Source organism: Verrucomicrobium sp. BvORR106 (assembly GCF_000739655.1).
In the GTDB taxonomy this organism is placed as follows: Bacteria; Verrucomicrobiota; Verrucomicrobiia; order Verrucomicrobiales; family Verrucomicrobiaceae; genus Verrucomicrobium.
The window spans coordinates 1-57671 of sequence record NZ_BATR01000134.1 but is presented as its reverse complement, the minus strand read 5'-3'; the positions used below and the strand labels follow the sequence as shown (position 1 = coordinate 57671).

48 protein-coding genes (1 of these 48 running past the window's edge) are annotated in these 57671 nt (G+C 60.2%); 27 read left to right on the top strand and 21 right to left on the bottom strand.

Annotated features, from left to right (window positions below; translation table 11 throughout):
* The 3 genes from BV106_RS25330 to BV106_RS25320 all read right to left on the bottom strand — a co-directional run.
* Window positions 1-14 carry the beginning of a phosphopantothenoylcysteine decarboxylase gene (locus tag BV106_RS25330; protein ID WP_038169346.1) on the bottom strand. It extends 634 nt beyond the left edge of the window, so the window shows 14 of its 648 coding nt (coding positions 1-14); the start codon lies at window positions 12-14; its stop codon lies off the left edge, out of view.
* A gap of 116 nt (window positions 15-130) precedes the next feature.
* A complete protein-coding gene (locus BV106_RS36235) occupies window positions 131-1297 on the bottom strand; it encodes an A24 family peptidase (RefSeq protein WP_051946319.1) in 1167 nt (388 codons plus the stop codon).
* A gap of 102 nt (window positions 1298-1399) precedes the next feature.
* The gene (locus BV106_RS25320) at window positions 1400-2443 is read right to left on the bottom strand and encodes a prepilin peptidase (protein WP_038169345.1); all 1044 of its coding nucleotides are present in this window, start codon (window positions 2441-2443) and stop codon (window positions 1400-1402) included.
* Between the two features lie 77 nt (window positions 2444-2520).
* Here BV106_RS25320 and BV106_RS25315 point away from each other — a divergent pair, with 77 nt between their 5' ends.
* From BV106_RS25315 to BV106_RS25295, 5 genes are all read left to right on the top strand, one after another.
* The gene (locus tag BV106_RS25315) at window positions 2521-3276 is read left to right on the top strand and encodes a M15 family metallopeptidase (RefSeq protein WP_081892255.1); all 756 of its coding nucleotides are present in this window, start codon (window positions 2521-2523) and stop codon (window positions 3274-3276) included.
* 63 nt (window positions 3277-3339) lie between these two features.
* A complete protein-coding gene (locus tag BV106_RS25310) occupies window positions 3340-4659 on the top strand; it encodes a CCA tRNA nucleotidyltransferase (protein ID WP_081892259.1) in 1320 nt (439 codons plus the stop codon).
* Window positions 4660-5039: 380 nt separating this feature from the next.
* Complete coding sequence (locus tag BV106_RS25305) at window positions 5040-5819, top strand: hypothetical protein (RefSeq protein ID WP_038169343.1); 780 nt, start codon at window positions 5040-5042, stop codon at window positions 5817-5819.
* Window positions 5820-6733: 914 nt separating this feature from the next.
* Window positions 6734-7321: a hypothetical protein gene (locus tag BV106_RS25300; protein ID WP_265596055.1), complete on the top strand. Its 588-nt coding sequence runs from the start codon at window positions 6734-6736 to the stop codon at window positions 7319-7321.
* 93 nt (window positions 7322-7414) lie between these two features.
* Complete coding sequence (locus BV106_RS25295; RefSeq protein WP_038169342.1) at window positions 7415-9148, top strand: hypothetical protein; 1734 nt, start codon at window positions 7415-7417, stop codon at window positions 9146-9148.
* Window positions 9149-9459: 311 nt separating this feature from the next.
* Here the strand turns inward: BV106_RS25295 and BV106_RS25290 are convergent, their stop codons facing one another.
* From BV106_RS25290 to BV106_RS25275, 4 genes are all read right to left on the bottom strand, one after another.
* Window positions 9460-10737 carry a DUF1552 domain-containing protein gene (locus BV106_RS25290; RefSeq protein WP_038169341.1) on the bottom strand — a complete coding sequence of 426 codons (1278 nt, stop codon included), beginning with the start codon at window positions 10735-10737 and terminating at the stop codon, window positions 9460-9462.
* Window positions 10738-10757: 20 nt separating this feature from the next.
* Window positions 10758-13211 (bottom strand): DUF1592 domain-containing protein, encoded by a 2454-nt coding sequence (locus BV106_RS25285; RefSeq protein WP_038169339.1) that lies wholly within the window; start codon window positions 13209-13211, stop codon window positions 10758-10760.
* Between the two features lie 97 nt (window positions 13212-13308).
* The gene (locus BV106_RS38855) at window positions 13309-13971 is read right to left on the bottom strand and encodes a hypothetical protein (RefSeq protein ID WP_265596054.1); all 663 of its coding nucleotides are present in this window, start codon (window positions 13969-13971) and stop codon (window positions 13309-13311) included.
* Window positions 13972-14071: 100 nt separating this feature from the next.
* Window positions 14072-15058, bottom strand: a complete 987-nt coding sequence (locus BV106_RS25275) for a ThuA domain-containing protein (protein WP_038169335.1) — start codon at window positions 15056-15058, stop codon at window positions 14072-14074.
* Between the two features lie 174 nt (window positions 15059-15232).
* Here BV106_RS25275 and hisC point away from each other — a divergent pair, with 174 nt between their 5' ends.
* From hisC to BV106_RS25250, 5 genes are all read left to right on the top strand, one after another.
* The gene (gene hisC, locus BV106_RS25270) at window positions 15233-16327 is read left to right on the top strand and encodes a histidinol-phosphate transaminase (protein WP_038169333.1); all 1095 of its coding nucleotides are present in this window, start codon (window positions 15233-15235) and stop codon (window positions 16325-16327) included.
* 102 nt (window positions 16328-16429) lie between these two features.
* Window positions 16430-17785 carry a tRNA uridine-5-carboxymethylaminomethyl(34) synthesis GTPase MnmE gene (mnmE, locus tag BV106_RS25265; protein WP_038169331.1) on the top strand — a complete coding sequence of 452 codons (1356 nt, stop codon included), beginning with the start codon at window positions 16430-16432 and terminating at the stop codon, window positions 17783-17785.
* 123 nt (window positions 17786-17908) lie between these two features.
* Window positions 17909-19837: a biosynthetic arginine decarboxylase gene (gene speA / locus BV106_RS25260; protein WP_038169329.1), complete on the top strand. Its 1929-nt coding sequence runs from the start codon at window positions 17909-17911 to the stop codon at window positions 19835-19837.
* Window positions 19838-19907: 70 nt separating this feature from the next.
* Window positions 19908-21113, top strand: coding sequence for a saccharopine dehydrogenase family protein (locus BV106_RS25255; protein ID WP_038169328.1), 1206 nt, complete (start codon window positions 19908-19910; stop codon window positions 21111-21113).
* Between the two features lie 624 nt (window positions 21114-21737).
* The gene (locus tag BV106_RS25250; RefSeq protein WP_038169326.1) at window positions 21738-22808 is read left to right on the top strand and encodes an SAM-dependent methyltransferase; all 1071 of its coding nucleotides are present in this window, start codon (window positions 21738-21740) and stop codon (window positions 22806-22808) included.
* A 1079-nt stretch (window positions 22809-23887) separates the two neighbouring features.
* Here BV106_RS25250 and BV106_RS25245 read toward each other — a convergent pair.
* Window positions 23888-25054, bottom strand: a complete 1167-nt coding sequence (locus tag BV106_RS25245) for a glycosyltransferase (protein WP_051946316.1) — start codon at window positions 25052-25054, stop codon at window positions 23888-23890.
* Between the two features lie 67 nt (window positions 25055-25121).
* On the opposite strand from BV106_RS25245, the gene BV106_RS25240 reads away from it, so the two are divergent.
* Window positions 25122-26093, top strand: coding sequence for a KpsF/GutQ family sugar-phosphate isomerase (locus tag BV106_RS25240; RefSeq protein WP_038169359.1), 972 nt, complete (start codon window positions 25122-25124; stop codon window positions 26091-26093).
* A gap of 19 nt (window positions 26094-26112) precedes the next feature.
* Here the strand turns inward: BV106_RS25240 and BV106_RS25235 are convergent, their stop codons facing one another.
* Window positions 26113-28656, bottom strand: coding sequence for a hypothetical protein (locus tag BV106_RS25235; RefSeq protein WP_038169324.1), 2544 nt, complete (start codon window positions 28654-28656; stop codon window positions 26113-26115).
* A gap of 109 nt (window positions 28657-28765) precedes the next feature.
* Between BV106_RS25235 and BV106_RS25230 the strand changes: the two genes are divergently transcribed.
* Window positions 28766-29407: a cyclase family protein gene (locus BV106_RS25230; RefSeq protein WP_038169323.1), complete on the top strand. Its 642-nt coding sequence runs from the start codon at window positions 28766-28768 to the stop codon at window positions 29405-29407.
* 18 nt (window positions 29408-29425) lie between these two features.
* Here BV106_RS25230 and BV106_RS25225 read toward each other — a convergent pair whose 3' ends face one another.
* From BV106_RS25225 to BV106_RS25205, 4 genes are all read right to left on the bottom strand, one after another.
* Window positions 29426-30706, bottom strand: a complete 1281-nt coding sequence (locus BV106_RS25225; RefSeq protein ID WP_051946315.1) for a DUF5722 domain-containing protein — start codon at window positions 30704-30706, stop codon at window positions 29426-29428.
* Between the two features lie 42 nt (window positions 30707-30748).
* Window positions 30749-31399 carry an HAD hydrolase-like protein gene (locus BV106_RS25220; RefSeq protein WP_038169321.1) on the bottom strand — a complete coding sequence of 217 codons (651 nt, stop codon included), beginning with the start codon at window positions 31397-31399 and terminating at the stop codon, window positions 30749-30751.
* A 396-nt stretch (window positions 31400-31795) separates the two neighbouring features.
* On the bottom strand, window positions 31796-32308 hold the full coding sequence (locus tag BV106_RS25210) for a DUF2726 domain-containing protein (protein WP_051946314.1): 513 nt from the start codon (window positions 32306-32308) through the stop codon (window positions 31796-31798).
* A 108-nt stretch (window positions 32309-32416) separates the two neighbouring features.
* A complete protein-coding gene (locus BV106_RS25205) occupies window positions 32417-32821 on the bottom strand; it encodes a hypothetical protein (protein WP_038169317.1) in 405 nt (134 codons plus the stop codon).
* A gap of 294 nt (window positions 32822-33115) precedes the next feature.
* Here BV106_RS25205 and BV106_RS25200 point away from each other — a divergent pair, with 294 nt between their 5' ends.
* From BV106_RS25200 to BV106_RS25180, 5 genes are all read left to right on the top strand, one after another.
* Window positions 33116-33835, top strand: coding sequence for a GAF domain-containing protein (locus BV106_RS25200; RefSeq protein ID WP_051946313.1), 720 nt, complete (start codon window positions 33116-33118; stop codon window positions 33833-33835).
* 2 nt (window positions 33836-33837) lie between these two features.
* Window positions 33838-34773, top strand: coding sequence for a hypothetical protein (locus tag BV106_RS25195; protein ID WP_265596053.1), 936 nt, complete (start codon window positions 33838-33840; stop codon window positions 34771-34773).
* Between the two features lie 73 nt (window positions 34774-34846).
* Complete coding sequence (locus BV106_RS25190; RefSeq protein ID WP_038169313.1) at window positions 34847-35278, top strand: DUF5069 domain-containing protein; 432 nt, start codon at window positions 34847-34849, stop codon at window positions 35276-35278.
* A gap of 641 nt (window positions 35279-35919) precedes the next feature.
* Window positions 35920-36789, top strand: coding sequence for a hypothetical protein (locus tag BV106_RS25185; RefSeq protein WP_038169311.1), 870 nt, complete (start codon window positions 35920-35922; stop codon window positions 36787-36789).
* Window positions 36790-37150: 361 nt separating this feature from the next.
* Window positions 37151-38221, top strand: a complete 1071-nt coding sequence (locus tag BV106_RS25180) for an alpha/beta fold hydrolase (protein WP_081892251.1) — start codon at window positions 37151-37153, stop codon at window positions 38219-38221.
* Window positions 38222-38319: 98 nt separating this feature from the next.
* On the opposite strand, the gene BV106_RS25175 is transcribed toward BV106_RS25180, so the two are convergent.
* Together BV106_RS25175 and BV106_RS36230 are read right to left on the bottom strand one after the other, a co-directional pair.
* Window positions 38320-40392, bottom strand: coding sequence for a sodium-translocating pyrophosphatase (locus BV106_RS25175; protein WP_038169309.1), 2073 nt, complete (start codon window positions 40390-40392; stop codon window positions 38320-38322).
* Window positions 40393-40607: 215 nt separating this feature from the next.
* The gene (locus tag BV106_RS36230) at window positions 40608-41561 is read right to left on the bottom strand and encodes a uracil-DNA glycosylase (protein WP_051946311.1); all 954 of its coding nucleotides are present in this window, start codon (window positions 41559-41561) and stop codon (window positions 40608-40610) included.
* Between the two features lie 192 nt (window positions 41562-41753).
* Between BV106_RS36230 and BV106_RS25165 the strand changes: the two genes are divergently transcribed.
* The gene (locus BV106_RS25165) at window positions 41754-42242 is read left to right on the top strand and encodes a 3D domain-containing protein (RefSeq protein ID WP_038169307.1); all 489 of its coding nucleotides are present in this window, start codon (window positions 41754-41756) and stop codon (window positions 42240-42242) included.
* A 40-nt stretch (window positions 42243-42282) separates the two neighbouring features.
* The gene (nth, locus tag BV106_RS25160; protein ID WP_038169304.1) at window positions 42283-42936 is read left to right on the top strand and encodes an endonuclease III; all 654 of its coding nucleotides are present in this window, start codon (window positions 42283-42285) and stop codon (window positions 42934-42936) included.
* Between the two features lie 77 nt (window positions 42937-43013).
* On the opposite strand, the gene BV106_RS25155 is transcribed toward nth, so the two are convergent.
* Window positions 43014-43706, bottom strand: coding sequence for an outer membrane beta-barrel protein (locus tag BV106_RS25155; protein ID WP_038169302.1), 693 nt, complete (start codon window positions 43704-43706; stop codon window positions 43014-43016).
* A 171-nt stretch (window positions 43707-43877) separates the two neighbouring features.
* On the opposite strand from BV106_RS25155, the gene BV106_RS25150 reads away from it, so the two are divergent.
* Both BV106_RS25150 and BV106_RS25145 read left to right on the top strand, forming a co-directional pair.
* Window positions 43878-44465 carry a thioredoxin family protein gene (locus BV106_RS25150; RefSeq protein WP_038169300.1) on the top strand — a complete coding sequence of 196 codons (588 nt, stop codon included), beginning with the start codon at window positions 43878-43880 and terminating at the stop codon, window positions 44463-44465.
* 440 nt (window positions 44466-44905) lie between these two features.
* Entirely contained in the window at window positions 44906-46282 is a 1377-nt protein-coding gene (locus BV106_RS25145; protein WP_038169299.1) for a C39 family peptidase, read from the top strand.
* A 398-nt stretch (window positions 46283-46680) separates the two neighbouring features.
* Here the strand turns inward: BV106_RS25145 and BV106_RS25140 are convergent, their stop codons facing one another.
* The 4 genes from BV106_RS25140 to BV106_RS25125 form a co-directional block, all read right to left on the bottom strand.
* Window positions 46681-47838 carry an LptF/LptG family permease gene (locus BV106_RS25140; protein ID WP_038169297.1) on the bottom strand — a complete coding sequence of 386 codons (1158 nt, stop codon included), beginning with the start codon at window positions 47836-47838 and terminating at the stop codon, window positions 46681-46683.
* A gap of 62 nt (window positions 47839-47900) precedes the next feature.
* A complete protein-coding gene (locus BV106_RS25135; RefSeq protein ID WP_038169295.1) occupies window positions 47901-48230 on the bottom strand; it encodes a septum formation initiator family protein in 330 nt (109 codons plus the stop codon).
* 25 nt (window positions 48231-48255) lie between these two features.
* Complete coding sequence (eno, locus tag BV106_RS25130; RefSeq protein WP_038169293.1) at window positions 48256-49542, bottom strand: phosphopyruvate hydratase; 1287 nt, start codon at window positions 49540-49542, stop codon at window positions 48256-48258.
* A 131-nt stretch (window positions 49543-49673) separates the two neighbouring features.
* On the bottom strand, window positions 49674-50789 hold the full coding sequence (locus BV106_RS25125; RefSeq protein WP_038169291.1) for a site-2 protease family protein: 1116 nt from the start codon (window positions 50787-50789) through the stop codon (window positions 49674-49676).
* Between the two features lie 186 nt (window positions 50790-50975).
* On the opposite strand from BV106_RS25125, the gene BV106_RS25120 reads away from it, so the two are divergent.
* From BV106_RS25120 to BV106_RS25105, 4 genes are read left to right on the top strand one after another with little or no spacing between them, the layout of a single operon-like run.
* A complete protein-coding gene (locus tag BV106_RS25120; RefSeq protein WP_038169289.1) occupies window positions 50976-51815 on the top strand; it encodes a hypothetical protein in 840 nt (279 codons plus the stop codon).
* A 28-nt stretch (window positions 51816-51843) separates the two neighbouring features.
* Entirely contained in the window at window positions 51844-52236 is a 393-nt protein-coding gene (locus tag BV106_RS25115; protein ID WP_038169287.1) for a hypothetical protein, read from the top strand.
* Window positions 52233-52847: a TonB family protein gene (locus tag BV106_RS25110; protein ID WP_038169286.1), complete on the top strand. Its 615-nt coding sequence runs from the start codon at window positions 52233-52235 to the stop codon at window positions 52845-52847. The genes BV106_RS25115 and BV106_RS25110 overlap by 4 nt, the downstream gene beginning before the upstream one ends.
* 38 nt (window positions 52848-52885) lie before the next feature.
* Complete coding sequence (locus BV106_RS25105) at window positions 52886-55486, top strand: tetratricopeptide repeat protein (protein ID WP_038169284.1); 2601 nt, start codon at window positions 52886-52888, stop codon at window positions 55484-55486.
* Between the two features lie 19 nt (window positions 55487-55505).
* On the opposite strand, the gene BV106_RS25100 is transcribed toward BV106_RS25105, so the two are convergent.
* On the bottom strand, window positions 55506-55796 hold the full coding sequence (locus BV106_RS25100; protein ID WP_038169282.1) for a hypothetical protein: 291 nt from the start codon (window positions 55794-55796) through the stop codon (window positions 55506-55508).
* Window positions 55797-56204: 408 nt separating this feature from the next.
* Here BV106_RS25100 and BV106_RS38850 point away from each other — a divergent pair, with 408 nt between their 5' ends.
* Window positions 56205-56402 (top strand): hypothetical protein, encoded by a 198-nt coding sequence (locus BV106_RS38850; RefSeq protein WP_265596052.1) that lies wholly within the window; start codon window positions 56205-56207, stop codon window positions 56400-56402.
* A 202-nt stretch (window positions 56403-56604) separates the two neighbouring features.
* The coding region (locus tag BV106_RS25095; protein ID WP_038169280.1) for an alanine--glyoxylate aminotransferase family protein at window positions 56605-57671 on the top strand (1067 nt) is incomplete at its 3' end.

Genomic DNA, 57671 nt, shown 5'->3' with positions numbered 1-57671 from the left:
ATGAGAATCTTCATGACGGCGGCAGGTTGATGCTTCCAGACAACGCTCCGTGTATTCTAGCCCAATACAGCTTCAAGCACCTCTGTGTACTCTGTGTCTCTGTGGTAAAATGCGAACTCCCTTAAACCACTCATACATCCAAATACTCGATCCGACTAAATCGGCTCATATACCATTCTACGAGTTGAGGCCCGTAGAAGAGCCAAATCATCGCGCCACCGGCCAGATACGGGCCAAAGGGGATCTTGCTGCTCCATTCCGTCTTGCCAAAAAGGCGTGGCACCACGCCGATGATGCTGCCGAGCACCGAGGCGGCCACGACTGTAAAAAGGACGGCCTGCCACCCGAGGAAGCTGCCGATCATGGCCAGCAGGTAGATGTCCCCGTAGCCCATCGCTTCGCGCGGGATCAGCACCTGAGTGCTTTGACCCTCCAGCTTTTTGATATCCTCCAGCGTGGTGTGCTGTACCTCGGCACCGGACTCCGGGCGGATTTTCATGGAGTTCTCCCGGATCTCCAGCTGGCAGGGGCCATAGCTGGTTTCGTTCACCTTGAGTTCCGTGCAGGCCATCACTAGACGATCTGATGGGCGGAAAAAGATGTCGTGCCAGGTGAAGGACTCCTTGGCGATCTGGAAGAGCGGGGGCTCGTCTTCCTTGGGCTGGGAGATCGTCCAGGCCTCCGGCTTCTCGAACTTCCTTTTGATGCGGCCGAAGGCCATCTTGCCCAGTTGAATGATCACCCAGATGAGCGTCGCACCGATACAGGCCCCTGCCAGCGAGGCGACCAAGCCCCGGCTGCGGATAAACTCACCCATGAGCTGGGGTTCGATCCAGCTACCGATCAGGCCCACGGCCAGGCCGCCGAAGGTGATCTCATGCGGCAGGATGTAATGATCAATATCGATGAAAGTGCCGGCGATGAGGAGCGCAGCAAAGATCCAGTAGAGGATCACCTTGTCACCCCAGTCCAGTCGGAAATCCCAGGAGCCTCGAAACTCGAGGAAGATCGCGTAGAAGATGATCCCGGTGAGCAGCTCCACAAAGAAGTAGCGAAAGGGGATCGGGGACTTGCAGGCGGCACACTTTCCCCGCAGCGAGAGCCAGCTGATGAGAGGCAGGTTCTGATACCAGGGGATCTGCTTCTTGCACTTCGGGCAGAAGGACCGCTTGGGATTGTTCACCGAGATGCCAAGCGGCAGCCGGTAGATGACCACGTTGAGGAATGAACCAATGCCTGCCCCCAAAAAGAAAATCAGCAGGTGAATGAGAAACTCGAGCACAGCAATCCGGGTCATGAGGCAGGGAAGAAGGGAGGGGAAATGTGGTCGCCAGCTTAGCGGAAGCCGCTGACGGGGAAAGTTAATTCATCGCCCGTCCGGAGCTTCCTGGCACCCCGGCTAGATCACAAAGAACGGAGTCAGGACATCGAGCAGCCAGGCGCGGAAGAACAGCCAGATGAGAGCTGCCGCAGCCAGATACGGGCCGAAGGGAATCTTGCTGCTCCATTCTTTGCTCCGGAAGATCGCCGCCCCCAGCAGAGGAATGGCAGACCCTAGAAAGGACCCTCCCACCAGCGTGAACAGTGCACCCTGCCAGCCCAGAAAACTGCCGATCATGGCCAGCAAAAAGAGGTCGCCGTACCCCATGGCCTCACGAGGGATGACGACCTTCGTGCATTGACCTTTCAAGATCGTCACGGACTCCAGGGACTGCTGGATGGTGTCCGGATGGTCTCGCGGCTGAACCTCCAGCCGGTCCCTCCAGATCTTCAGCTCGCACGGGCCATGGTGCTGGTCATTGATCGAGAGTTCCGCACATGTCAGGAGGAGCTGGTCGGTGGGGCGGAAGAAGATGTCTTCCCACGAAAGCGTCTCGTCACCCACAGCGAACTCGGGCGATTGGTCCTCAGTAGGTTGGGTGACGCTCCAGGCCTGGGGTTCCTTGAACTGCTTGCTCAGCCTGCCAAAGGCCAGCTTGCCCAGCTGGATGACCAGCCAGATGAGAAGGGCTCCCACACAAGCACCGGCGACCGAGGCGAGAAAGCCCCTTCCGCGGGCGGGCTCATGCAGCAGTTCAGGCAGCAGGGCGCTGCCTCCCAGCCCCACCGCCAGGCCGCCGAAGGTGATTTCATGCGGCAGCAGGAAATGGTCGAGATCGATGAAGGTGCCGGCGACGAGCAGCGTGATGAAGATCCACTGGAGCACCAAGAGCGAGCCCCAGGATGGCCAGGACGCCCACGGACCCCGGAACGATGCGAACGCAGCCAGGTAGAGGCTGGCAGTGATGAGGATGACGAGAGCCCGACGTCCTGCGCCTGAGGGGATGGTCGACTGGCCCAAACGGTAGAACGGGAAGGGGAATCGCTCCACCGTATGGAGGACTCCCACCCCTGCGATCAGCCCCAGGAGAAAAATCAGTGAGTGAGCAAGAATTTCAGTCACGAGATGAGCGAGATGGTGTAGGGAACGGTTCGCCCGACAAACGAACCCCGATCCGCAACGATTGTAAACTGCCCACGATGGTGAGGACCAAACTAATTGCCCTGGCCGCCCTTTCTGCCTGCTTCCTGACGCATTGCGGGAGCACGGCTCCAAAGTCGAAATACACCGGTAAGACAGACGGGAGGAAGGAAGTTTGGTTGGGGGCTGGTCAACTTCATGAGGTGATCTCTGCTGCGGCCCAGCGGGGGCTGGTGGATGTGCGCACAGTGATTCCTGACATCCAGTATGAACTGCCGTACCGCACCAAGAAGAATGTGTGCTGGCAACCCCTCTACCCCCAGGACATGCCCTGCCTGTTGCATGTGCGCACGGTGGAAAAGCTGCGAGTGGCCCAGGAGATCCTGCGCTCGAAAGGGTACGGACTGAAGATTTGGGACGCCTATCGTCCGCCTGAAGTTCAGCTCTCCCTGTTTGAGCACGGTGGGTATACGGGCATGTTCACCCCTCCCAGTCTGATGTGGTCCCGGCACTGTTCGGGCACGGCGGTGGACGTGACGCTGGTCGATGCCTCCGGTCGTGAGTTGGAGATGCCTACGGGCTTCGACGAAGCAGATGCCAAGACCGCCCATAATTCCCCGCTGCCCAGTGAGGAGGTGAAGTCTCGTCGTATGTCTCTTCAGCTGGCCATGACGGCAGCGGGATTCAGCATGCTGGACACTGAGTGGTGGCATTTCGACGATGCCGAGTTTGACAAGGGCGGGGTGCCGCCGGTCGTGTTCGCTGCGGACATCGGGCTCACGCTGCCTGAGATCAAAAAACGCCGTGCATCTTGAGGTGCAACGACTTGGGAGTATCTTGCGGGAGTATCTTGCGGGAGTATCCGCTTCATGACCCCCATGCACCAAATTGCCATCAGTCTCGTCAGCCGTCTTGTGGAGGCGGGCCATCAGGCCGTCTTTGCTGGCGGTTGCGTCCGTGACCAGTTGATGGGCAAGACGCCCAAGGACTACGACATTGCCACCAGCGCACGTCCCGAGGAGGTGCAACGTCTCTTCCCCAAGTCTTTCGCAGTCGGAGCCCATTTCGGAGTCATCCTGGTGCGGGAAGGGGAGCAGTCTTTCGAGATTGCCACCTTCCGCAACGACGGCGAGTACACGGACGGCCGTCGACCGGAGTCTGTCACCTTCACCAACGCGGAGCAGGACGCGCATCGTCGCGACTTTACAGTCAACGGACTGTTTTACGATCCGATCAAAGACGAAGTCCTCGACTACGTGGAGGGGCGCGCCGATCTGGACAAACGGGTGCTGAGGGCCATTGGTGATCCGCGCAAGCGGTTCGAAGAGGACCAGTTGCGTCTGATGCGGGCCGTCCGGTTTGCCACCGTGCTGGAATTCGAGATCGAGCCCGGCACTTGGGCGGCGATGGTGGAGATGGCCCCCAAGCTGAAAAGCATCAGTGCAGAGCGCATTCGCGAGGAGCTCTCCCGCATCCTGCTGCACCCCAATCGTGTGCGTGGATTCGACCTGCTGGTCGCGAGCGGCCTCATGGCCTCCGTGCTGCCAGAGATCCTTGTGCTGCAGGGCTGTGAGCAGCCCCCGCAGTTCCATCCGGAAGGGGATGTGTTTGTGCACACCCGCATCATGCTCGGTCTGCTGCCCGCGCAGGTTTCCCTGTCGCTGGTGTGGTCGGTGCTGCTGCATGATATTGCCAAGCCGGCGACGTTAACCCAGGACCCAGACGGGCGCATCCGCTTCAATGGTCACGACAAGATCGGGGCGGAGATGTCGGAAGAGATTCTTCGACGCCTGAAGTATCCCAATGACGTCATCGAACCGACCGTCGAGGCCGTGGCCAATCACATGGTCTTCAAGGACGTGCAGAAGATGAGGATTTCCCGCCTCAAGCGCTTCATGGCCCGCCCGGGTTTTGAAGATGAAATGGAGCTGCACCGCGTGGACTGCCAGAGCAGCAATGGCTTCTCAGACAACTACGATTTCATCCGCGAGAAGCAGCAGGAGTTTGGCAACGATCCTCTGCCGCTCATCCCCAAGCCGTTGCTTAATGGTCATGAGCTGATGGCCATGGGCATCCCCAAGGGGCGTCAGGTGGGAGAGTTGCTCACGGCTGTGCAGAATCTCCAGCTGGAGGGCGTGCTCACGACCTCCGAAGAAGCTTTTGCGTGGGTGAAGGAGAACTGGAAGGCGACCCCGTGAGATGGGGGGCAATTGCCGGGCAATTTTGGGGGACTTGTCTTGTGTGGACGCTCAGCCGAATCTCTTCCTCGAAGAGGATCCGGCAACAAGTCCCACGTTGGGTGGAGGAGACGAGAGCACTACTCCGAAGGAAGTTGCGGCGGTCTGTCTGCAAAATATGACTGATTGTGGGTTGGGGCTGCGACTCCGCGGCGCCTGAGCCGACGGGGACCGTCGGACTACACCTGTGGCGATGCTGCAGGGGCGTTTGACTCTCCCTTTCCTCCTGCACACTTTTCTGTGTCTCAGCAGGCATTCCGGCCCAGAATTTTTCTTATCCTGTCGAAAATTCCCCCAAATCCATCTTGTGCGCCTGATTCCCGCGTTGATAAGGTGGCGCGATGAAAAAATTCTTTCGACTCCTTGGTGCCCTGACGGCGTCGCTTTTCCTGGCGAGCTGTTTTGAGCTTTCTTCCGTCGTGACTGTGAACAAAGACGGCTCCGGCGTAGTGGAAGAGACCACGCTCGTCAGTGCCCAGCTGAAGGCCATGATGGCCGCAGGCGCAGGTGGCCAGGGCGGCGAAGGCGGTCCGAAGATGGACATCCTGCCCACCAAGGAAAAGGCGGGCGAGAAGGCCTCCAAGCTGGGTGAGGGCGTCACGCTGAAGGCCTACGAGGAGATCAAGTCTCCCGACGGACGTGAAGGCGTGAAGCTGACCTATGCTTTCGCGGATGTGCGCAAGCTCAAGTATGCTCCCGGCGATGTGAAGGATGGCGAGAAGTCCATCACCTTCGGTTTGGAGGGCGATACGCTCACTGTGAACCTGCCCCAGGACAAACCCAAAGAGGCTGACCCGAACGCACCAAAGCCTGAAGTGCCCAAGGACCTTGAGGCTCAGATGGCCATGATGAAGCCCATGTTCGCCGGCATGCGTTTTCACTTCGCTTTCAAGTCCGCCAGCGGCATCGCCAGCACGGACGCGACTCACGTGAGCGGTGACACCGTGACACTCATGGAGATGAACATGGACAAGCTCCTGGAAAAACCCGAGGGCTTCAAGAAGTTCGCCGAGCTCATGGACAAGAAGGACATGACCCCTCAGCAGGCTGCTGAAGAGTTCAAGGGCTTCGATGGCATCAAGATCGAAGGCAAAGAGAAGCTCACGATCAAGCTGAAGTAAGCGCCCGTGTGTCGATGATTCAGAGTTAGGTTTAAAGGCCGGAGCAGATTGCTCCGGCCTTTTTTTGGTTTGATGAGTTAGACCTGGCGTTCCGGTAAAGGCCGATGCAAACTTCTGTAGTCATTGAAGACAAAGCTGACACAAACTATCCTGTTCTTGCTAGGGGGCTGCCTCTTCACCGGTTGGGCCATTTACCTGTTAGTGGGGGGCTCGATCACCCATCCTTCCCGGGTGGCGCAAATCCTCGTGGTTCTGAGGGAATGGGCTGGGTCATTCTACTGCTCGGGGCTCTTGCCTGGTTCAGCTTCAGGGAGGCATGGTGCATGATAGTGCGAAAGCATATTGAGTCTCCGAATTTGAACGCGAAGACGCGATCTGATTCGAAGGTTCAGAGGCGGTCGCGTAGGAAGAAAAACAGGCGCAGGGGTTGAATGGAGTTGATGAGTCGGTGTGTGCGTGAACGCGTTGTTGAGGTTGAGTCTTTCGGCATCAAAGGCCGGCATTGTTTTCCGAGCCACCTCACAATCTTCAGCAGCTGATCCCGCGCAGCGGGATTTTGGGACTGCGGTGAGAATCACCGCTTTGGGGAGTCCTGTGTGGTGCGGGCGTAGTGTGGACCGGCAGCGGAGGGCACGATGGCCCCCTGCTGAAGGCGAAGGGTTCAAGAGTATCACAAGAGTCGCCAAAGCGGCAATTCTTGCCGCAATCCCAAAAGCGCTTCGCGCTCAGGTGTTGGGGGTAATGCAGTAGCCAGGAGGTGCGGGGGCTTTCGACGCAGGTCTCACGATTCGATGACCCATCGCGCAACTGTTGCTGAAATGGATAGTTGAAGACTGGTGATCGTGACTCGCATGGCTTCGCCGGAATTCTGGCGGATCCTGCGGCATCGCGTGGGACTCACCGTTCTTCACCACATGAAAGCCTTAACCGTTCGCGCGTTTTTCCTTCTGGTCGCCGCCGCTGCGTTTCCTCTCAGTGCTGAGTCTCCTGCGCTTCCCGCAGGCGTAACCCGGGTACCGGTGGTATTCTCCGGCGGGCATGAAACCGAAGGACAAGATCGCGGACGGCCTGTGAACCTGATTGCGGCAGCATTGGGGGTTCCGACCGAGGTGTTCCGTGAGGCCTTCAGCCATGTGAAACCCGCGCGGGCGGGCACCGCGCCGGAGCCCAATCAGGTCAGGGAAAACAAGGCCGCGCTGATGAACGCCCTGGGCAAGCACGGCATCACCAATGACCGCCTGGATACCGTCTCCAACTACTACCGCTATGCCCGGGGGCGCAATGAACTCTGGACGCATCGCGACGCGGTGGCTCATGCGCTGGTGAAGGATGGGAAGGTCACCGCTTTTGAGATTGTGGATGCCGGTGCGGGCTACAGCTCGGTGCCTCAAATCACCGTGGACGGGGTGAAAGATGCTCAGGCCAAGGTGGAACTTGCCTTTGGCAAGGATCTGGCCAAGAACGGCTCCATTGCTGTCCTTAAGGTGCAGGATGGCAAGTAAGTGGGGCAAAGACTGCCGCGGATTGGCTTTTTTCCAACGCTGGGTGGGGGATTTCTCACTATACAACGTCCCTGGATCAGGGAATTTGATCTTATGCGCACCACCCGCTTCCTCCTCTCTCTTGGCGCTGCTCTCGCGACTGCCCTGGGAACTCAGCCGGCTGCCAAGGCGGCTGACATCAGCAAGGTCCCGACGGCACCCGAGATCGCGGCCATCAAGTCCCTGGGGTGGAACACGGCGGCGTTCCAGTTGGGCGGCGTCCTGCGCACTGCGTACAAGTCCACCTCGGGCACGGATCCCGCGTTTGGCCGCTGGCGGCGCATCCAGCAATGGTGCGCGTTCCTTGATCAGGCGAAGTATACCAAGGACGGTACGGCGGAGATTCCCACGGCCATTGTGGACGAGTTCATGGGGGATGAATCGCTGAGCTACCAGCTGTTCGCCAATCTTCGTACCGAGGACGATGCCTCCAAGGTGCTGGGAACGCTGGCCGCCATTCGCCAGGCCAAGCCGGAGGCCTGGAAGGTGTACAAGGCGCTGGCCATTGCGGTGGCCGTGGTCTTTGACCGGAACCGCCCTGACTCATGGCCTCACCATCAGGTGAAATCGTCCGCAGTGCCGCTGGAGTCGGACAGCGTCACCAATGTGGACCGTTTCAACTTCTGGCTGGAGAGTGACACGGCGGGCAAGCTCATGCTGGATATCAAGAAGCTTGAGGTGGAGCAGATCAAGTTCATCGTGGATACCTGGATCAGCTTCGATGAACTGCGCTGGGCTCAGAAGAACGTGCGTTTTCCCCGGAATGATTTCGGCCGCGCCTTCTCGTGCATCAACTACGACACCCCGCGGTACGAAGAGGGTAAGCTTTCCTGGTTGGGTGAAAGCTACAAACTGGTCGATATCGAAAAGACCGGTGGCATCTGTATTGATCAAGCCTACTTCGCCTGGACCTCAGGCAAGGCGCGGGGGCTTCCCTCCATCCTCTTTGTGGGTGAGGGCAATCGCGGAGCTCATGCCTGGTTTGGTTACATGAAGTCTGACGATCATTGGGAGCTCAACGAGGGGCGCTATTCCTATGACAACTATGCGACTGGTTCTGCACGAGATCCGCAGACAGGGAAGAAGATGACCGATCACGATCTGCTGTACTTGGCCAGCCGCTTCCGCAACCGTCCGGAGTATCTGACGGCGCGTTTCCATGTGGAGATGGCGGACCTTTTCAAAGCGTCCAACGATCTGCCTCGGGAGAAAGCTGCCATTGAAACGGCGATCGGCATCTGCCCCAATGATGCGGATGCCTGGGACCGGCGGACGGACATCCTCAAAGGCACCGGGGCCGCGCCTGCGCAAATGACCCAGCATTATGAGGCAGCCATCCGCCAGTTCAGTCGCAATGCAGACCTGAAGGCCGAATACACCACGAAGTACGTGGCGCTGCTGCGGGAAACCGGGCAGACTGACATGGCGGACAAGCTGGAGCGCAGTGTGGTCTCCGCGAACTCCAAGGAGCGTACCGACCTCAGTCTGGACACTGCCAACCGGAAGATGAAAGAACTCATGAAAGAGGGCAAATGGGAGGAGGCCTACAAGCAACTCGACTGGGCCATGGGCAAGCTGGGCAAGGCCAGCAGCGGTCCGGTCTTCTCTGACATGCTGACGCCGTTTGTCCGGGAGTCCCAGAAGGCGAATCAGCTTGAGCTAGCCTGGAAAGCGCTTCGGACAGCGGGGCGGGCACTCACGCTCCAGAGTGACGACTATCGCGATGAATACGCTGCGATGGAAGAGAGCGTCAAGAAGGCGATGAAGGAGCAGAAGAAGGGGGCGTAGGCGTGCCCGTGCTTTGCGAGCAAACGCGAGGTGACTTGGCCGCGGAGTCAAGGAGGCGGGGTCTCCGGCCCCGCGATCTGTGGGGTGGGCGGAGCTGGAAGAGGATCAAGGGACGTTTGGGGAGTGAGCGGGGTTGAAAACCCCGACTCTTTTGAAATGCTGAACCCTCTGTGCCTTCGTGACTTTGTGTGAGACAATGCCTCCGGCGAATGATGCCGGCCAATCTGCGCTACGGGGTGGCATCGCCCCGAGCGTCAGGTCTTGCGTCTTGTGTCTTCTAGTCTAGTCTGGAGTCTCCCGCGCAGCGGGTCTCACACAAACCCCGGCACGCTGGCGGCGCTGCTGGTGCCGAAGGTGTCGCCTTCGATGCCCATCCTCTGGAGCATCTGCACATAGAGGTTGCAGAGCGGGGTGTTGTCCTTGGCGTCGCGTGCCACGTGCTGACCGTGTTGGAATCCGCCGCCGGCAAGGAGCACGGGCAAGTTGCGCCAGTCGTGGCTGTTGGCGTTGCCGAGGTTGCTGCCGAAGAGCACCATCGTGTTGTCCAGCAGGCACTTGTCGCCTTCTTTCTTCTGTTTGAGCGCGCCCAGCAGTTTGTTGCAGGCGTTCATCTCTGCCTTCTCTACCAGTTCAAGCTGGCGGATCTTTTCGGGATCCTGGCCGTGGTGGGAGAGGTTGTGGTGATCGATGCTCACGCCGGGCACAGGTGGGACATCGCCGCGTCCTTGCACCAAGATGGTGATGAGGCGGGTGCTGTCTGTCTGGAGGGCCAGGGGCACCAGTTCAAAGAGCAGCTGCATGCGGCCGATGATGTCGGCATTCTCAGCGATATCAGAGGGAGCCTTGGCGTCGATCACGGGCTTGGGCTTCTGCACCCATTCCTCCTGCTTGGCCAGACGCAGTTCCATCTCCCGCACAGAGGTGAAGTACTCGTCCAGCTTCTCGCGGTCTGAGGAGCCAACTCGGGAGCCGAACCGTTTGGCCTCTTCGCGGACGGTATCCATGATGCTGCGTCCGTCCTTGAGCTTGCGCATCTGCTGCTGGACTTCCCACTGGGAGCCGTTGGTGAAGAGCTTGGCGAAGACGACGGAGGGGCGCGTCTCTGCCGGGATCATCACGCCGCTGCGGGTGTAGCTCTGGCTGACGTTGTTCGTGCCCAGTGTGAGCGAGGGGTAGCGGGTTTCCACCCCGATCTTTTCCGCCACATACTGGTCCAGAGAGATGGTGTTGCGGAATCCGCCCAAGCCCGGGTGGCGGGCGGAGGTGAGCCAGGTCATCTCTGAGGAGTGGCCATCGGCACCGGACTGGTCCGGGTGGGAGAGACCGGAGAAGACGGTGAAGTCATTGCGGTGCTCCTTCATCAGCTCCAGGTACTCCGTGGCGACGTAGTCGCGTCCTGCGGCGGTGGGGAAGAAGGCGGGACCGTAGATGCCGAGGCTAGTGCAGACGGCCACCATCCGCTTGGGGGAGGCTGCCGCTGCCGCCGAGGCCTTGTGCGGCCACATGGCATCCAGGAAGGGCAGAGCCAAGGAGACGCCGGTGCCACGCAGGAAGGCGCGTCGGGAGAGAGGGGATGAAGGGCGGTTCATGGTGGCGTGATCAGTGACGTTTACTTGTTCTGGAAGAGGGGACTTTGCACAATTTCCTGAACCAGAGTGCGGAGTCCGCCGCCCTGTTCCTGCGTTTTGGCAACGATGGCGTCGATGGCGGGGCGATCGGAGAATCCGATGCCAGCGCCGGTGGAGTAGATGACGAGCTTCTCCGTCAGTGCCCGGACCACCGGTTGGGGATTGGCCATGAGCAGCTTTTTGAAGTCGGTGATTCCGGTGAAAGCCGATCCATCTGCCAGAGCTCCGCTGGCATCCACGCCCGGCCCGAGTTTGATGTAGAGGCGCTTCTTCTGCGTGTTCGGCACGGTGGTGGTGTCGCCTTTGTCCTGCGAGCGGTAACGCTCCCGGAATCCGCCGATGACGTCGAAGCTCTCCAGCGCGAAACCGGGAGGGTCGATCTTGCTATGGCAGCCCTTGCACGTTTCCGAGTTGCGATGCTTGTCCAGCTGCTCACGCACAGTGGTGGCTCCGCGAGTATCAGGCTCCAGAGAGCCCACGCCGGGGGGCGGGGGTGAGGGCGGCTGGCCCAGCAGCTTCTTCATGACCCAGGCTCCACGCAACACGGGCGAGGTGGTGGTGCCATTCGCCGTGACCTTGAGCACGCTGGCCTGCGTGATGATGCCGCCCCGCGGGCTATTGGCGGGCAGCGAGACCTTGCGAATCTGTTCACCGTCCACCCCTTCGATCTGATAATGCGCCGCCAGCCGGCTGTTGAGCATCGCAAAGTCAGACTGGATGATGTTGGTGACGGGGAGGTTCGAGGTAAGCAGTTCCGTGAAGAAGGCCTCGGTCTCGTCCACCATGGACACCCGCAGAAGCTCGTCCGCCTCGGGGTAGAGCTTCTTGTCCGGCGTGGTGGCGTCGATGTTGCGAAGGTCCAGCCACTGGCCGGTGAAATTGGTGACAAAGGCATTGGCCCGTTCGTTCTTGAGCATCCGCTCCACCTGGCCACGCAGCACTTGGGGATCACTGAGTTTCTTCTCGCTCGCCAGCTTGAGCAGTTCCTCATCCGGCATGGTGCTCCAGAGGAAGTAAGAGAGCCGGGAGGCCAGGGCGTGGTCGGTCAGCTTGCCAGTGTGCTCCTCCAGGAAGAGGAACTGCGGGGCGGTGAGGATGGCGCGGAAGCCGATGCGGATGGCGTCGAGATAGTTCAGTTGTTCGTCCAGCGCATCCGTCGTCAGCTTCACATAACGGTCTGCTTCGCCCGGTTCCAGCGGTCGGCGGAAGGCCTTGGTGGCAAAGCGTTCCAAGACCTGCTTGGCGCTGGCCTTGGGATCTTCCGGCTTGATTTCATAAGCCACCCGCTTGTCGCGGTTCTTGCGACCTTCCTCGATCTTGGTGATCGGCGTGTCGCCAAAAAGGGCCTCCATGCTGCGGGGCGGCCAGGTTTCTTTGAGGGGGCCTTCCACCTCCACCCACTGGATGGCCAGGCCATTTCCCCCGAACTCCTTGGCCCCGATGTTGTACACGTTCTGCCCCTTCTCATCCACGCCGGTGTTGGTCGGCTCGATACGCAGGTGTTCGTTGGCGCGAAGACGGCCCACGAACTCCACCACGCGAGGCTTGTCCGCGGGCATGTCGAACCAGCCCAGGAGCTGCTTGTCCTTGAAGTTGTCTCCGTAAACCCGCATGGGGATGCTCTCGCCCTTGCTCTGGAAGCCGTAGGCGCTTACGCGGATGCGGAACAGTCCGGCCGGATGGCGCTCCACCTGGCGAATCTGGGCCGCCGGGTAGCCCTGGTCAAAGAAGACGATGGCACCATCCGGGAGTTCGCGGAGCAACTGGCGGTGCTTGCTCTTGGGATCGTTGGGATTGGTCAGCGTGCCTTCCGGGGTGTCGATGTTCTTGCGCACGCCTTCCTCGTCCTTGACCAGCCAGTGGCCACTGATAGGCGCGGGTTCTGGTCCGAGATTGATCGCGGCATCAACGGCAGCGTCCGCGGCCTCCAGGTACTTCTCCATCTGGAGGGTGGAGAGTCGCAACCCTTCTGAAACGGTGTCGAAGCCATATAGCGGCGTGTCGGCCGGCAACATGGCAGTGAGCGGTAGCGTGATGCTCAGCAGATCCTGAACGGTCCGCTCATACTCCTCCCGGTTCAGCCGACGCAGGACGGTACGGCCGTTCGCCGCGACCTTCTGCTTGTCCACCGTGTTCAGGTTGTCCCCGAGGTTCGCGAGAAAGGCCTTGGAGGTATCGGCCGGGGGGCGCTCCTCTTTCTTGGGGGGCATCTCGCCCTTGTGCACCACATCGTACACCTTCACCCACTTGTCGTAGGTTCCTTTTTCATTGGGGGCCCAGAGCAGAGCCTCCAGGTCCACGCCGCCTTTTTTGGTTTCCGTGTCGTGGCACTCCAGGCAATGATTGCCGAAAAAAGCCTTGGTATCGGGCGCAGCCGGAAGCGGGGCGGCCGTGATCAACAGGGTGGCGGTGGCGAGGAGCGGCAGTCTTGGCATCTGGCGGGTGGCAAATGGGCAATCCACCATAAACGTACTGGAGCCCGACATATTTGTAGAAATCGGACATTTGCCAATCGGGCTTCTCCCGACGATTTCATCCTCCAATCGTAGACGTGGAGGTCACATAGTAGATCCCGTCCGCAATGCGGCGGGAGAATTTCGGAACGCGGGTGGACCCTGACGGGAGGATCAGGTAACCTGCGCGCCAGCCACCCATGCCTTCAGTGACGATGACGATTTCGCGCTCGTTCACCGCCACATAGGCTGCTCTGGCAGCGAGAGATCTCAGCCCGGAAGACAGGATCTCTCGTGGCACCTCGGTGCCAAACCAACGGACTTGGTCGGGATCCGCGTCGAAGGCTGGGCGGGTGTCGATTAGGTGCTGTACCTCGTCACGGAGCTTGGGAATTCCCACCGCCGCGAATTCGCGACGCTCGGCCATTGTGGCGGCACTTTGAATCAGGTTCGACGGATTGGCTACGACCGCAAATGCCGCAGCGCTGGTGAAAATCCCCGTCGTGACCCATCGCCATGAGGAATGGCGAAAGGAGATCAGGCTGCAAAATAAGGTTGAAAGGCCAAGACCCCCAAGACCCAAGGCCGCAACAAAGGCAACCAGTCCCACGAGAGAGGCGTTTGGGCGGCGACCCACTCCATGTGTCTGCCAGAAATAAACCCACACCAGCCCTGTCACTGCCAGGCAAAATAGCGTCAGTTGGATTAACTCGTACGGGGGGCGTTTGGTGAGGGATTTCACTTTCGCATGCAGTCTCACACGACGGCCTTCTCGTGAAAAGAAAAAGGGAACGGCGGAGCTGGTCCGCCGTTCCCTTCGATCGCTGAAACCAGGGGATGGCTTACTTCTTGTAGTCTTCGGGCTTGAGTCCCTTCACGTAACCCTTGAAGCCGTAGAAGCTGCCTTTGAAGTCACCGACGAAGCTCACATCCGCCTTGGCGGGCACTTCTAGGCCGGTGGTCCAGTAGGCACCGTTGATGATGAGGCGGCGCAGGTCGTCGTTCCGGAAGTCGGAGGAGGAGCCCATGGTCGTGGTCAGGATCTTGGCGTCCTTGCCGGAGTCCGTCTTCACCTCACGGGTCCAGACGACTGGCATCATGGGGCTGTTCACGCCCTGCTCGGCTTTGTCGCTGGCGCGCTTCTTGGGGTAGTTGGCGGCAGGGGACTCGGGGGTCATGCCATTGAGGACCTCCCCGCGGACCAGAATCTTGGCATCGGCCGGGGGATAGGCTTCATAGACATCGGTATCGCCGAAGATGTCCTTCACGCCGCGTAGCAGCGCATTCTGTTCCTGGCCGGGCTCGATGATGCCCTTGGTGGCTTCAGACTTGTGTTTGCCCCAGTGGCTGACCCACTGCTCGCCCAGCACGTTCTTGCCGAAGCTGTTGAAGGAGGCGTACAGGCCTTTCAGACCATTGAAGGCATGGGTGCTGGTGCGGATGCCGATGATGGGCTTGCCGGAGGCGGCGTAGGCGGCGAAGTGCTTCATCTGCTCGTCAGGCCAGGCGCGGAAGCGCAGCAGCATGATGCAGAGGTCTGCGGTGTCCAGGGCTTCGAGCCCAGGGTTGTTGTCCTTGGCTTCGGGATCCACCTCACCGCTGGCGGCGTTGATGGAGAAAACCACAGTGGTGTCAAAGCCATGCCGCTCGGACAGGATCTTCGCCAGCATGGGCATCACTTCTTCCGAGCGATACTCTTCGTCCCCGGCCAGCAGGACGATCTTCTTGCCCTTGCCGGGGCCTTCTTTGCCCTGGAAGGAGATTTGCGCGGAGGCCATGGTGGCCGTGAGCAGACAGAGGGAGAGACTGAGGAAGGTTCGCAGTTTCATGGGGTTGCAACAGGGAAGTAACACAATGGATCGCTACAAAACGCCGGATTGAGACAACAATTAGCCGCCAGTTGAAGGGGAATGTCAAAGAAACCGGACCGGATACGAAATTCACTTCCTCATTGCGTCCCCGGTCAATCCGTAGGAAGGAACCGATTCACCGCTGACTCACCCATGAGTGTCTGGACCCAAGCCAATCCCCAACTGAAAGACCTGGTCGCTTACAAGCCAGGCAAGCCGATTGAAGAACTGGCCCGCGAACGCGGTCTGCAACCCGGAGACATCATCAAGATGGCCTCCAATGAGAACCCGCTGGGGCCTTCGCCCAAGGCGGTGGCGGCCATGCAGAAAGCGCTGACGGAGGCTCACATCTACCCTGATGGCGCGGGCTACCGTCTCCGTGAGGCGCTGGCCAACAAGTTTGGCGTCTCTCTCGGTCAGATCGTGCTGGGCAACGGCTCCAACGAGATCATTGAACTCATCGGCCACGCCTTCCTGCGTGAGGGCGATCAGGTGGTGACGGCGGAGCACGCCTTCGTGGTGTATAAGCTCATGGCCACGCTCTTCGGCGCGGAGACCATTGAGGTGCCGGATCCGGGCCTCGTGCATGATCTGGATGCCATGCTGGCAGCCATCACCCCGCGGACGCGCGAGCTCTTCATCGCCAATCCCAACAATCCCACCGGTACCATCGTGAGCATGGAGGCGCTGGACCGCTTCATGGACAAGGTGCCCGACCATGTGGTGGTGGTGCTGGACGAGGCCTACTACGAGTTCCTCGACAACCCGCCGGACACGATGAAGTACGTGCGTGAGGGCCGTAACGTGATCCTGCTGCGCACCTTCTCCAAGATCCAGGGCTTGGCCGGTCTGCGCATCGGCTATGGGATCGGGCATGAGGACTTGATCACGGTGCTGCACAAGACCCGCCAGCCCTTCAATGCCAACGCCATCGCGCAAGCCGGTGCGGTGGCAGGTCTGGCCGACGAAGAGCACCAGAACCGCACCAAGCAGATCACCGACGAAGGTCGCGCCTATCTGCAGGGCGAGTTCGCCGCCATGGGCCTGGAGTTCGTGCCCAGCTACGCCAACTTCGTGCTCGTGAAGGTCGGAGACGGCAACTCGGTTTTCCAGAAGATGCTCGACAAGGGCGTCATCGTTCGCGCCATGGCCGAGTACAAGCTGCCCGACTGGGTTCGCATTTCCGTCGGCACCATGGAGCAGAATCAGCGTTGCATTGCCACCCTGAAGGGCATCCTGGGGGAGTGAAAGTCGCTTTCGAATCCCTGATTTCGCATTAAATCTATCTGACCCGGTTTGAGGGGCCCGTCTGGCTCAACTCAAGCCGGGTCATTCTGCTTAGTCCACTTCATGCACGATACGATCGCCGCGATCAGCACTGCCTTTGGTGAGGCCGCCATCAGCGTCCTGCGCCTGTCAGGGGAACATGCCCTCCAGGTGGCCCAACGGGTCTTCAAAGGGAAGAGGGTGCTGGAGGCGCTGGAGCCCCGCGTGCAGCACTTTGGCTCCATCGTGGACGGAGAGGGTGGGGTGGTAGACTCCGTCTTGCTGACGCATTTCCGCGCCCCGGCTAGCTACACCGGCGAAGACGTGGTGGAGATCTCCTGTCACGGCGGCATCCTGGTCACGCGGCGAATTTTTGAGCTGCTTTTGCACCACGGCGCACGCGCTGCTGAGGCGGGTGAGTTTACCCAACGCGCCTTCCTGAGCGGGAAGATGGATCTCACACAAGCCGAGGCGGTGATGGATCTTATTCACGCCCAGAGTGAATTGGCACTTAAAGCGGCCACGCAGCAGTTGGAAGGGCGTTTGGGCAAGGAATCCGAGCATTTGCGCGCGGAGTTGATCGAACTGTTGGCCCATGTGGAGGCCTATATCGACTTCCCGGATGAGGACATCGATCCTGATACTGGGGCTGCGATGCAGAAGCGTCTGGCATCGATCCAACTGCGGGTGGGATCGCTCCTCGATACCGCCCATCACGGACGCATTCTCCGGAGCGGGGCGCGCACCGTGATCTGCGGCGAGCCTAATGTGGGCAAGTCGTCGCTCCTCAATCTGCTGAGCGGCTTTGACCGCGCCATCGTCAGCGCCGAGGCCGGCACCACACGAGATACCATTGAGGAAGTGCTGCACATTCACGGGCTGCCCTTTGTGCTGGTGGACACTGCAGGGATCCGCGAAGGTGCAGGCAGCATCGAGCAGAGCGGGATCGAGCGGACCAATCGGGAAATGGCCCGGGCGGATGTGATTCTAGAGGTGGTGGATGGCAATCAGCCCCGCGAAGCCGCTGGCCGTGTGGCTGGCCTGGAAGACCGCCATGGCTATCTGCTGATCCTGAACAAGAGCGATCTCGGTCTCCATCCGAGCTGGTTGCCTGATGTGGAGCGTGGGGCGATTCTCCTTTCCTGTGAAAACCAGGAGGGCCTGGATCCTCTGCGTGCGGCCATGAGGGATGCTGTGTGGACTGGGGCAGGGGCGGGCAATTCCCACATGGTCGCCATCAACGCCCGGCATCAGGCCTGCTTCCAGCGTGCGGCGGAGGCTTTGGTGCACGGAGCTGCGGCGTTGAAGCGCAATGAGGCCCCGGAGTTTGTTGCAGTTTTTCTCCGTGAGGCGATGGAGGCCGTTGGTGAAGTGACCGGTCGGGTGGACGTCGAGGAAATCCTCGGAGCCATCTTCAGTCGATTCTGCATCGGGAAATGACAGAATGCCCCCGTCCGTCCACCATTTGTTTCCGTAAAGTTCACTTTCCAATCTGGCAAATTGTGTCCACAATCGGCGCTCTTTAGAGCCAGTCACCCCGCGCTAGTTCCCTACAATCCAGAAATGAGCAAGAAACTCCCCCCGTGGTCCATCGAGGAATCCGCCACCACTTACGGCATCCGCGACTGGGGCAATGGATACTTTGACGTCTCCGCCAAAGGCGAAGTCGTGGTGAATCTGAAGGATGGGACAAAGACGAAACCGGTCAGTCTGCCCGACATCGTCCGCGGCATGCGCGAGCGTGGCATGCAGCTTCCCGTGCTCATCCGTTTTGGTGATCTACTTCGCTGGCGGATTGAGGAGCTCAATGAGAGCTTCAACAACGCCATCCGCGAAGCCAACTACAAAGGCGTCTATCGCGGCGTGTACCCCATCAAGGTGAACCAGCAGCAGGAGGTGATTGAAGAAGTCACCCGCTATGGTCGCAAGTACCACTACGGTCTCGAGGCTGGCAGCAAGCCGGAACTCATCGCCGCCCTGGCGTACATGCAGGACCCAGAGGCCTACATCGTGTGCAACGGCTACAAGGATGAGGAGTTCATCGACCTCGCCCTGCGCGCGCAGAAGATGGGCCTGCAGGTCATCCTCGTGTTGGAGATGCCCAGCGAGCTTGATCTCATCCTGGAGCGCTCGAAGTTGCTTGGCATCACGCCGCAGCTCGGGGTGCGCATCCGACTTTCCACAGAGAGTGCCGGTCACTGGAGCGAGAGCGGTGGCGACCAGAGCGTCTTTGGTCTGAACATCAGCCAGGTGATGCGCACTGTGGATGTTCTGCGCGAGAAGGGCATGCTCGACTGCCTGCAGATGCTTCACTACCACCAGGGCTCCCAAATCCCGAGCATTCGCGCCATTCGTAACGCGGCGGTGGAAGCTGCCCGCGTCTATGTCGGCCTCGTGCAGGAAGGTGCCAAGATGGGCATCCTGGACCTCGGCGGTGGCCTGGCGATCAGCTACGACGGTCTCAAGTCCAACGAGACCAGCAGTGCCGACTACGGCATGAAGGAGTACTGCGCGGATGTTATCGAAGCCATCAGCGAAGTCACCGATGAGGCTGGCATCCCGCACCCGAACATCATTTCCGAGTCGGGTCGCGCCATCGTGGCCTACTACTCGGTGCTCGTCATCAACGTGTTGGACATCAACCGCTACGAAGCATCTGGCATCAAGAAGCTGCCGGCCAAGTCGCCGCCGCTGCTGAAGAATGTCTTCGAGCTCTGCGAGCGCGTGCGTAAGAACGGCCAGAAGCTCACCTCAGAGTTCCTTCAAGAGATCTACAACGATGCGGTGTACTACCGTGACAAGATCCGCTCGGAGTTTGGCTCCGGGAAGGTCAGCCTGCGTCAGCGTGCCCAAGGTGAGGAACTCTATTGGGAGATCCTTGCTTGGATCGCCCAGCACGTGAAATCGGGCAACTTTACGGACGAGCAGATGGCCCGGCTGGATGCGGTCCTCACCGATTTCTACTACGGTAACTTCAGTGTCTTCCAGTCCCTGCCTGACTTCTGGGCCATCGACCAGCTCTTCCCGGTGATGCCTATTCACCGGCTGAAGGAGAAGCCCACGCGCACGGTGGTGCTCAGTGACATCACCTGTGACTGCGATGGCAAGATTGACCGGTTCATCCATGACCGTGAGATCAAGTCCAGCCTGCCCCTGCACGACATCAAGGTGGAGGACGAGTACATGCTCGGCATCTTCCTCGTGGGTGCGTATCAGGAGACTCTGGGTGACCTGCACAACCTCCTGGGTGATACCAACGTGGTCAGCGTGCGCATGGAGAACGGCAAGCTGAAGTACACCCGCGAGCTCGAGGGTGACACGGTCAGTGAAGTGCTCAGCTACGTGGAGTACGATCCCAAGGAGATGGTGCGCCGCTTCCGTGTGCTTGCTGAAGACGCGGTGGTGAAAAAACGCATCACGGCCAAGGAGCGCTTCTCCATCATGGAAGCGTATGAAAACGGCCTGCGTGGCTACACCTACTTCGAGTCCTGATCGAATCAGGACGGGCGGCGGAGTGATCCGCCGCTGTGTATTCCTTTAACCTCTTTTTCTTTTTCCAATCATGTCCCACAGAGTCCTCATCATCGGTGCCGGCGGTGTCGGCCGTGTCGTCACTCACAAGTGTGCGCAGCTTCCGGAAGTGTTCGGCGAGATCATGCTCGCCAGCCGCACGAAGTCCAAGTGCGACGGCATTGCTGCCGAACTGAGCCGTCCCATCCAGACCGCGGGTGTGGATGCTGATAACGTGCCTGAGCTGGTGAAGCTGCTGAAGGAGTTCAAGCCTGAAGTGGTGATCAACGTCGCGCTGCCCTACCAGGATCTCACCATCATGGACGCCTGCCTTGAGGCGGGAGTGCACTACATCGACACCGCCAACTACGAGCCACCAGATGTGGCCAAGTTCGAGTACCACTGGCAGTGGGCCTACCAGCAGAAGTTCAAGGACGCGGGTCTGACCGCGCTGCTGGGCTGCGGCTTCGACCCCGGTGTGACCAACGTGTACACCGCGTACGCGCTGAAGCACCACTTCAGCCAGATCGACACGCTCGACATCATCGACTGCAACGCAGGTGACCACGGCAAGGCTTTCGCGACCAACTTCAACCCCGAGATCAACCTTCGCGAAGTGACCGCCAACGGTCGCTACTGGGAAGATGGCAAGTGGGTGGAGACTAAGCCGCTCGAGATCGGTGGTACCTTTGATTTCCCGGCGGGCATTGGCCCCAAGAAGATCTACTGCCTCTATCACGAAGAGCTGGAGAGCCTCACCAAGCACATCCCGATCCGCCGTGCGCGTTTCTGGATGACCTTCTCGGACAACTACATCAAGCACATGGAAGTGCTGGTGAACGTGGGCATGACGGGCATCAAGCCCATCAAGTACCAAGGCGTGGACATCGTGCCCATCCAGTTCCTCAAGGCATTGCTTCCTGAACCCGGTACGCTGGGTGCAGACACCAAGGGCAAGACCTGCATCGGCAACTGGATCGAAGGCACCGGCAAGGACGGCCAGCCGCTCCGCTACTACGTGTACAACATCTGTGACCACGAAGAGTGCTATGCCGAGACCAACTCCCAAGGGGTGAGCTACACCACCGGCGTCCCGGCCATGATCGCCGCCCGCCAGTTGCTCACGAACCCGGCAGAGTACCGCCAGCCCGGCGTGTGGAACGTGGAGCAGTTGAATCCTGATCCCTTCATGGAAGACCTGAACAAGTACGGTCTGCCCTGGTTGGAAACCTTCCCGACCGAGCCGCTCGCGGTGTAAGGGGCGGGTTTTTGCAGATAGAGCAAATTTGAGAAATGGAGGGCACGATGCCCTCCATTTTTTGTGGCGTGGCTGCGGAGTAAAGGATGCGGGGTCTCCGGCCCAGCGGTGTGGCGGGTGTGCGGAGCGGGAAGATGGTCGTGGGACGCTTGGGGCGTGAGCCGGTTGGGACAACCGGACTACGCATGCGGCGACCTCTTGTGCGAGAGCTCAGGTCTTGAGTCTTGTGTCTTATAGTCTGGCGTCTCCCGCGAAGCGGGAAGGGCGGGGTCTCCGGCCCAGCGGTCTGTGGGATGGGCGGAGCGGGGAGGGGATCGTGGGACGTTTGGGGCGTGAGCGGGCTGGGAACCCCCGCCTCCTGTATCCGCGAACATACGCGAGGTGGCTTGCCTAACCCTTTGTGCCTTCGTGCCTTTGTGTGAGCCAATCGCTCCGATTCCGTGACTGATGCTGATTGCCAATCTGCCCGACGCTTTCGCACGTCCCCGACTTCAGGTCTTGCGTCTTGTGTCTTGAAATCTTGTGTCTCCCCCGTAGCAGGTCCGCCCTCCTTTTTCCGTGTCATTTTGCCAGGATCGTCGAAGGTCCACTTTCCTCCGCACCTCATTCCCACGCCGATCCACTGTGTCTGCTCCTGCCCAATTCGTCTATTCCACCTGTCGTGAAGGTTCCGAACGTCTCTTGAAGGCGGAGGTGGCGCGGCGGCATGAGGGGCTGTTGACGCCCGCTTTCATGCGGCCTCAATTCGTAACGTGGAAGGCCACAAGAATACTGCCTCCGGGTTTTGAACTGGGCTGCGTGTTTGGCCGGGCGTCCGGGACTTCGGTGGGATTGTTCCCAGATGAGAAGGCTCTGGTCCAGAAGTTGGGGGAGATTGCCGATGGCCGCCCCTATCATCTGCATGTGTTCCCGAGAGATTGTCACGAGGATGGCGTGTCCAGCTTGCAGTGGGCGGATATGGATGCGCTCCGAGCCCGGTTGATTGGCCACGCCCGCGAGGCGGGATTGTCTGCTCCAACGGAGAGCCGGCCGAACCGAGGCGATCTCATTTTCGACGTCATAGTAGGAGACAAGGCCACGGAACCTCTCTTCCTTGGTCGCCATCTTCACAGTGCCAGTCATCACCCTCTCGCAGGCGGTCTGCCGCGATTGGAACTGCCTCTGGAGGCTCCCTCACGCGCTTGGCTGAAGATGGAGCAGGCTCTCGCTTGGTCGGGTCTGGACGGAAAGCAGTCTCTACAGGGTCAGGTCGTGCTGGAACTCGGCAGCGCGCCGGGCGGAGCCAGCTACTCTCTTCTCCAACACGGCGCTCAGGTTTATGGCGTCGATACTGGGGTGATGGATCCGGATGTGTTGTGTTTCCACGATGCCACGACGGGTGCGAGGTTCCAACACCTACGCATGGCGGTGGGCACCCTGGCCCCGCATCACCTGCCCCCGGAGGTGGACATCCTCGTGTCCGACATGAACCTCGCCCCTGGTGTGGTCATTCCGTATCTTGAGAACTTGTGCCGCCGCCATCGTCCTGCGCTTCTCATCCTCACCATGAAGCTGACCGAAGAGCGATTGGAAAGCAAAGTGGGAGAGATCTTGGGATCTCTCCGTCGCTTCGTGCCGACACCGTTGAGGGCGACTCAACTGCCTGCGAACCGCCGTGAAGTGTGCGTGGTGGCGGGTGGTCTGGGGGCGGTGTGAGGGGGGAGTTAGGGGTTAAGGGGAATGGGTTAGAGTTATGGGCTGCTTGCATTGGGGGGGGCGCACTGGCGGGAAGTAGGAGTTAAACGAGATTCGATGAGCTGGAGGGACTGTAGAAGAGCCGTCCCGGCTCTTGGTTGCGCGGGAGGATGTGGGTGACGATCGTGGGGGTGTTGATGACGATGGGGAGGAAGAGATGTGTGGTGGCCTCCACACCTGATGCTCTGCCCCGCACCAAACCCAGGGTGTGACTCGCTTAGGGCTCGTCCAACCCTGGGCTGAGGTAGATATCCCCTTCAGGGATAAGCTTCGACTGCGGACGAGGTTAGGGAAGCTCGGGGAGCGCACGCATCTTGCGTGCTGTTTCCGGCATCTTGCCGAGAATGCCATGGAGTGCGTAGTCGTGGCAGGTGGGTTATATGAAAGATTCGAGGGGTTGGAGGGACTGTAGAAGAGCCGTCCCGGCTCTTGGTTGCGCGGGAGGACGCGAGTGACGGTCGCGGAGGTGTTGATGGTGATGGGGAGGAAGAGATGGATGCCGGAGGCGACGTCGCTGGCATCCGCTCCGGGATGCAATACTGAATCTGAACTTCCGGAGGTATCAGTCGCTACGCTCCTTCAACCGTCCGGCTAATGGCTTTGATGCCTCCGGCATCGGGCAATCCGTGCGGGGCCACCATCAGATCATCAAAGTCGACAAGCCAACTTCCCGATGAGGGATAAGCTTCGACTATGCGGAGGAGGTCAAGGAAGCTTGGGGAGCGCATGCATCCTGCGTGCTGTTTCCGGCATCTTGCTGGGAACGTCAGTGACGTTGTATGTTGCCAAGACTTTGAGGCCGCATTCCGTGTCGCGACTGAGCATCGGGCAGGCCGCCTGCGCTCCCCAATGCAAAATGCATCGCAGCGCGGGAGTCAGGGGAGAGGAAATACGCAGTCTGCTTTGGTCGTGCGATCACCCGGCGCATGCCTTCCGCAGGATGCAGAAGGCTGCACGCAGGATGCGTGCGGTCCCCATGAATCTCGCGGCGGCGCTGCAAGGCGTTTCCTTGAACCCCCACAACCCATAACTCCTAACTCTTAACGCCCGCCCCCTTCCATCAACTCCCGATAGCAATCCTCCAGCACCTTGATATTCGCCGTGCGGTCAAACATCGCCTCGACGCGAGCTCTTGCTTGCAGCGCCATGGCGTGGCTCCTTTGAGGATCTTTGATCAACGCGAGCAATCCAGCCGAGAGACCCGCGCTGTCGTTCTCGTCCACGAGCCAGCCGCTTTCGCCGGACTCTATCGCCTCGGGAATGCCGCCGTGTTTGGTGGCGACTACCGTTGCTCCGCTGGCCATCGCTTCGAGCATGGCGTTGGGCACGCCTTCGCGATTGCCATCGCCTGTGGTCCGGCTGGGATGGAGGAAAAAGTGCGAGGTCGCGACTTCCCGCCTGAGATCTGCCTGATCCAGGAACCCGGCAAACTTGACGGCCTCAGCCACACCCAGACGGGCGGCTTGAGCTTGCAGTTCTTCTTTGAGGGGGCCGTCTCCAGCAATGGTCAGCGTGGCCTTGGGAAACTCCCGGTGCACGGCGGCAAAGGCATCCAGGGTCAGGTCCAGGCCCTTTTTGGCAATGAGACGACAGCTCTGGAAAAGTCGCCAGGCACCGTCCGCTGGAATCTCGCGCGGAGTGAAGGTCCACTCCTCCAGTGGGATGCTGGTGCGCTGTACGCGCACTTTCTCCGCGGGGCATCCCAGCTTGATCAGGTCATCCGCCAGGCTCTGCGACCGTGCCTGGATGAGATCGGCGGTGGCGAACACCTCACGCAAGGGGGCCAGGTGGTTGGGCTTGTTCACATCCACCCCGGCATCGGCTCCGTGAAAGGAGACCACCACAGGGTGGGGGCAGGCCTTGATCAGGGGCAGAAAATGGATGGCGGTGTGGCCAAAGTAGATGTGCAGCAGTTTGGCCTCAGCCCGCTCCAGTTCGAGCAGGGCGTGACGCACCTCCCAGGTGTAGAGATGCCAGGGGGCCTTCTTGATGTTCTTGTGCACCCAGCGCCGCCACCAGCGTAGTTTCGGCTTGGGTAGCACCACGAGCCGCTTCTTGGGGAAGGGGAAGCGGGCGTCGTTTTCTCGTTTATGGGTGAACACCCAGGGTTCCAGCGCCTGCAATCCGGTGACCTGCCGATACACATGCAGCATGTCCGCCTTGAGGAAGTCAGACACGTAACTGGCAATCACAGGCTTTTTCGGCATTGCGGGCGGGTGGGGATTCTCTAGTTTGGCGGGAGGCATCCCTAGTTGAATGCTGGCCCCTGTCACCATGAATTTTCCTGAGAAAGCACGTCGCGTCATCGAGCTGGAAATTGAAGAACTGAACCGGCTGCGGGACCGCGTGGGAGACAGTTTCACGGAGGCGGTGAACGTTCTGCTGGGCTGTCTCACCGCGACGCGGAAGATCGTGGTCTGCGGGGTGGGGAAGAGCGGAAACATCGGCCGCAAGCTCGTGGCCACGCTGAACAGCACGGGGGCCACCAGTGTGAATCTCAATGCCCAGGATGCCCTGCACGGGGATCTGGGGGTGCTGGATGACGGCGATGCCGTGGTCCTGCTCAGCTACAGCGGGGAGACGCAAGAGCTGGTGGACCTGCTGCCGCATCTGCGTCGCCACCGGGTAACGCTGATCGCGATCACCGGGGGGCTGAGCAGCACCTTGGCACGCAATGCCGATGTGGTGCTTGATGTTCACGTGCAGCGTGAAGCCTGCCCGCTGAATCTGGCCCCCACCTCCAGCACGACGGCGATGCTGGTGCTGTGCGATGCCCTGGCCATGGTGCTCCTGGAGGCCCGAGGCTTCCGTGAGGATGACTTTGCCAAGTATCACCCCAGTGGATCACTGGGGCGCGCCCTGCTCACCAAGGTGGGGGACGTCATGCGTGCGGGGCCTTCTCTGGCGCTGGCCACCGAGGAATCGACCATTCAGGAGGCCTTGCAGGCTATGACGCGGGCCCGCTGTGGCGCGGCGGTGATCGTCGATCCGGCGGGGAAGCTCGCCGGGGTGTTTACCCACGGAGATTTCGTGCGCGCCTTCCAGGCAGATCCCAACATTGCGGGCCGTCCTGTCGCTCACTTCATGACGCGAAATCCGGTGAGCATTGCGGAGACCAAACTGGCCGCTGAAGTGCTGGCGGTGCTGGAACATCACCGGGTGGATGACCTGGTGGTGCTCAATGAGGCGGGGCAACCCGTGGGCCTCGTGGACACCCAGGACCTCACCCGCATGAAGCTGGTATGAGGTCCAGGCGCCAGATGGTTCACTTGATGTAGGTATCCATATCGCAGCCAAACTTCCGGTTTGGCACCGTGGCAGTGACCTGACGATAGGCAGAGCCGTCCCAGATGATCAGCTCGAGAGGGGCATCTGCCTTCATGTTCCTGAGCAGAAGATACTGCTCCAGGGTCTGCACCCGATGGCCATCCAGTGCCACCACGATGTGGCCCAACTTTAATCCGCTGCGGACCAGCAACTGGCTGCTGGAGGTGAACTCGACGCCATCAGATGGAGCTTCCTTGAAGTCCGCCAGCGCGGCGTCCTGGATCCCTTCAGGGAAGACGGGTGCCAGGGCCTGCTTGTAGGCGTCGGCGATTTTCGGGTCGCGCTCTTGGTTGCGTTCCAGAAAGGCAATGAGAGGGGCGTTGTCGTTGTACCGTTCGCCGATGGCGGCAAGGTACTTGGCGGCCTCCTCCCACTTGTCCATGCGCTCCATGAGCTTGGCCATGGTTTCCAGCCCGCGGTAGGAGTACACCTCCGCTGCTGCGGTGGCGATCTTCACGGCATCGTCAGTACGTCCGTTGTCAAAATAGTGGGTGACCAGCCAGTCTGCGTGGTTCGCCCAGGACACGCGGTCGTTGGCCATCTCAAACGCCGCCTGGTAGGCGAAGGCGGCATCTTCCTTGAACCCTTTTTCCACCAGGTACTGGCCCAGTTCGATGAACTCATCCGGGTTGAGCTGGCAGATCCGGGTCATGTAGGCCATGTAGGCCTTGGGGTCCCCTTTGAGGGTTGCGCTGATGTGCTCCATCACCGGCAGGTGATACTCCTCCAGCTTCGTGTAGGCCTGGCGGAACTGCTCGATCGTAGGGGAGTTCCCGTGCTTCTTGTACAGGTAGGACCGGGCCACATCATATTGATAGGGGGCGGTGGCGGCCAGTTTGTCCCAGAACCCGATGCTGGCATTGTAGAGCGTGCCGAGATCGATGTAGCGGGATCGGAAGTCGTACGCGGTTCCGAGAGTCAACTCCTGGGTGAACCACGCCTGGGCCCGGGGCAGGGAGGTGGCTGGGGCGGTGAAGCGGCCCTTCTGACGCAGCGTGGCCCAGTTGCAGCAGGTGACGAGATCGGGCTGCTTCCGGCAGATGGCGCTGGCGTCTTCCACCGCGGTGCGATAGAGCTTCTCCGTGGTGGCGATCCGCTTCAATGCAAAGGGCAGCAGGCGCATGCCGGCGAAGTGTTGCAGCACCTGCCTTTCAAAACTCGCCGCAGCATCCGGTACGCCCCACATATCCCGCAGAAAGACCTGGGTGCGGTCCATGGCATGGCAGAGTTGCCGCTGATGGCTGGCGGCGACGAAGCCCCAGCCCAGCACCTCCAGCGCAGGCTTGCCGTTCTGATTCTTGCCCAGGCAACGGGTGGGGGGATCGTTGAGGATTACGACCAGATTGTCCGTCTTGAGATCCTTGCCGGACCAGGTCTTCCAGGATTTTGCCAGATCGGCGATCTCCCGTTCGATCCAGCCGTTGGTGAGGGCATGTCCCTCCCCCACGCTGAAGCCTTGCTCGGTGGCGATGCGGCTCCAGTCGGGCACTTCCGCAGGGGGATTCTGCTCGAAAGTCTTGATCAGTGCGCTCGCATCCCGGCAGGTGATGATTGCCCGCGCATGCTCCCGGCGTTCCAGCAGAGTGACTTCGCCCGGCTTCTCCACCAGACGCCAGTCGCTGGTGTTGCGGAGTTTCAACGCCCGCTGCCAGGCAGTGAGTTCTGCAGGGAGTTTTTCAATGCGGTCCAGGGCATCCGCCTGACGACAGGCCAGGGTGAGGAGGATGGCCTCGGCCAGTTCCCGTTCTGGGGTGGACTCCGGGGAAAGGCTCCGGGCCAATGCCAGGTGGGCCGTCATACGGCAGAGCGCAGGGCGGGCATCTGAGAAAGCGCCCGCAGCCTCCCGCAGGGCCAGCGATCCGACCAGCAGGGCGGATTGGTCGTGCAAGCCCGCATCCAGCGGTGCTTGATTCAGCTCCTTGGACAGGCGGTTGGACTCCTCCATCAGAACGGTGCTGGTGGGCTCCTGGAGCTTCTTGGCGAGCTCCAGGCCACTTGCTCCTGTTGATTTATCCTGTTTGGCCTTCTGCGGAGTGATCTTCCAGCCCTTCTGGAGGGCTTGAGCCCAGGGGACGAAGTTCTCTGGGGCCCAGAGGTAGCCGCTGAGGGGCAGGGAGGTGCTGGCCTTGTCTTTCTTGGCGCGTGGGGCAGAGGCTGAGACGAGGTAGTTGGTGTCCCCGTGCGAGACGGACTCGACCTTTACCTCAAGGGAGGCGAGCTCTTCCGCAGACGCTTTGGGATGGCTGGCAATGAGGCAGACCTCTGCAATGTCTCGCGCGACTTGATCCACCAGCCAGGCGGACTCCGAGCTCCACTTCCATGTCACATCCACCCCGGGAGTCGGTGGCTTGCGATTGGCGTTGCTGGACTCCACTCCCGGGAGGGACAGATTGTCGTCGATTCGAACAAATTTCCACCATGCCCATGCTCCCATGCCCGTGGCCCAGATCCCCAGAATCACCAAGTTACGCCCCATGCTCATCGAGGAAAATGACTCGCGTTTACACATTGTGTAAACCGGTGAAAGTCAGAATATCTTGGGTCTGAAATGAAAGAAATCGTGCAAAAGCCGACGCATCAACCGTTCAGCCATGTCCATGCTCGTTGACCTCTCCCATCCCATCCGTCAGGGCCAGCCGTCGTTTCCTGGAGATCCTGAACTTTCCGTGGAGGCGCACTTCACCACCGCCTCAGGTCCACGATGCAATCTGTCTCGCATCACCATGAGCTCTCATCACGGGACTCATCTGGATGCGATGTTCCACTTTGTGGAGGATGGGCGCACCCTGGACCAGATGCCGCTGGAGTGGTTCTACGGACCGGCCCGGGTCATCCGGGTGCCCAAGCAGGCGGGGGAGGAAATTACCTCCGACGACTTCCGCAGGCACGAGGCGGTGCTCACCCCTGGGGCCAGGATCCTCTTTGAGACAGGCTGGCATCGTGAGTACGGTACCCTGCGATACTATGAAGAGGCTCCCTCCATGACCCAGGAGGCCGCCGTGTATCTGGCATCCCGCCAGCTGCGCCTCATCGGCATGGACACCCCTACGCCGGGCAAGGACTACTATGAAATCCACCACACCCTTCTGGGGCATGGGGTGGAGATGGTGATCGTGGAAGGGCTGGCCAATTTGGACGCCCTGCCGGATGACCGCGAGTTCCAGTTCATCGGTTTTCCCTTGAACTTTGCGGGGCGGGACGGCTCGCCGATCCGGGCTGTGGCGGAGTGCTGAGGCGCTTTGTTCCAGTCTCTAGGGGCCTTTGAGCTCATCCCACGACTTCAGTCCCACCACGGGGAGCGCGAACTTGGCGGCTTCATCCCAGGCGGGCGTGTTTGCCTTCTGGAAGAGGTCGTAGAAGGGCCGCTTCCGGCCGGGCTCGGAGATGGTGCCGGGCTTGGTGGTCCAGAGTCCCAGCTTGAGCCCGCCTTCCTGAGTGTGGTCCACATGACGATGCCAGATGAGGGCATCGATGTCCGGCTGGCGGCGCACCTTCTCCCACACGTAGGCGAATCCGGCGGCCTGGAGTGTTTCTCCATCGGGAGTATCCGGGCAGTGCAGCCCTTGTTCACTGAGGATGATGCGGCGTGGTTTGCCCTGCCAGAGGAGGTCTGGGCGGGTCATGTGCCGGGTGGCCACCTCCAGGTTCTTGAAGGTGATGTGCGGCGAGTCTTCCGTGGGCCAGGCGTTCTTGTCCTCCCAGGTGCGTGGATTGCCCAGATCATCGGGGTAGGGGTGGTGCGCCACATGCCACTCGAAGTCGCCGTGCTCCCGCGCGGTGCGGGCGAAGTTGTCCAGGAACTCCTTCGTCTTATAGGCCTCCGTCGGGCTGATGCCGGGGACGGAGATGTTCCAATGATGATCAAAGGACAGGTAGCAACGGGCATGCAGGGAGTGCCGCCTCACGGCGTCGTGAGTGGAGCGGACTGCTTTCTCATACTCCACCGCCGCTTCGGCCACGGGCATCTGGCCAAGGTTGTACCAGGTGAACTGGGAGTTCACTTCATTGCCCACAATGTATCCCCAAACCTGACCGGAGGCTGAGCTGGCGCCGCTGTAGCGTGCGGCGAGGAATTCGATCAACGCCCGGTAGTGGCGCAGTCCGGTGTCATTCGCCGTGTTGAAGGCGGGGATGATGTACTTCCCGTCGGCCCGGGCCTTGGGATGAATCAAAATGGCGTCCTTCTCCGGGTTGCGGCTCGGGTACTGGATGAGGATCAGATAGACCAGCACGCCCGCGTCGGAGAGGGGCTTGATCTGGCGGTCGAGACTGCGGGCGTAGTCTTCGTTGATGAAGTACTCGCGGTCATCCGAGCGGAAGCTGACGCGGTGAGCGGTGCCTGCGTCTGCCAGGAGCGCGGCCAGATTCACGTTGATGCCGGCATGCCGGATGCCCAGGGTGAGGGCGTCGTCCACCATCTGCACCTGCAGGCCCTTCTTGGAGTCGGTCGTGGGGAAGGGGCGCTGGTCTTGGGCCAGACTCCACTGGGTAAAGAGAACAGCGAAGAGGAAGGGGGCGAACAGCTTGAGCATGTCTGGGTGAGGGGAAGTAAGTCTGAAGCAACTCCGGCAGCGTTACAGACTGGCGGGCGCGGGGGCTGATAGAACGATATCGCTGATCTGGCCGATAGTATCGAAGACCACGGTGGCCCCTGCCTCCCTCAACGCGGTGGCATGGCAGATCCCCCAGGACACGCCTCCAAAAGGGAGTCCCACGTCAAGTGACGCAGTCAGATCCCGCATTTCATCACCCACGCTCAGGATCGATTCTGCGGGGAGACCGCTCTTTCGGATCACTTTGCGGAGCTTGCGACTCTTGCCAAAAAACGAGGCACCGCACTCATACTGCTCCACGAGGCTGGCCAGACTCTCTCCCAAGATCTGCCGGATGTTGCTTTCTGAATTGGAACTCACGATCGCGATTCGCACTCCGTTCTCGGAGAGATGCCTGAGGAGGTCGGCTGCGCCGGGGTACAGTTGTATTTCGTGCAGTTTGGCCGCCATCATGCGGCGCCCGTCACGGGCGATGAGAACGAGTTTCCAGCGGGGAATCTTGAGGAGACGGGGAATGCTGGCGGCTTCGGGGCCTCGGATAGCTTCCCGATCAGCATCAGTGAGGCGAGGAAAATGGTGACGGTCCGCAATTTCGTCTGCTACGCCCATCATCCAAGGCACGGAGTCAGCCAGGGTCCCGTCGAAATCAAAAATAACCAGTCGATACTTCACGCGGCCACCTTATCCGCCGCTCATTGCTGGGGATCAAGCGGAGAAGGTGGAGTGTCGCCTTTTGGGATACCCGACGGGCGCGTTTGGCCGCGGGCCGTGCTTGCGTGGGTTTTGGTCACGGGCTTGCCCACCTCACAGACTCCGCAGGATTTCAACCAGGTGCCCGACGCGAACAAAAAGGCGGGCGGAAGGATGGAGGGCAAAGTAGTACTGGTCATGGCAGAGCGCGAGGGCGCAGACACCGTGCCTATTAACCAAAATTATTAAATGTGTCTGAAATTGAGAGTTTTGTGAATCCGCAGGCGTGTATGCGACAGTGCCGGACGATGCAAGATGCAAGGCTAAGCCCCTCCCCGATGGCAATTTGCAAGGCTATGGAAAAGCCGACGCCGCGAATTAGCCCCGGCGAGGGGAAAACTTGGAGGTGAGCAGGTCCCTCAACTCACGGTGCTCGTATTCCCGTTTCACCGGGACTCGCAGCAGCGGCACCGAGGCGGATTGCAGGGCCGAGTCAAAGAAGACGTCGCGGGCCTTGCGATCTGGGCGTCGATGGCTCCGGTCGTCCAGCTCAATCACACCCAGGATACGGAAGGTGGAGACCTCGCAGATCACAAAGTCCGCGTGCTTGGACTTGATCCGGTTGAACGCCCGACATTGGGATTTCCGGTTGGCACCCTGGCTGACCAGGAGGATGTCCGCGAGGCGCACCTTGCAGGCGACATAGCAGCCAGGAGGAATGACCTGCTGGAGAGATCGAAAAAAGTGCAACTCGGCACCGGTGAGGAGCACTCCCGCAGAGCAATAACCGGTCTTGTCCGCCCCAAAAACGGCGATCAACCGCGCCAAGACCAAAACAGCCACCAAGGCGGAGATAGCGAGCGCGAAGTTACCTTGAGTGACCCAATCCATCCCTTAACAAGTCCAAATTGTCAGGGATCGCAACCGAAACGCGAAACGATTTGGGTGGATTGGATGTCCGGCTCGCGAACGGCCGGAATCCTGAAGGATTGGAACTCTCTAGCGATTCCCCACCGACGAGGTCATCAAGATGTGGGGACCGTTCGCCGTGGGGGCAAGGAGCTTTTCCTTCTCCTTCAACTCAGGAGACAGGGAGCGCTTGCCGAACCAGACGCGGCCTTGTTCAAACACGACATGGGGTTCCCGTTCGCTCATGGTTGGGGCGAGCTTGGGAACGACGCTAGGGGCGTACATGGTGCCCATGGTGACGTTGTCACGGAGACCCAGCACATCGGTCACCGCCTTTTGCGCGAGACGGACAGCTTTGCTTTCGAGAGGCAGATCCTCCCGCTCAAGTTCATCGCGATTGCAGGTGACGCCTGCATACGTTTCCACGGTGCCGTATGAGTACTTGGCATCCACGGTGGCTTCGAACGAAACCCAGACTTTAAAGAGCTTTTCCATTTTTTCCTGAGGCTTTGGGGGGCGATGCTTTGGAAGGGTAATCTTTCCTGCGCAACAAGCGAAATCACATGGCTCTACTGTAGACCTCATCCAACGCTCTTAGTTCGAAGCGTTTCTGACCTGGTTGAGGATTTCCGACTTTACGAAAAAATATAACCATATGATGTCTGGTGGCAACGAAAAATTCACCTACTCGGAGTCGCCCCATATCGAACATCCCCGGAGTTATGGATGCAACAATTTACTTAATCTATTGGAACTACCCAAATGCCCAGATTATTGCTAAAATAGGTCATGATCGATGAGGTGACACAGCGGCGGATCGCCGCACTGCGAGAGTATGAGATCATGGACACGCCTCCGGAGGAGGAGTTCGACGAGATCACTCGGTTGACCAGTTTCATCTGTGGGACCCCCATCGCCTTGGTCACGCTGCTGGATCATCGTCGCCAGTGGTTCAAATCCAAGGTGGGCATTTCGGGCGAAGAAACACCGATTGAGCACGCCTTCTGTGCCCATGCGATCCGACAGGAAGGGGTGTTGCTGGTGAACGATGCCACGCAGGATGCCCGTTTCGCGGCCAATCCACTAGTGACCTCGGCCCCGAACATCCGCTTTTATGCCGGGGCACCGCTGGTCACCCAGGAGGGCGTGTCGCTCGGGACGCTGTGCGCAATTGATTGCACTCCGCGGGACTTTGGAGTGGAGAAACAAGAAGCGCTCATGGCCCTGGCGCATCAGGTGATCCGCTCACTGGAACTGCGCAAGACCGTCAAGGCCCTGGAGTTGGCCTTGCTGGCGAAGGAAAGGGCGCAACAGGAAGTGCTCGCCTTGCAGGCGTTGCTGCCGATGTGCTCGTGGTGTCGCAAGATCCGGGATGACTCCAACTACTGGTGCAAGGTGGAGGATTACTTCAGCCAAAACTCGCAGATCAGATTTTCTCATGGTGTGTGCCCGGACTGTTTCGACCGGTTACAGAAAGAGCTCGAAGGAGGCGCGGAACCGCGCGGCTGAGGGTGAAGGTTCTTCCGTCAGCAGTCTGGGTGGTGGGGATGCTGGTTTTGCGGCTGGGGGTGGCGGTTTCCACAGCGGCAGAAGTTAGGATTTTGGAATGGGAAAGTCGGTTCACCGCAGCGCCGGTGACAGGGTTGGGACGTGAGGCGGAAGCCTGGTTGCCGACCTTCATGCTGGCCCTGGAAACATTGCCAGAGAGCGCCATCGTGGCCTTGGCGCTGTCTCAACCCGCCGTGCTTGGTTTGCCCCCGGATCAGGCCAGTGGTCTTCTGCCTCTCGTGACCAGGAGATATGAGGCGATGGCGGTCGATCCTGTGTATGCCCGGGTTCCCAGCGCGCTTCCCTACTGTTTCGCTGCGACTCGGCCAATGAAGGGAAGGGCGACGGTGTATGTGCCGGATCGCCTGGCGCCTGCCACGAAGCTGCTGGTGTTTCTTCACGGCTATGGCGGCAGTTTCCTTTGGTATCAGCACTATCTTTCAGAGCGATTTCCGGATCGGGTCGTCCTATGTCCGGCGTTTGGAATCAGCGGGGGAGCGATGTCGGTAAACTATGTGCGTGAGGCTATCCGTGCGGCCGAGGCCGAGCTGGGTTGGAGGCCAACTGAGCCGCCCGATTTGGTGGGGTTGTCTGCCGGGGGCTTTGGGGCGTCCGTCATCTTTGCCAGCAGCCTGTCCGATTTTAGCTCGCTGTTGGTGCTGGCGGCCTATCCGCCCCCCGCCGTGGAGACTTCAGTTCTGGAGAGGTCCAATGCAGCGTTTCTGGCGGGCGATCAGGAGTCCTTCGTTCTGGACGGACGTTGGCGACGTTGGCAGGAAGTCCAGAGGAAGAGATCCAAGGGTGGAGCCGGGTTCTCTCTGATCGCGGGAGGAGGGCATTTTTTCATGCTGAGCCATCCCGATGAAACCACCGCCTGGCTGCGGGAGAAGCTCAAGTGATGGGCAGGTTGAACGCATTCGGGAAAAACGGTCTGAGATCTCCGGTACAAACTGACAACCCCGCACCGCATTCATGACTGCACCTGCGATCACCGTTCCCAAAAGCCCGAAAGAGAAAACCGGAGGATTGACGTACTTCCCCCGCATGCTGGACAAAATCCGCCTGCAGGCGGCTGGAAAGCTGGGGGCCGGTTATCAGGAAAACTACGGCAAGGGTGTGGACGGCTGGTGCACGGATTTTCTCCGCGTGTCCCATGCAGAGCTGGAGAAGCGGGTCGCGGAAGGCGGTACGGATGAGGAAATATTCGAGTGGTGCCAGACCCACGGGAGAGGGCTCAACCGCACCGATATTTTTGTCTGGAACCAGTTTGTCTTGAAACTCGGCTGGAATGACGTCGCCACACGCGTGCTGGATCGCCAGAAATCCGAGGCTGGGTTGTCGGAAAGGGTGGATATTTTGACCCTTGCCGATTTTATGGACGTGGATGAGGGGCGTGGGGTGTGAGCCCGTAGGGGAGACACAAGACGCAAGACTGGAAGACCCAAGACCTGGGCTCACGCATGGGCGGGGGCGCTGATCGGAGCGGTCAGTAAATGGAGGGAGGGACATTCCTGTCCCGGTCCCGTGCAAGCGTCCCATGAGGTCGTGTTGGGATCTCGTGTCCGAGTAACTTGGGTTGTAGGGCGACCGCTTCGGTTGCCTCAGTCGGGGGGGCGCTCGCCCTACGGGAGTGGGATCAAGGTTATTGAGATTGGTTCGCGTCACACCATCAACACCCTTTTTGTAGGTTACGCCAAACAGCCCTCCTCTCCTATTTCAGCCAGCGGAAGGCCTCGCGAGGTTCAACCAAACATCCGAGCGATAAAGATGGTGAGAGGAATAGGGTCTGTCGTCGGCCTTCCCACCTGAGTCTCATCGTGGAACTGCACCCAACGCAGACTCGCTGAAAGCTCGCCAACATTGGGCTTGTAGCCTTATCCTCTTCGAGAAAGAATTTCGACTGAGCACTTGGAAGGCGTCGGTTCCTTGGAGGCAACCTCAAAACCCGCGCGGTTGGGATAGGCACCAAGGAGCCGACTCCGGCTCAGCCTTCGGTAAGTGCCCTCAGAGGTTTCAGACCACTTTGAACTTTCACTAATGTCCTCATGAATCCAATCCGATCAACGTTCATCGGCATCGCGATGCTGGCATGTGGACTGTCGCCCTCCTTCTCCGCGGAATTTTCAAAGGTCCAAGAAGCGATTGCGGTCTTTCAGGACGAATCCCTCGACGACTGGATGCTCAAAAACAAGGCGGAAGAATATCTGCTGCAACACCAAAAAGAATCCCTGCCAATCCTGATGCGCATCGTGACCAACCAGGAACCAGGATGGATCTATTCTGCCTACGCCCTGGCAAACTCTAAAAGTCCCGAAGTTGTCCCGTTCTTCATCCGGGTGTGTAAGGACAACTTTTTCCTGAAGGACGCTGACGGGCGCCGCAAAGTGTTTGGCTTTGGATCCAAGAATGGATGCGAGGTGATGCCCAATCACTACGGCTCAGTGCTTGCCTCTCTGCTAGGCTCCCTGGGAGATAAGCGTGCGATTCCCGTGCTGCAGGAAGCATCCGCACAGGGCGATTCGGCGGTGCAGAAAAGCAGTTATGCAGCCCTGCACGAGCTTGACGCCATCACTCTGGACGAGCTCTTCAGGGTGGCGAAGAGTTCGTCCGACCCCGGCATGGGAGTGAATGACGCAATTCTGGAAATCATTCAGGGGCTGGAAGATGCTGCACTCGCTGTCACACTCTACGACCGCGTCATCGCTGAGTACCCAGCGGACAGCTACGCAGTCGCTAGTGCCCACTACTGGAAAGTCGGGCGTTACAAGCAGCTCAAGCAATATGACAAGGCTCTAGAACAGTGTGCCCTGGTCTCGACACTTACCAAGTATCCGAATCTCGTCGAACAGATGCCGGCCTATCAAAACGAGATCAGACAACTTGCATTGAAGAAGGATGTGCCTCAAGCAAAGTAGCGTCCAGGGGCGGTTGCCGTTTTGCGCCAACCTGTCCCGGTCCTGTGCAAGTGTCCCATGAGGTCGTGTCGGGAGTTCGCGCGGTTGTAAGGTGACCGCTTCAGTTGCCGCAGTCAGGGGATGTGCGTGGCAATCGACAGGGAGGGAAGGAGTGTGTGGAGGCGAATGAATCTGTTGTCCTCTCTCCATAACACCCTCAACACCCTTTTTGTAAGTTACGCCAAACAGCCCTCCTCTCCTATTTTCTGTGAACCTGGAAAAAGGGTGTTGATGGTGTGACGCGAATGAATCTCAACACCGCGGAGGCAGGCTCCCTCACGGCGGAGTTGACAAGCCCGACCTCTCTTGTTGAGCATACGGCATGACTGATCGACGCCAGTTCCTTTCCATGGGGGCGCTTGCCGCCATATCCTCTGTCGCTCCGGCTCAAACGGCGCCGCTCCCGGCCGCACCAGCGGTGGCCAGGAAGGGGTGGCCCACCGGGGTGTCGAAGGTGGAGATCCCTTCCAGCGATGGAGCCCTGCAGCTTGCGATGTGGTTCGCTCCGACAACGAGCGGTCCCAAGCCCCTGCTGGTGGGGCTGCACACCTGGAGCAGCCACTATGCGTCTGCCGGGGGCGATGCGGTGTATGCAGAGTGGTGCATCGCCCAGGGCTGGGCCTTTGTGCATCCGCACTTCCGGGGGCCGAACAATACGCCCCAGGCCATGGGTTCCGACCGGGCGGTCGCGGATGTGGTGGAGGCAGTGGCATGGGCGAGGAAACAGACGACGGTGGACCCGGAGCGCATCTATCTCATCGGGGTCAGCGGAGGCGGACACATGGCGTTGCAGATGGCGGGGAAACATCCCGAACTGTGGGCGGCCGTCAGCGCCTGGTGTGGCATCAGCGACATTGCCCAATGGCATACTGACCATCTGAAGAACGGCGTGCCTGACACCTACGGCAAGCACATCGAGGCGGCACTGGGCGGGAGCCCGGCGTCGAGTGAGGCCTTGAAAGCGGAGGCCTGGAAGCGGTCCCCGTTGAGTTCGCTCGCGGCGGCCAAAGGGCTCCCTCTGGACATCAATCACGGCATTCATGATGGTCGCAAGGGTAGCGTGCCGTTTTCGCACTCGCTGAAGGCGTTCAACGCAGTGGTGGGCGCGGGGCAGGCGGCTCTGGCTCCGGGCAAGATCGAGGAATATTACAACACGCAAAAGCTGCCCGCGGGATGGAGCGCGCCAGCGGCGGATGCGGTGTACGGTGCGTGGGAACCGCGTTTCCGCCAGACTGCTGGAAATACACGCGTCACCGTCTTCGAAGGTGGGCACGAGATCGTGCATCAGGCGGCTCTGAACTGGCTCTCTGCCCAACGCAAGGGGAAGCCTGCCGTGTGGGAGCTCAAGGACTTCATCAAACTCGAGGTGGGGGGTGGCGAGAGCGGGAAGTAGTCCGAGCCACCTTCAACGAAAACAAAAAGCCCGGAGTGCGGGAAGCAACTCCGGGCTTGGGATCTAAATCTCGAGTCCTGTAGCGGACCGAACTTCTTCTAGAAGAGCAGGGGGATCACGAGGATGGCAACGATGTTGACCACCTTGATCATGGGGTTGATGGCAGGGCCGCTGGTGTCCTTGTAGGGGTCGCCGACGGTGTCACCCGTCACGGCTGCTTTGTGGGCGTCGCTGCCCTTGCCACCGTGGTTGCCTTCTTCGATGTATTTCTTGGCGTTGTCCCAAGCGCCACCGGCGCTGGTCATGGAAAGACCGAGGAACAGACCGGTGACGATCGTTCCCATGAGGACGCCGCCGAGGGCCTTGTAACCGAGGAGAGGCGTGCAGCCAACCAGCAGCACCACGGCCACCGGCAGGAGGGCGGGCAGAATCATTTCGCGAAGGGCCGCCTTGGTCACGATGTCCACGCAGGTGGCGTACTCAGGCGTGTCTTTGCCCGTGAGGATGCCCGGCTTGGCAGCGATCTGGCGACGCACTTCCTTCACGACGGCACCGGCGGTTTTGCCGACCGCGTTCATGCTCATGGCAGTGAAGAGGAAGGGGATCAAGCCACCGATGAAGAGGCCGATGATGACGTAGGGATCCTTCAGGGAGAAGTCCACGGTGTCGGTGGCGAGCTTGAGCACGCCCGTGTGGTGCAGGTGCTTGTCCAGCTCCAGGTAATAGGAGCCAAACAGCACCAGGGCAGCCACCCCGGCGGAGGCGATGGCGTAACCCTTGGTCACGGCCTTCATGGTGTTGCCCACGGCGTCCAGGCCGTCGGTCACGGCGCGCACTTCCTTGGGCAGCTCGCTCATCACGGCGATGCCGCCGGCGTTGTCGGTGATGGGGCCGAAGGCGTCGAGGGAGACGATGATGCCAGCCATGCTGAGCATGGACATGACCGCGATGGCGATGCCGTAGAGGCCAGCCAGCACGTAGCCGCCCGCGATGGAGGCGCAGATCAGGATGACAGGAAGGGCGGTGGCGTAGTTGCCGATAGCGATGCCTGCGATGATGTTGGTGGCGTGGCCGGTCTCACTGGCCTTCGCGATCTTGCGCACCGGGCTGTACTCGGTGGCGGTGTAGTAGTTGGTGATGAGCACCACCATCCAGGTGAGGACGAGGCCGATCAAGGCTGCGCCGTAGAGACCAGCCGGGCTGAAGGGGAGTTCAGCGTGGCCGCTGAAGAGCGCATTGGTGACGGGCCAGCCGAGGATGGCGGTCACAAGAGCGGAGATGGCGACGCCCTGCATGAGGAGGGCCGTGGCACCACCCTGGCGGATGTTCACCCAGAGAATCCCGAGCACCGCACCCACGATGGAGATGCCACCAATGAGGAAGGGATAGATGATGGCAGCGCCGACACCCTGAAGGGTGAGGGAGGCGATGAGGAGCGCGCCGATGAGGGTCACAGCATAGGTCTCGAAGACGTCTGCAGCCATGCCTGCGCAGTCACCGACGTTGTCGCCCACGTTGTCGGCGATAGTAGCCGGGTTGCGGGGATCATCTTCGTCCAGGGCGTTTTCGTTTTTGCCCACGAGGTCAGCACCCACGTCAGCAGCCTTTGTGTAGATGCCACCGCCGAGACGGGCAAACACGCTGATCAGCGAGGCGCCCAGTGCGAGGCCTACCAGGGAATCGATGGCAGCCGCAGAACTGTGAAGCGCGGTCATCACCATGTAGAAGACGGCGACGGAGACGAGTGCCAGACCCACGACGAGGAGACCGGTGACGGCGCCGCCGTTAAAGGCGATGCGCAGAGCAGGAGTGGGGCCCTCAGTGGCAGCCTGGGTGGTGCGGACGTTTGCCACCACCGCGATGCGCATGCCGATATAACCCGCGATCATGGAGCAGACGGCGCCGATGAGGAAACCAGCGGGGACGGGGAGGCTCTTCTTCCACCAGAACAGCAGGGCGGTGAGGATGATGGCGATGATGCTCACCGTGCGCACCTGCCGGCTGAGATACGCTTTGGCCCCCTCTTGAATGGCACCCGCGACGCGCCTCATGGCTTCATTCCCGGGTGAGGCGCTGACGATCTTTTTGATCAGCAGCACGGCGTAGACTAGGCCAAGCGCGCCTAATATGATGGAGAGCAAGATGCCTTGATTGAGAAGGAAACTGGACATGCGACGAAGTGAATGGAGGCGGTGCTAATTAACGGGAAAACCCATTTTGCCGGGGCAAAAGAGGGGGCGATTGTAACGACAATGTTGCGCGAGGCAAGAGGGGAATAACAGCAAGCTGTGACTCCTCCCGCCCCGGTGACACGGAGGGGAGTCTTCAACGCAGAGAGGCAGCTTCTTTTTCTGCCCAAGACTGATATTTTTGAGCCGGAAACGGCCTATCCCCGAGCTTTGCTAAAATAGGCCCGTTGTTTATCACTGATGGGCAGCCCCACCTGTTCCATGACTTTCATCATGTCCTCCCACACCAGTCTTTTTTCGGCGATGCCGCCACCGTCCTCCTGCTCCCGGCGCAACAGGTAGGAGGGGTGATAGGTAACCATGATGGGAGTGCCCCTAAAATCGTGGAACTTGCCGCGCAGTTTGCCCACGGTGCCTTCGATGCCCAGCCCTGTCGCGGCCGTGGAGCCCAAGGCGACGATGACTTTTGGTTTGATGATTTCGAGTTCTGCGAGGACGAACTGCTGGCAGGAGAGCATCTCGCCGATGGTGGGGGCACGATTTTTTGAGTTTTGGAACCGGCCGTCATCGATCTTGGGGCGGAATTTGCAGATGTTGGTGATGTACACCTCATTGCGGCGCAGCCCCATTGCCTGAATGATCTTGGTCAGCAGCTGGCCCGCGGGGCCTACAAACGGCTCCCGCAATTTCTCCTCTTCTGCACCGGGTGCTTCGCCTACAAACACAATTTCGGCATCGGGCGTGCCGGTGGCGAAAACCATGATGTCTCGCAATGTGCCCAGGCTGCGGGCTTTCTCGCTGTTCTCCGCTTCAAGCGCCAAACGTGCGAGATGCTCTGCACGCGATTGGGGTGCGGGTGCCAGCGGGGATGGGCTGCTCAAGGAGATGCGCTCCGGCATCGGTCGGCTCACCGGCGGCTGAGCCGGGGTGGGGGCGGCAGGCTGGGCGAAGTATTCCGTCCGGCGGACCGGGGTAGGGGGCGCTGGCGTAGGGACGGCAGGGGGAGTGGCTGGGGCCTGGGGCCTGACTGCTGGCGCTGACCTGCCACCGCGCAGTTGGGCCTGTGCACCCCGGGTGAGGGCCACGTGCGTGACTCCGCGCGCGGCTTGCTGGGCGAGGTGGAGCTTGAGCAGGTCAATTGCAGTGGACATAGGCCGGAAATATCGAGAGTCAGGTGACGCAATCAGAGTGGAGAGCAGAAGACAATTCGCAAGAGCGAAGCAGGCGTTAAGGTGGTGATGTGGAGTAAATAGCCCCGCGGTTGAGGGGGTGAATTTTGGGTTGACCAGCCCCCTTTCGTCCCCCAAAATACCACAAACTTCGGAGAGCTTAACTAATCTGCCATGCTGAACCCTAAGATCCTCGGACTGGCCACGCTGTGCTGCGTGTCAGTTATCTCTTGCGAGACGACCACCAAACCAAGTAATCGCGGTCAGAAGATCAGCGGAGTTCGTACGACAGCTTATACTCATACCGAGTCAGATCACATCAAGTACGGTCCCAAGGCGGCTACCGGAGACACTCTGAAGTACGGTCGGGTGCGCAGTGCCGCGACGGACTGGTCGGTTTATCCCGTGGGAACCGTGTTCCAGATCGAAGGCGAGCCTTTCCTCTACGAGGTGGATGACTACGGCTCTGCCCTGGTGGGAACCAATACGATCGATCTCTATCGCCCCGACAAGACTGCCATGAAGCAGTGGGGAGCCAAGAACGTGAACATCAAGGTGGTCAAATGGGGCTCTTTTACCAAGAGTCTGGCCATCATGCGCCCGCGTGAGAAGAAGAACCCGCATGTGCAGGCGATGGTGAAGCGCATCGAGCGCAGTTCCTAGACCTGAGGCGAACGCTCATCCACGTGCCGGAGGCGGGATTGTGACAAAGAAGCAGCGGGCAGATCATGTCTTGGTGAGGCTTGCTGGATTGTATCCGGATCCTCCCATTCCATTGGATCACAAGGATCCCTACACCCTCCTCGTGGCGGTGCTGCTTTCGGCCCAGTGCACGGACGCCAGGGTGAACTTGGTCACGCCTCACCTCTTCGCTCTTGCAGACGCGCCGGCGGGAATGTCTGAAGTCCCGGTGGAGAGGATTTTGGGCGTTGTGAAGCCATGCGGCCTGGGGCCGCAGAAGGCGAAAGCCATTTCGGAGCTCTCCAAGATCATTGTGCGAGAGCATGGGGGGCAGGTGCCAAACACGTTGGAGGCGCTGGAGAAGCTGCCTGGCGTGGGGCACAAGACGGCTCAGGTGGTGATGGCTCAGGCTTTCGGGGTGCCCAGTTTTCCGGTGGATACCCATATCCACCGGCTGGCCCAGCGGTGGGGGCTGACTTCTGGGAGTTCAGTGACGCAAACGGAGCGGGATCTGAAGACGCTCTTCCCGGAGTCCTCCTGGAACAAGCTGCACCTGCAGATCATCTATTATGGGCGGGAGCATTGCAGTGCCCGGGCTTGCGACGGCCTGAGCTGCATGCTGTGTACCGAGCTCTACCCTGACCGGAAGAAGAGTGTGAAGACTCGCAAGGCCTAACTTGGAAATGAGGAGGCCGTGGAAGACTCATCGTCCGTCCACGGCCTTGAAGAAATTGGGCTGACAAGCCTAGGAGGCTACCAGCGCCAGCGTCCACCCAGGTGGAACGAGTTGATCTCATCGCCAAAGTCGATCCCGGCGGAGACATCAAGCCAGGAGAGCATGGCATAGTAGGCGTTTAGCTCGATCACGCGCTCGTTCAGGTTGTCCGTATTGGTGAACAGGAGGCTGAGGGCGAGCTCCAACTTGTCCGTGACGGCGAACCGGACGCCGGGGCGGATGTAGAGGTAGAAATCATCTGTGCTGACGTTTTCCAGCTCTTCGGACACGTAGTCATACCGGGCTCCCACTTCGCCAAAGATGTGGAAACGATTGCCAATCGGGATGAAGGCACCGCCGGCCACTGAGAAGGTGGTAAGGTCCAGGTCTTCTGCGTCTGGAGTTTTGCTAGTGATTCGCTCCAGGCCAAAGCGCAGGTAGAGCGGCTTCATCAACTCCAGTTTCAGATCCACCCCAAACCCGCTGTCTCCTTCGAGGCGGTCATCGCCTTTGAAGTCGTTGTAAACGTAGCGAACTTCCAGGGACTGATAGCCGAGCAGGCTGTTGCTGCTGCCGTAGCTGGACCCGGTAGAGGAGTAGGTCTGGTAGCTTTGCTGCTGCTGAGGGGCTGGGTTGTAGGGATCGTACGGATATTGCGGCTGATACCCCTGTGATTTGGCAGAAGCCACCATGCAGCAGGAAAGAGCGAGGACCGAGAGGATGGTTTTCATGAGCCGCTAGTATGGACTTTGGGATATTTTGGGTGTCTAAAGTATTTTCTCAAAACCCTCGTGAGTGCAAGCTTTTCTTTGGGCGACATGACCGCTCAGACGTGATTGGGGCGGAAGTGTTTGTCGCGAGGGGGTTGACTCGGGAACTCTCTGGCCCTAAACGAAGTGGCCATGGCAGAAGTTCCCTCCACGCGCAGTTTGAGTCTTGGCAGTCCTGCTCCAGCCTTTTCCCTGCCCAATGGCAGAGGCGAAGTGCTCACGTTGCAGGATGTCCGGGGGCCCCGTGGTTTGGTGGTGGCGTTCGTGTGCAATCACTGCCCCTTCGTCCTGCATTTGGCGAATGAGTTGGGGATCTTTGCTGCCACCTGTGAGGCCAAAGGGGTGGGATTCGTCGGCATCAGTTCCAATGACGTGGAGCGCTACCCGGCTGACAGTCCGGAGAAGATGTTGGACATGTCGGCCAAATACGGCTGGACCTTTCCCTACCTCTACGATGAGTCCCAGGAAGTGGCGCAAGCCTACTTCGCGGCCTGCACGCCGGATTTTTATGTGTTCAATGATCGTCTGGAGCTGACCTACGCAGGTCAGTATGATGCCTCTCGACCCAAGAACGGATTGCCGGTGACGGGCGAAGACCTGCGCGGCGCGGTGGATGCGGTGCTGAAAGGGGAGCCTCCGGTGGCTACCCAGCGGCCCAGCACGGGCTGCAACATCAAGTGGAAGCCGGGTGTTGAGCCTGCGTGGTTCGCGAAACCGTAGGGTTGCCGCAAGCGAGTGCTCTGACGCCAAGGGCGTCATACAAAGTAGCCCAGGGTAAGGCGAGGCACGAGCCGTCACCCTGGGTACATGGGCAGATGAGCTAGAACTCCGAAGTGAGTTCTACAAACCGTGGCTGCATCCCTGAGGTGTTTGCCGCATGCGGGAGGGGCGTCTCCGGGTGATTTGGACGGTCTGTAGAACTCCCTTGGAGTTCCATTGCTATCCTGTCGATACCCGGGGTGGCGACCGCTTCGCAGTCTGACCCCGGGCTATTTTGTATCACGCCGTTGGCGTGGGGTTTGCCCTATGAAAACACGGCATCCCGTTATCACCGGTTTTTTGGATCCAGCTCACCTGTCACCCATGTGCCGACCGTGATTGACACATTGTGAGCTGTCGTGGAGACTTGCGTTTATTCCACGCCAAACCCTACTTCTGCCATGATCCAGCGATGCCGATTCTCCTCACTCTGTCTCGCAGCGGGGCTGCTGATGGGGTCTTTCACGCAGGTGTACTCCCAGTCCAGCGGTACTGGTGGCAGTGCAGGAGCGACGGAACCGGGACGTGCTCTGGACGAGTTGGCGGGCGGAGATCAGCTCTGGGAGCTGACGCCTGATCAGTTCGAAGCGAAGTTTAAGGTGCTCCGTTTCGACTGGCTTTCCACCAGCAAGGAGCAGGCAAGATTTTTTGGCTCCACCTACATGCTCTGGGGACCGCAGTTGCGGGTGGCGGAAGCGGTGGCTGAATTTCAGACTGGGAAGCTGGCGCGGGTGAACTTCTCCATCTTCAACCGCGGAGACAGCAGCTCGCTGGCGGGAAACCGGGAGCAGTTTGAGAAGCAGGTAGAGGACGCCAAGACCTTCATCTCCTCCAAGCTGGGCGTTCAGCCGGTGGAGCGGGGCAAGGATTCCCAGAGCGCCGTCAAGGCCATGGGGTGGATGTGGATGAAGCCGCCCACGGCCTACTTGCTGGAGTACTCCTACCAGAAAGAGATGAAGTCCCGCGGGCAGGAATTTCGCCCGGAATTCATCCGGCTTCGGGTCGCGGAGGTGCCGCGGCAGCAGGGCCTGCTTGCAAATGGTGCCGCTGGCGCGTCCGCTGCGACTCGCTCAGGCTTGGCCGCCAACATCACCCGTGAAACCAGCGGTGATGTGGTGATCAAGAATGTGCCGATGGTGGATCAGGGGCCCAAGGGGTACTGTGCTGTTGCCACGACCGAGCGCGTGTTTCGCTACTACGGTATCCCGGTGGATCAGCACGAGATCGCCCAAGTGGCCAATACCGGGCAGGGTGGCGGCACCAGCCCGAGTGAGATGCTGGAGGCTCTGGAGAAGCTTGAAGCGCGGCTCCGCGTGCGCGTCCGTGCGCTGGAGAAGTGGGACTACAAAGAGTTCAGCAACATGATCTCGGACTACAACCGCGAGGCCAAACGCCGGGACAAGCGTGAGATCAATCTGAACAACATGGCGGTCATCGATATCGGCGACATCTATGCCTCAATGGATGCGGACTCGCTCAAGGTGAGCCGGACGGAGAAGAACAAGGCGGGCTACAGCAAGTTCCAGCGGGCCGTGGCTGACACGATTGAAAAAGGAGTGCCTCTCATGTGGGGGGTTCAACTTGGTCTCTACAAGGAGGCGGACCTGCCTCAGAGCTTTGGAGGACATATGCGCCTCATCATCGGCTACAATGCGAAGACCAGTGAGATCCTCTATTCTGACTCCTGGGGCGCTGAGCATGCGCTGAAGCGGATGCCGATGGACAATGCCTGCGCGATGACGACCGGTTTGTATTACATTGAACCGATGGCGAAGTGAGGGGTGGGGTTCTTGGTTCCTAGTGCTTGGTGAGTCCGGAGGTCAACCGCATGGAGGACGGTCGACTCCGCGTGATTTGGTCGGTTTGTAGAACTCCCTTGGAGTTCCAGCGCTTCCGCCTTTGACCCGGGGTGGCGACCGCTTTGCGGTCTGAACCCGGGCTGTTTTGTATCACGCCGTTGGCGTGAGCCTGCGGCTATGCAAACACGAATTACGAGATCACCTGCTGGCCGGGTTTTGCATCATGTTAAACCCGACCGATGCGCGTGCGGGACTGCCTTGTGTCACACACTTGGCATTGGGGGGTTCCGCTATGAAAACTCGGGGGATCAACCTCCGCTCGGTAAACGGCTGGGAGTTGTTTAAGGCCGCAGAACCTCTGCGGCCAGCACCAAAACCTATCGCCGGTTCAGCTTGTAGAACATCCGGGAGCCAACGCCGATGAAGATCAGGTTGGGCACCCACATGAGCAGGTGGGGGTAAACACTCGGGCGTTCGTTGAGGCCGTTGACGAAGATGACGAACACCATGTAGGAGACGGCGACGATGAGGCTCAAGGCGAAGCCGATGGAGGTCTCACGACGCTGGGCGGTGATGCCCAAGGGGATTCCCACCAGGGTGAAAACGATCGCAGCGAGGGAGAAGCTGTAGCGCATGCTCAGCTCTGTGCGGGAGACAGAGATGAGTTTCTCACTCAGTGGCTGGCCATCCACGCTGCTGATGCCGGTGTTGACCTCGCTCCAGAGAGCGGAAGTGTCCTTCATGCTGCTGGTGACGCGTTCCGTCTTCTCCTTGAGCTTGCTGAGCGGGAAGGTGATGGCGGTGTCCCCCATGTAGAGGAACTGAAGGTCGTTCATGATGTTGACCTCGGCTCCAGCAGAGGCGGCATCGGCTTCACCACCCCCTGTTTCCACGGTGGCATTGCGCAGGTGCAGTTGGAAGTCAGTCACGCCCGGGGTCACCACCACTTCGGCCCGCTTGGCGCGGATGTAGCGTTCGGCGCGGCCCAGGTTGGTCTGGATGATCTCGACGTTCTTCAGTTTGTTGCCTTCGCGCTCCTGGGTGAAGATGCGGTATCCGGGGAACCGGTCGAGCACCTTGCCGGGCTGGAAGAGCACGGCGGGATCATCCAGGGCGAGATCGTAGAAGAGGCGTTTGATCTTGGTCTTGGCCAGCGGGGCCAGCTCCACGTTCACGAGGTAGCAGACGCCGGACATGAAGACGGACAGTACGAACACGGCCGAGCAGATGCGGGGCATGGACATGCCGGTCATGCGCAGGGCGGTCATCTCGTTGTCGGCGCTCATGCGCCCGAACACGAGCAGGATGGCGGTGAGCAAAGCCCACGGGATCGTGAAGATCAGGGAGTAGGGGATGACGTAGGTGATGAACTGCGCCACCGCCAGGAGCGGGAGGGACGCGGTGTCACCCAGAAGTCGCTCCATTTCCTTGAACACGTTTCCCAGGACCATCACCCCGGTAAGGACGAGGACACCCGTAAGGGTCGAGGAGGAAACCTGGCGCCAGATGTAACGGTCAAAAATGCGGAGGGGCATGCCTTGACGAAATGACAATGGGGGTAGGGAGGAGCGGGGCGGACTGCGGCGTTGCGGTGAGGCTAGTCCTCGAACCGCAGAATGATTTCACCGTCCTTTTGCAGGTTCAGACGGTCTCTCGCCATGCTTTCTAAATACTCGGGATCAGTCTTGATCAGTTCCAGCTTGCGCTGGAGGCGTTCAGCATCGGCTTTGAGCCCATCACGTCGGGTGGTGAGTTCAGCCAGCTTGGCGCGGGCGGCTTCCTGTTCCTTCAGGGGCGGTCGGAAATACAAGACCGCGGCGGGGATGACCAGAAGGGCGAGCAGGTAGCGATTCAGCCTCACCAGCCTTGCGAGGAAATTCGGCCGGTCCGTTTCCGGGCCGTCGAATTCTTGTTCCTCGCGAGACATGGTGAGGCGTCGAAGGGGAGGTTGACTAGACCTTCATGCGACCGCCGTAGATGGCGAAGTCGCCCAGCTCTTCTTCGATGCGAAGGAGCTGGTTGTATTTTGCAATCCGGTCGGAGCGGCTAAGGGAGCCGGTCTTGATCTGGCCGCAGTTCGTGGCGACAGCCAGGTCAGCGATCGTGGAGTCTTCGGTCTCACCGGAGCGGTGGCTCAGCACGGAGGTGTAACCGTGACGGTGAGCGAGCTCAACGGCGTCGAAGGTCTCGGTGAGGGAACCGATCTGGTTCACCTTCACGAGGATGGAGTTGGCCACGCCCTGGTCGATGCCCTTCTGGAGGAACTCAACGTTCGTCACGAAGAGGTCGTCACCCACAAGCTGGGTGTTGGCACCCATGGCGTCGGTCAGCTGCTTCCAGCCGGCCCAGTCGTTCTCGGCGCAACCGTCTTCGATGGAGATGATCGGGTACTTCTTCTGAAGCTCCTGGTAGTAGGCCACGATGCCAGCGGCGTCGCGCTCGGACTTGTCGCTCTTCTTGAAGACGTACTTGCTGCTGTCCTTCACGAAGAACTCGCTGGAGGCGACGTCGAGGGCGATGAAGATGTCTTCACCGAGCTTGTAGCCAGCCTTGTCCACCGCCTGGGCGATCACCGCGAGGGCGTCGTCAGCGCTGTTCAGGGTGGGGGCGAAACCGCCTTCGTCACCCACAGCGGTGCTGAGGCCACGGTCATGAAGGATCTTCTTCAGAGCGTGGAACACTTCTGCGCCATAGCGAAGGGCCTCACGGAACGTGGGGGCACCTTTCGGCATGATCATGAATTCCTGGAAGTCGATCGGTGCGTCGGAGTGGGCACCGCCGTTGATGATGTTCATCATCGGCACGGGAAGGACCTTGGCGTTCGGGCCGCCGAGGTACTTGTAGAGGGGCTGGCCCAGAGCGCTGGCGGCGGCTTTGGCCACGGCCATGGAGACACCGAGGATGGCGTTTGCACCGAGCTTGCTCTTGGTGCTGGTGCCGTCGAGGGCGAGCATCGCCTTGTCCACGCCGACCTGGTCGGTCGCGATGAGACCTTCGATGTGCTCTGCGATGATGTCATTCACGTTGGCGACTGCCTTCGTGGTGCCCTTGCCCAGATAGCGACTCTTGTCGCCGTCACGCAGCTCGAGGGCCTCATGCTCACCGGTGCTGGCTCCGCTCGGCACTGCGGCACGGCCGAATGCGCCGCCTTCAAGGTACACGTCCACTTCCACGGTGGGATTGCCGCGCGAGTCAAGAACCTCGCGTCCGATGATCTGGGAGATGATAAGGTCGTCCATTGAGTGTCGTTGGTAGTTAAGGTAAGCAAAGGAATCTTCGCTTCGCAAGATGCGCCTTGTTAGTCGCGCAGGAAAAACGCCATGTCCACCGCGAATATGGAGACGCGGCGGGGGAATGCGGGACAATTTTGTCAGACCGCTGTGAGGGATGTCGGAGCCTGGGACTTGGACAGGGCGGCCCGGACCATGAGCATCTCACCCACGTTTTCCGCCGTGAGAAGGCCGACCAGGCTGCCGTCCACGGGGTGGATGACGGGGAGGGCGGGGCAGTTGCTGGCGCGCAGGTGATCCATCGCCTCGGGAAGAGGGTGGCGGGGATCCAGGGAGATCGGGCAGGTCTCCATGACGTCCAAGACGGCGCGCTGAGGTCCGAACTGGTCCAGCGATTCTATGAGCCGGGTGCGGCTGAGCATGCCGATGTATGCGCCTTGCCAATCCACCACTGGGAAGTCCTGCTGAGATCCAGAAAGTAGCAGTTTTACCGCATCCTTCAGCACCGCATCCTGCCGCAGGTGGCTGAACTGGGTGATCATCGCCTCCTTGACCGAGAGCCCGCGAATGGCTTCCTGCTCACTGACATAAGTCGCCTCCTGGCCAGCGCTCATGAAGATGAACACAGCGATGAGAATGAGGAGGGGATTGTGAGCGACAAACAGTGCCACCATGGCGCCGAAGATGGCGATGGCCTGACCGATGCCAGCCGCCAGACGGGTGGCCTTGCCATAGTCCAGAAACATGGCCAGCGCTGCCCGCAAGACCCGGCCGCCGTCCATCGGGAAGGCGGGGATCATGTTGAAAAGGACCATGATCAGGTTCCAGACCATAAGCCGGACGGCGAAGGGGCCGTCCACCATGTTGAAATGGAGGCTGGGAGCGGGCAGGACTTGCAGGGCGATGAAGAGCAGGGCGGCGATGGCGACATTCACCGCCGGACCTGCCAGAGCCACAATCAGCTCCTCCTGTGGTTTCCGGGGCATGCGCTCAAGCCGCGCCAGACCTCCGATGGGGAGCAGGGTGATATCTGGCGTATGAATGCCGTAGCGTCGCGCCGCCACCACGTGGCCGAACTCATGCAAGAGCACGCAGACGAACATCGCCACGAGGAACAAGATGGCCTCCCAGGCCGCGGCCGGGCCGCCCTTGCCCAGGACCATCAGGCCTATCCAGGCCAGTAAAAGGAGGAAGGTGGCGTGGATACGTACTTCCGTACCTCCAAAGGTGGCGACATGCAGGGACCAGCGTTTCATAATTACCGTACTCAGGAAGAGGAGCGAAGAGGTCGTGCTTAATGAGCATACGCGACGAACCCCTGCTGGGCGCTGATTTAATGGCGGGCTTTGAGTCGACGGACTCTTGGACTCGTGTGTGACATCGGGCAGCGATGCCGCATTTTTCCTAAGACAGGTGTAAATTTTCCAGTAGCATGTGACGTCATGCCCATCATTGCCGCGTTCGCTGCTGCCCAAGCGTCATCCGTGACTGCACCTGCAGGGCTTGAAGCGCATTTGAAGGCCATGAACCTGCCGGCTCTGACTGCTTGTGGGGTGATCATTCTGTGGGCCTTCATCTGCTGGATCAGGATGCTGGTGACCGCCGCGCAGCTGCGTCGATGCCGGAAGGCGGACGATGCCTTTTTGAAGGCGCATCAGGATGCCTCTCACAGCCTTGAAGTGTTTCAAGACGGCCTGACCTTTGAGGGGGCCCCCAGACATGCGGTGTACTTGACTTCCGCACGAGAAGTTGCCTTCCACCTGATGGGCACGGATTTTGTGGACAAGAACTTCTCGATCCGGCTGAGAGCGGCGGGGCGCATTTCGCCCTCGCAAATGGACTCCGTACGGAAGGTTCAGGAGCGCACGGCGGATTTTACCTCACGGGAGCTGGGAGATGGGTTGGGGGATGGATCGGTGGACATCCTGCCATTTCTAGGACTCGTGGCCGCACTGGTGAGTGTTCTGGTGGATGTTTCAGCCGGAGTGACCGGCTCGCAGTTGGTGGTGTCTGCGGTTACTCCCATGGCGCTGGGGGCGCTTGTTTTCATTCCGCTGATGTTGTGGCACAACGCCCTGGTGCAGCGGGTGCAGGATCTGGCCGGGGAACTGGGAGACTTTGCCGTGGAGCTGGCCACCCAGTTTGACCGGGCGTTTGTCGATCATCGCAAGCCCTTGGAGTCGCTGCCGAGTCTGGGCTCCATGGTGCCCTTCGATGGGCCTACCTTCGCGCTTCCGCCATCGGACACCTCCCGTTCCATTCCAGTGATGTCGGCTCCGTGAGCTGAATCAGAACGCCCGGCCTGTTGCCATGTTGGACCTGCGAACCCCCAGTCATCTCCGTCTGCGTCCCGTGACGTTTCGTCCGTTGGCGGTGGCGGTATCGCTTTTTGCCTTGATCGCCTGGGTCGTGGCTTTCTCGGTTCAGGGAGGGGGGCTTGCTCAGCGGTCGCATCTGCCAGCGCCTGCGGCGGTGGTCGATCTCACGCTTGAAGGGGACGGCTATGCCGTGCTGAAGGGCATCACCTTTCCGATCGATGAGTTGAAGGACCAGCTGACACAGCTGAACAGTGAGGATGGGATGCCCGCGGTGCGGGTAAAGGTGCCACGGGATCTGGATCTGGAGGTGCTGCTGGATGTCATGAACGTCCTGAAGACGTGTGCCGTGCCGCAGACATCGGTGGATGTGCGGTCAGAGCCATGAGCCGCGCAGGTCCCAGTCCTGGCGTGCAGCTGCTCCTTGGCGTGCTGACCGCGAATCTCGCGATGGCTCTGGCCTGGGTGGGCTACCGCATGGTGGAGACCCGGGAGAGCGGAGGCAATGTGCAGGATGCTCAATGGCTTCCCCCTGGTGACTTCGCTTCGTCCATGCTGCCACTGGCGGCGGGGATGGGCAGGGAGCGGAAACGGGTGACGGTCCAGCGTGTGTCTCCAGTCCTGCTCTCTGACCACGAGCGCACCTTGGGCATGTTTCAGCTGCCGGGGTACACCCTGGGTGAGCGGGGAGGCCGGGCTCTCACTGAAGAGTTGGAGCGGGTGCTGAATGCGGTGGATCACCGCGTGCGGACGGTGCTGACAGAGGAATGGGTGCCTCCCGTGACGCGACTGCCTGCCTCTCAAAAAGAAGCGGTGCTGAGCGTCGTCCTGAGCCGTGATGGCCGGGTGGCGCGTCGGTTTTTTGTACGGCCGTCGGGGAGTGACGCCCTGGACTCCTCCATCGTGGCCGCTGCGAGCAGGGTGGGCCAGGTCCTGCCTCTGCCACAGGCCTACGGCGGTGCTGAGTATGAGCTGAATGTGACGTTTCGACTGGAGTGATGCGTTGAAGTTCCCGCCAGGCTGGGTAAGCTGGCCGGATGCCTCCAACCCTTGCACCCCTAATCCTGCCCTATGCCTGCGTGGCAGTGTTGTGGGTCGGAGGGGCTGCTTTGGGCGTCGCGGCACCGCCGGCCCCGTCCGCTGCGGCCAAGATCGAGCTGGCGGCTCGGGATGAGTATCAGGCCGCGCTAAAAGACTCGAGCGAAGGTCTGCACGAGGCGGCGGCCCTCAAGTATGAGCGGCTGCTCAAGGACAAATCGCTGACAAAAAAGGATGAAGCTCAGGTGGGGGAGCGGATGGTAGATGCACTGGTGCGAGCCCGCAATTCCACCAAAGCCCTGCTGGCGCTTTCTCTCTTCAAGGTGCCGGAGGCAAACTTCTGGAAAGGGCAGTGCCTGATCCTGGATCACAAATTTCGCGAGGCAGAAGAGGCGCTCAAAACCTGCCTGAAAGAGGGCACCCGTTATGAGGCAGAGGCCCGGCTCGCTCTTGGGCAGGTGCTGGTGGCCCAGGGCAGGGAGATCCCAGGTCGCAAGGAGTTCAAGGAAGTGATGGAGGGCCCCAATGCCGGGATCGCGCGGATTGCAGGATTGTATTGGAACGAGTCAGAGATCATTGCCTCCCGTGCGCCGAACGTGCTCCGCCGTTTTGGCCAGGAGCGCAAGGATGTGGAGACTGAGTTCCTCAAGGCTTGTGCCTGGCTGAAAACCGGCGATGGCAAGCAGGGGGAGATTCTGCTGCGCCGCATCCTGCCCCTTACCACTCTTAACAAAGATTTGCAGGATGCAGCCACGGTGCGCCTGGCGGAGGCCTATGCGCTACAAGGTCGCCAGCGGACCGCGGAGCGTGAGTTGGTGCGTTTCCTAGAACACGCCCCGGAGAGCCGCTACTATGAGCAGGCATTCGCTTTGCTTCTGGACGTGACCGCTCCGGAGGAGACGGATGCGCGAGACCGGCTCATTGCCTGGGCCGCCATCGCCCAGCCCCGTGGACGACATGCTCTGGCGTTGTTCTACCTTGGACAATGGCTGGCGGATCACGGTCAGCCTGCCCATGCGGTCGGGTTCTTGGAAACCTTTTTGACCTTGCATCCCGGGCATGTGCGGGAGGCTGAGGCCTTGAGGGCCCTCATGAGCCTGTACGGCACGATGGGGGCCGACCGTCGGGTTCTGGAGCTGGCCAACGTCTGGCGCAGCCGGTTTGGCACCGGCGGGGAGGACACGGTGGACTATCTGACCGCGATGATCCGGTTTGCGCGGAAGGAGTATCGCGAAGCTTCCGTGTTGTTTGAGAAATCAGGACTGGCGGCGGTGGATTCGACGCAGGGCCAGAGAGCCCTCTACAACGCCGCTGCTGCGGCATTTCTGGGAGGGGACAAGGTGCGCTACCAGATGTGCCTGAAGCAACTGGCCACCGCCCAGATTCGCGAGGATGACGAGGATGCGTCTTTTGGACCCGAGGCAACGAGCACCGGACCGCAGATGAAGGAAGCTCTGGACGCGGCCGCGCGTGATTCTGCCTCCCTCCTGCTGCTGGAGAAGGCGCTGCATCTGGCCGCCAAGCATGACCCGACCGCGGAGGCGGCCCTGCAGGACTTTGTGAGGGAACATCCGACCCATCCCAGGGCTGTGGAAGCCCATCTGGCACTGGCTGAGTTGTGCCTGCTCGACATTCCTGTGCGGGCCAAGGCTGCGGCGCAGGCGCTTGACGTGGCGCTGGCAATCCCGGACCTGGCCGATGGGTGGAAAGAGAAGATCGACTACACCCGCGTGTGGTTGCACGAGGCGGCTCAGGACTTTCCATCACTGACTTCAGCGGGACTAAAGTATCTGGAGACCTGGCGCATGTCTCAGCGTCGGGACCAGGTGCGGATGAAGGTCGCACAGGCCTACTATCGCATGGACGACTTTACCCACGCCGGGACTCAGTTCGAGGAATTGGTGGAGGAGCAGACGGAGTCTCCCTATGCGGAGGTTGCGCAGTATTATGCGGGAAAGGCGGCCATGGCCGTGCTGACTCCGGCGGGCATGGAGAAGGCGATTTCTCTCTGGGAGGAAGTAGTGAACCGCAGTGGACCCCTGGCGCGGGAGGCCCAGCGCCAGCAGGCCTTGGCCAAGCGAAGACAGGGCAACGAGGTGGACGCGCTTCTGGTCGTGAACAGTCTGCTCACCAGCAAGCCTGCACCTGCGGGAGATGAGCTCTTTTCCCTGCTGATTGAGAAAGGGGAGCTAAGCATGCTTCTCGCCAGAAAGGATGCGAAGCACCTGGAACAGGCCAAGGAAGTCTTCACTTATATCACGCAGGACACCACGGCCACTCGCGCCTGGCGGGGGCAAGCGGGCTACCTGTTGGCCCAGTGCCAGCTTCAGGCGGGCCGTTCCGCGGAGGCTCTGGAAGCCTGCAACGATGTGGTGGAATCTTGTTTGAACCCGACCATCTCCCGCGCGCTGACCTCGCAGGAGTACGTCTGGCTCTATCGCGCTGGCTTTGCCGCGCTGGAGGTGCTCAAGGAGCGCCAGGAGTGGGAAGCCGCCGCCCGGTTGGCTGATCGCCTAGCTTCTGCCGGTGGAGACCGGTCCGAGTCTGCCAAGCAAGAAGGGACGAGGATCCGGTTGGAGCATTTTATTTGGGACAAGTGAGGGAGGAGATGGAAGCTGCTCAGGACTTGGGCAGCTCACAGAGTTCCACGGTGCCGCCATGAAGGACCACGGGATGTTGGTTGACCAGGGCTAGCAGCTTCTCTTGGTCATCGGAATCGAACCGCATATAGGCCACCACGTGATCGGTCGATTGAGCCGTCGTGGAGTTTCCTAGACGTGTTCGGCCCCCAATCTCACTGCCGCCTTTGAAGAGGCCGCTGCTGCGCACGGCGGAGAAGAAGGTGTCCCATTCCTCGGTGGTGGTGGGGCTCGTGAGGTTGCCCTGGATGAGGAGGATGTATTGGGTCATGTCGAGCAAATATGGGTGCGGTTGGTTTTTTGTAAATCCTTGGACTTGGCGAGGCATCGCAGATCTCCGGGTATTCTTGAACCGCCAACACCTGGCGGCGGAGCCGCTTTGGGACTGCGGTGAGAATCACCGCTTTCGGGAGTCCTGTGTTGCGGGAGCGTCGATTGAGCCGCAGCGGAGCAGGGGATTGGGCACGGTGGGCGCTGCTGGGGCGCGAAGGGTTCAAGCTTGTCACAAGGGGTGCCAAAGCGGCGATGCTCGCCGCAGTCCCAAAAGCGCTGCGCGCTCAGGTGTAGGTGTTTGTTCGTTGGAGGTTGTGTTCTGAGCCTGCGATGTCGCAAGCTGGTACCAACTTCCGAGCACCCTTGAGCTGCCAACACCTGGCGGCGGAGCCGCTTTGGGACTGCGGTGAGAATCACCGCTTTCGGGAGTCCTGTGTTGTGGGAGCGTCGATTGAGCCGCAGCGGAGCAGGGGATTGGGCACGGTGGGCGCTGCTGGGGCGCGAAGGGTTCAAGCTTGTCACAAGGGGTGCCAAAGCGGCGATGCTCGCCGCAGTCCCAAAAGCGCTGCGCGCTCAGGTGCTGGATGTGAATCTGGCAGATTGAAGGGGAGAGAGCTTTCGAAATTCACTGCACCTGGAAGAGCGGGTAATGTGCGTAAACCGCTGGAATCCAGTCGCTAACGGGCCATTTACACTCCGGCGTCTGCCTCCTCTGCCCCGCAACCGCAGATCAGAAATGAACGATTCCCAATCCAAATAGCTCTGGCCAACGCCTCATTTCTACCTATGGTCGCCCTCCCTCACTTATGCGCGACCACGTCAAACTCTTCATTCCCGGACCCGTAGAAGTCTCTCCCGACACCTACGCGGCCATGTCCGCTCCGATGATTGGTCATCGCAGCAAGGACTTCCAAAATCTGTATGCTGAGATCCATGAGAAGCTGCAGGTCCTCTTTGGTACCAAGCAACTGGTGTTCCTGAGCACCTCCTCCGCTTTCGGCGTCATGGAAGGCGCGGTGCGGAACTTGGTGAAGAAGAAGGTGCTGAACTGCTGCTGCGGCGCGTTCTCCGACAAGTGGCATGATGTCTCCCTCCGTTGTGGCAAGCAGGCCGAGGCGCTGAAAGTGCCGTGGGGCCAGGCCATCCTTGCCTCCCAGGTCGAAGAAAAGCTCGCCACCGGCGAGTTCGACACCGTGACCCTGGTGCACAGCGAAACCTCCACGGGCGTTCTCAGCCCGGTGGAAGAGATTGCCAAGCTCAAGGCGAAGTTCCCGGATGTGCTCTTCATTGTGGACACGGTTTCGTCCTTCACGACGGTGCCGATGAACTTCGACGATCTGGGCATCGATGTGCTGCTCACGGGCAGCCAGAAAGCCTTCGCGATGCCGCCCGGGCTCGGTCTCTTCACAGTGAGCGAGGCCGCCTATGAGCGCGCTGCTACGGTGGCCGATCGCGGCTACTACTTCGACTTCCTCGAGTTCAAAGCCAACGGCGAGAAGAGCATGACGCCCAGCACGCCGTGCATCTCCCTCATCTACGGCCTGCGTCACCAGCTCAACAAGTTCTTTGCCGAAGGGCTTGAGAACCGTTATGCCCGCCACGCCCGCCTCAACGGCCAGGTGCATGATTGGGTCGCCAAGCACGGGTTCGAGCACTTCGCCGCTGAAGGCTACCGCACCAAGGGCCTGACCTGCGTGAAGAATAACAAGGAGATCGACGTCGCAGCCTTCACCAGCAACCTCAAGAAGAAGCACAAGCTCATCATTGACGGCGGCTACGGCAAGATCAAGGGCACCACGTTCCGCATCTCCAACATGGGTGACGAAACCGATGAGTCCATCGGCGAGTTGCTCGCAGCGTTGGACGACACGCT

What these genes read in the sequence shown, in the direction of transcription:
- BV106_RS36235 (WP_051946319.1), bottom strand. Translation starts at nt 1,297, where the DNA reads ATGACCCGGATTGCTGTGCTCGAGTTTCTCATTCACCTGCTGATTTTC.
- BV106_RS25315 (WP_081892255.1), top strand. Translation starts at nt 2,521, where the DNA reads ATGGTGAGGACCAAACTAATTGCCCTGGCCGCCCTTTCTGCCTGCTTC.
- BV106_RS25310 (WP_081892259.1), top strand. Translation starts at nt 3,340, where the DNA reads ATGCACCAAATTGCCATCAGTCTCGTCAGCCGTCTTGTGGAGGCGGGC.
- BV106_RS25305 (WP_038169343.1), top strand. Translation starts at nt 5,040, where the DNA reads ATGAAAAAATTCTTTCGACTCCTTGGTGCCCTGACGGCGTCGCTTTTC.
- BV106_RS25300 (WP_265596055.1), top strand. Translation starts at nt 6,734, where the DNA reads ATGAAAGCCTTAACCGTTCGCGCGTTTTTCCTTCTGGTCGCCGCCGCT.
- BV106_RS25295 (WP_038169342.1), top strand. Translation starts at nt 7,415, where the DNA reads ATGCGCACCACCCGCTTCCTCCTCTCTCTTGGCGCTGCTCTCGCGACT.
- BV106_RS25290 (WP_038169341.1), bottom strand. Translation starts at nt 10,737, where the DNA reads ATGAACCGCCCTTCATCCCCTCTCTCCCGACGCGCCTTCCTGCGTGGC.
- BV106_RS25285 (WP_038169339.1), bottom strand. Translation starts at nt 13,211, where the DNA reads ATGCCAAGACTGCCGCTCCTCGCCACCGCCACCCTGTTGATCACGGCC.
- BV106_RS25275 (WP_038169335.1), bottom strand. Translation starts at nt 15,058, where the DNA reads ATGAAACTGCGAACCTTCCTCAGTCTCTCCCTCTGTCTGCTCACGGCC.
- hisC (WP_038169333.1), top strand. Translation starts at nt 15,233, where the DNA reads ATGAGTGTCTGGACCCAAGCCAATCCCCAACTGAAAGACCTGGTCGCT.
- mnmE (WP_038169331.1), top strand. Translation starts at nt 16,430, where the DNA reads ATGCACGATACGATCGCCGCGATCAGCACTGCCTTTGGTGAGGCCGCC.
- speA (WP_038169329.1), top strand. Translation starts at nt 17,909, where the DNA reads ATGAGCAAGAAACTCCCCCCGTGGTCCATCGAGGAATCCGCCACCACT.
- BV106_RS25255 (WP_038169328.1), top strand. Translation starts at nt 19,908, where the DNA reads ATGTCCCACAGAGTCCTCATCATCGGTGCCGGCGGTGTCGGCCGTGTC.
- BV106_RS25245 (WP_051946316.1), bottom strand. Translation starts at nt 25,054, where the DNA reads ATGCCGAAAAAGCCTGTGATTGCCAGTTACGTGTCTGACTTCCTCAAG.
- BV106_RS25240 (WP_038169359.1), top strand. Translation starts at nt 25,122, where the DNA reads ATGAATTTTCCTGAGAAAGCACGTCGCGTCATCGAGCTGGAAATTGAA.
- BV106_RS25235 (WP_038169324.1), bottom strand. Translation starts at nt 28,656, where the DNA reads ATGAGCATGGGGCGTAACTTGGTGATTCTGGGGATCTGGGCCACGGGC.
- BV106_RS25230 (WP_038169323.1), top strand. Translation starts at nt 28,766, where the DNA reads ATGTCCATGCTCGTTGACCTCTCCCATCCCATCCGTCAGGGCCAGCCG.
- BV106_RS25225 (WP_051946315.1), bottom strand. Translation starts at nt 30,706, where the DNA reads ATGCTCAAGCTGTTCGCCCCCTTCCTCTTCGCTGTTCTCTTTACCCAG.
- BV106_RS25210 (WP_051946314.1), bottom strand. Translation starts at nt 32,308, where the DNA reads ATGGATTGGGTCACTCAAGGTAACTTCGCGCTCGCTATCTCCGCCTTG.
- BV106_RS25205 (WP_038169317.1), bottom strand. Translation starts at nt 32,821, where the DNA reads ATGGAAAAGCTCTTTAAAGTCTGGGTTTCGTTCGAAGCCACCGTGGAT.
- BV106_RS25200 (WP_051946313.1), top strand. Translation starts at nt 33,116, where the DNA reads ATGATCGATGAGGTGACACAGCGGCGGATCGCCGCACTGCGAGAGTAT.
- BV106_RS25190 (WP_038169313.1), top strand. Translation starts at nt 34,847, where the DNA reads ATGACTGCACCTGCGATCACCGTTCCCAAAAGCCCGAAAGAGAAAACC.
- BV106_RS25185 (WP_038169311.1), top strand. Translation starts at nt 35,920, where the DNA reads ATGAATCCAATCCGATCAACGTTCATCGGCATCGCGATGCTGGCATGT.
- BV106_RS25180 (WP_081892251.1), top strand. Translation starts at nt 37,151, where the DNA reads ATGACTGATCGACGCCAGTTCCTTTCCATGGGGGCGCTTGCCGCCATA.
- BV106_RS25175 (WP_038169309.1), bottom strand. Translation starts at nt 40,392, where the DNA reads ATGTCCAGTTTCCTTCTCAATCAAGGCATCTTGCTCTCCATCATATTA.
- BV106_RS36230 (WP_051946311.1), bottom strand. Translation starts at nt 41,561, where the DNA reads ATGTCCACTGCAATTGACCTGCTCAAGCTCCACCTCGCCCAGCAAGCC.
- BV106_RS25165 (WP_038169307.1), top strand. Translation starts at nt 41,754, where the DNA reads ATGCTGAACCCTAAGATCCTCGGACTGGCCACGCTGTGCTGCGTGTCA.
- BV106_RS25155 (WP_038169302.1), bottom strand. Translation starts at nt 43,706, where the DNA reads ATGAAAACCATCCTCTCGGTCCTCGCTCTTTCCTGCTGCATGGTGGCT.
- BV106_RS25150 (WP_038169300.1), top strand. Translation starts at nt 43,878, where the DNA reads ATGGCAGAAGTTCCCTCCACGCGCAGTTTGAGTCTTGGCAGTCCTGCT.
- BV106_RS25145 (WP_038169299.1), top strand. Translation starts at nt 44,906, where the DNA reads ATGATCCAGCGATGCCGATTCTCCTCACTCTGTCTCGCAGCGGGGCTG.
- BV106_RS25140 (WP_038169297.1), bottom strand. Translation starts at nt 47,838, where the DNA reads ATGCCCCTCCGCATTTTTGACCGTTACATCTGGCGCCAGGTTTCCTCC.
- BV106_RS25135 (WP_038169295.1), bottom strand. Translation starts at nt 48,230, where the DNA reads ATGTCTCGCGAGGAACAAGAATTCGACGGCCCGGAAACGGACCGGCCG.
- eno (WP_038169293.1), bottom strand. Translation starts at nt 49,542, where the DNA reads ATGGACGACCTTATCATCTCCCAGATCATCGGACGCGAGGTTCTTGAC.
- BV106_RS25125 (WP_038169291.1), bottom strand. Translation starts at nt 50,789, where the DNA reads ATGAAACGCTGGTCCCTGCATGTCGCCACCTTTGGAGGTACGGAAGTA.
- BV106_RS25120 (WP_038169289.1), top strand. Translation starts at nt 50,976, where the DNA reads ATGCCCATCATTGCCGCGTTCGCTGCTGCCCAAGCGTCATCCGTGACT.
- BV106_RS25115 (WP_038169287.1), top strand. Translation starts at nt 51,844, where the DNA reads ATGTTGGACCTGCGAACCCCCAGTCATCTCCGTCTGCGTCCCGTGACG.
- BV106_RS25110 (WP_038169286.1), top strand. Translation starts at nt 52,233, where the DNA reads ATGAGCCGCGCAGGTCCCAGTCCTGGCGTGCAGCTGCTCCTTGGCGTG.
- BV106_RS25105 (WP_038169284.1), top strand. Translation starts at nt 52,886, where the DNA reads ATGCCTCCAACCCTTGCACCCCTAATCCTGCCCTATGCCTGCGTGGCA.
- BV106_RS25100 (WP_038169282.1), bottom strand. Translation starts at nt 55,796, where the DNA reads ATGACCCAATACATCCTCCTCATCCAGGGCAACCTCACGAGCCCCACC.